We start from the raw sequence: 56,218 nt of genomic DNA on the forward strand, positions 1-56,218 counted from the left end.
GGGTGTTCCGCCCCGGGGCCGGTCCCCGGCCCCCCGCGGGGGTGCCGGGCCCGGCCGCGGCATCGGCGCCGGGCGCGACGCTACAGGCAGCCCCTGCGCCGGAGGTGGGTGAACATGCCGACGCCCGAAGCCGCCACCAGGGCGAGGAAGGCCGGCCAGGCCCACACGAATTGCTCCTCCCACTTGTAGAAGTTCGCGGCGTAGATACCGCCCAGCAGCGTGGGAATCATGAACACCACGAGCCAGGAACTCACCCGCCGTGCCACCTTCGTCCCCTGGTAAAGGTCCACCGACTTCCGGTGGAGCAGAACCAGCTCCTCCCGGTACCGGCGAACTCCCAGGAGAAAGGCGTGCAGTTCGTCATTCGAGCACGCGTCGAGGTCTTTCGCGCTCAGCCCGGCCACGCTGGGCTGCATGGAGTTTTCCGACATGCGGATCGTCCTTCCTTTGCTCGGTGCCGGACCTACAGCCAGCCCTTGCGCTTGACCGCGACATAGGTGGCCACCGCGGTGGATGCCAGCGCGATGAGGAACAGCGGCCAGCCGTACTTGAACTGGAGCTCGGGCATGTGCTCGAAGTTGGAGCCGTAGAGCGATGCGAGAGCTCCGGGCACCACCGCGATCGCCGTCCAGGCGCTCACCTTCCGGGTCTCCACGGTGACCTTCAACTGGTCCTCGGTGATCTCCCGGATGTCTTCCATCTCCTTGTTCAGCCCGCGGATCTCCGTGTTGATCTCGCGGAGCAGCTCCACCTTCTGGGCGTGCTGCCCCACCGTCTCGGCCGGCATGAGGGTGTTGTCGCGGTCCGTCGGCATGGTGTTGGTCATGGCAATTTCCTCCTGCCGATTCACGTCCTGGGCGCACTCGGACGTGATTCGGCGGTAAACATGCGGTAAATGTGTGCAACGCGGCACGGCACGGCGTCGGATGTAAATAAGAGCGCGCGAAGAAAAAGGAACGCGGGCAACGCGGACTGCTACTGCAGCGCGTCCAGCGGGATCGGCGGCGTGTACGCCCTGGGACTACTTCCACCAGGCACGCTGATCACCTCCCGCACATCAAGGCGCGGTTTTTCCGGCGCCTCGGACACGGTAAACGACAAGCAATGTGATTACAAAGTCGGACATTGCGGCATGAGTCCGATCCGCCCCGGAACGCACGAAACCCGCAGTCGACAGGGGGTCAGGACTGGGTGCCTGCGAAGTGCTCGCGGACCAGGGATTCGACCACGGCGAGGTCGCCCGCGATCAGCGCCTCCAACAGCGCCGTGTGCTCCGCCGCATCGGCGATCAGATCGGCCCGCCGCACCCGCGGAGCTCCCGGCAGCGGCCACTGCGCCCGCCGGTGCAGGTCGTCCGCGACCTGGAGCAGCTGCCGGTTGCCGGCCGCCGCCAGCACCGCCCGGTGAAAGGCCCGGTCCGCCTCCGCATAGGCGGGGACGTCACCCAGGGCCGCCGCCTCGCCGGTGGCCGCCGCCGCCGGACGCAGGGCCTCCCACGCCTCGGCCGGCAGCGTGCGGGCCAGCCGCAGCATCACCGGAACCTCCAGCAAGGCCCGCACCTCGGCCAGTTCGGCCAGCTCCTGCGCCGTACGGCTGACCACGCGGAAGCCGCGGTTCGGCAGGCATTCCACGGCCCCTTCCAGGGCCAGCTGCTGCATCGCCTCGCGAACCGGGGTCGCCGAGACCCCAAAGCGCTCCCCCAGGGCGGGCCCGGAGTAGATCTCCCCGGGTACGAGCTCGCCGTCCACCAGCGCGGCCCGCAGCGCATCGAGGATCTGTCCGCGCACCGAGTGGCGCAGGACCTTCTGGCGGGGCAATCGGACCTCGGCCGCGTCGTGCACTCGGTCCTCCTGGCTGATCTCGTGCTTTCCCAGAGGATAGGCGACGGGATCCGGACAGTCTGGTACCGGACAGCCGGATACCCGGCGGGGTGAAATCGGCCGAGCGTCAGATAAGGTAAGGCTTACCTGTTAACGATCGTGTGATTCGGTGGTCCCGTATGACCGGTCCTGCATGACCATGACCGTCCCGGCAGCGCTCCCCGTCACGACCGCCCCGCCCGGCTCTCCGGTGGCGGACGCGTACGCGCGCCTGGCCGAGGCGTATCCCGGGCTCCGGGTGACCGAGCTCGACGCGCACGAACCGGCCCCTCGCGGTGTGGGGTGGGTCGGCGCGGACGAGCTCGCCGCGGGCGGGGCGGCTCTGGACGCCTTCCTCGACTGGGACAAGGCCCAGGTCCTGCGGGACTACGGGGCGCCGGGCCGGCCGGATGTGGTGGCCGGATTCGGCCTGCACCGGTACGCCTGGCCGGCCTGCCTGCTGTTCACGGTGCCCTGGTTCCTGCACCGGCGGGTCCCGCGGCTGCCGGCCGACCGGGTCTCCTTCCACCGGGAGCTGGGCCGGATGGCCGTCCGGACGGAAGGTTTCACCTGCCTGCCGGACGATCCGGCAGCGGCCCTCCCGGGGGCCAGGGTCGCGCCCGACGAGGAGGCGCTCCGGGCGGAGGTGCGGGCTGCGGTGGCCGAGCACCTCGAACCGGTGCTGAAAGGTTTCTCCTCTCGGATGCGGCGCGGCCGTCGGGCCCTGTGGGGCATGGTGACGGACGATGTCACCGAGGGCCTCTGGTACCTCGGCGAACTGTTCGGCGAGGAAGGCCGCGCCACGGCCGAGCTCGAGCTGCTGCTGCCGGGTGCGACCGCCCCGTACACGGGCGGCAGCGGATTCCGGACCCTCACCGGCCCGGACGGCCGGCCGCTCGCCACCCGCGACCGGATCAGCTGCTGCCTCTTCTACACCATCCGCCCCACCGACCCCTGCGCCACCTGCCCGCGCACCTGCGATTCCGAGCGGGTCAACCGCCTGACGGCCTGACGGCGGCCTGACAGCCGACCGCACAACACGCACACCGTCCACACGCCGTCTAACCACCTCTGACGAGTGGTCGTAATCGAACGCAACTGCCATTGATAGCACCGCAGTTCGAGACACAACACCCTATCCGGAGGGACCCACACCCCGTCAGAGTCCTCTTGCCCCAAAACCCGCGTGCGGGCCGGACCGGTTCCGCCACTATGGCCGCCGGAAAGCCGCTCACGCGACGCGAGTCTTCAGGCAAGGGACACCGGATGACACTGACCGACATATCGCTGGACTGGCTGCTTCCCGGCAGCCTGCTGATCCTGGGCGTACTTGCGGCAGTGGCGGTGCTGGCCCGGGGCAGGCGCGACAGCGAGAAGGCCGCGGCGGAAGACAGCTGGGAACGCAGCGAGGAGCGCCGGCGCCGCAAGGAGGCCATCTACGGCACCGCCTCGTACGTTCTGCTCTTCTGCTGCGCGGCGGTGGCCGCCGCGCTCTCCTTCCACGGACTGGTCGGCTTCGGCCGGCAGAACCTCAACCTCACCGGAGGCTGGGAATACCTGGTCCCCTTCGGCCTCGACGGCGCCGCCATGTTCTGTTCGGTGCTCGCCGTCCGCGAGGCCAGCCACGGTGACGCGGCCCTCGGTTCCCGGCTGCTGGTCTGGCTGTTCGCCGGCGCGGCGGCCTGGTTCAACTGGGTGCATGCCCCCCGGGGCCTCGGCCACGACGGGGCGCCGCAGTTCTTCGCCGGAATGTCGCTCTCCGCGGCCGTCCTGTTCGACCGCGCGCTCAAGCAGACCCGCCGGGCGGCACTCCGCGAGCAGGGCCTGGTACCCCGCCCGCTGCCGCAGATCCGGATCGTCCGCTGGCTCCGGGCGCCCCGGGAGACCTTCGGCGCCTGGTCGCTGATGCTGCTGGAGGGTGTGCGCACCCTCGACGAGGCAGTGGACGATGTGCGGGAGGACAAGCGGGAGAAGGAGCAGGAGCGGCTGCGCCGGCGCGAGCACCAGCGCCGGGAACGCGCGCACATCAGGGCGCTCGGCCGGCAGCACCGGGCCTTCGGTCTGCCCCGGGCCCGCGGCCGTCAGGTCGAGGCGCCCGGTCTCGCTCCGGGTTCAGGCTCCGCGCCGGTCGGCGCGGAGCCCGCCATAGCGGAACCGGGACAACTGCCCGCACTCCGCCGGCCCTCCCTGCAGGCCGTTCACGGAACCGAGACGGGTGAGGCCCGGACCGTGGACCTCACCGCCGAGGACGACACCCAGGCCCTTCCCCGACTCGACTCGCTGGAGCGCAAACTCAAGGACCTGGAGCAGCAGTTCGGCTGACGAGCAGCCCCGGTCCGGAACTCTGTCCAGACCTCCGTCCGGACCTCAATCCGGCCCTCAGTCCGGGCCGCCGCCGTCCAGTTCGAACCACACCACCTTGCCCCCGTCGGCCGGGTCCACCCCCCAGGCGTCGGCCAACGCCTGCACCAGCATCAGCCCCCGGCCGTGCGTACCGTCGTCGGCGATCGGTACGTACGGCCGGGGCCGCCGTGCGGTCCCGTCCCGCACCTCCACCCGTAACCGGGAGTCGGCGAGCCGGAGGCTCACATCGGCGCCCTGGTCCGTGTGGACCAGTGCATTGGTCACCAGTTCGGTGGCCAGCAGCTCCGCCACCTCCGCGGTGTCCGTCCGGCACCGGTGCCGCAGCATCTCCCGCAGATCCCTGCGGACTTCGCCCACCGCCTTCAGATCCGCCCGGCGCACCGTCCGAGTCATCTCGGTCTTCGCCCCCACCCGCACGGCGACGTACCTCCCCGTATGAATTCCGCCTTCGAACAGGCCTACGGGATGCATGCCCGCCGGAGGGAAACGCACTCCTCTCCGCCTGTAACGGAGTTACGGACGCGACATGTTGCGCAGGCCGGATCAAGCCATCCGGAGCATCCGGCCCGCCCCGCCGTCCAGCACGATCTTGCTGGCCGATCATGCAAATCCGGTCACCCTTTCGGCGCTGATCCTCGGCGGAATCGACAGGGCGTCGGGGTCGGTCACCACGTCCACCAGAGCAGACCCGCAGGCACCCGCCGCCCGGGCGATCGCAGCGTTCCGTACGAAAAAAGGCCGGAAACCGGCATCTCCAGCTCGCCCATACCGAGCGAGGAGTTGTTGAACAGAACCACTTTGACGGGCAGGTCGTACTGCACCAGGGTGAGGAAATCTCCATCAGCATCGAGAAACCCCCGTCACCTGACATCGACACCACTTGACGAATCAGGCCAGGCGGGGGAAGCGGATGGCGATTCGAAGGCACCGCATCACCGGCGGCCTGCCGTGGCCCTTACTGTGCGCCGAGCGTCATCCACTTCTCCGGCTTCTCGAGGGAGGCGAAGCCCGCCGTGGCGTAGAGCGTGTGTGCGTCCGCGGTGGCCAGCAGCACGCGGCGCAGTCCGTAGGGCTCGAGATGCTCGCAGACGGCAGCAACCAGGGCATGCCCCAGGCCCTTCCCCCGGCTGCCACGAGCGATGTAGACGTCGCACAGCCACGCGAAGGTGGCCTGGTCCGTGACCACACGGGCGTAACCGAGCTGAACACCGGTAGCACTGTCATAGACCCCGAAGTTCAGCGAGTTGGCCATGGCCTCGTCCTGCTTCTCCCGGGACCGGCCCAGGGCCCAGTAAGAATCCTCGGACAGCCACTGGTGGATGACTGCACGGTCGAGACGAGCCGGGTCAGTGCATATGTCGTAGCCGGCCGGGAGATCAGTGGGCATGGCCGCATCCAAGCAGACGAGGACACCCCGGAGCCATCGATTAGCCACGCCGAAGCGCCGCCCCCCACCCCGCGTCGTACAGGTTGCCGCACCCTCGGCACGGAAAAGATCTTTCCCATGCCTGCCTTGCCCGGTACGGTCGCGGAGTTGTTTTCGCTGCCGGGAGCCCATGAGCTCGCGCCTGGCCCGGCGGCCCGCCGACTGAGAGCAGGTTTCTTTATGGCATGTCGTATCGGTGAGCTTGTGCTCGGTTGCCGCGACCCCGAACTGTTGGCGCAGTTCTGGTGCGAGGTCCTTGGCTACGTCGTGGTCGACCGCGAGGAGGGCTGCGTGGAGATCGGGACGCCGGAAGGGTTCGGCGGTCCGCAGCCCACGATCTTCTTCGCCCGCCGGGACGAGCCGGAGCCGGGGAAGTCCCGGCTGCACATCGACGTCAACCCCACCGACCGCGACCAGGACGCCGAGCTCGAACGCCTCCTGGAGCTCGGCGCCCGCCGGGCCGACATCGGCCAGACCGGGGACGAGCAGTGGCATGTCCTGGCCGACCCCGAGGGCAATGAGTTCTGCCTGCTCAAGGCCCGTATCAAGCCGCTCTGACGCTCGCCCGAGGCCCATCGGCCATGCCGCGGCCTGCGGTGCGAAGCCGGGTACCCCGGCCGGCCTTCCAGGGGCCGGGGTTCCGGGGCTGGGAGCGGCTACGCGTCGTAGGTCGTGGTAAAGCAGCCCTTGACCTTGCCCTCCTGGATCTCGTAGCCGCTGGGCACGTTCGCGCGGTCGTCCGGGTCGCATGACAGCATGCTCAGACCGTTCCGGTTCAGGGTCTGGCCGAAGGATTCGCCCGTGCCGGCGAGAGCGAAGTTCTGGCCGACCGTGAAGCGACCACTGCCCTTGGCCAAGGATTCCTGGAACTTGGTCATGTCCTCGAGAAGCAGCACAGTGACGGAATTGCCGCTGCTGTCGAAGCAGACGGCACGCTCCTTGATGCCCCAGGCGGGGTCCTTGGCCTCGTCCACCATGTAGGTCTTCCCCTCGCGGCTCTGCTCGAGCGGGCTGCAGTCCTCTCCGCGCTCCATGACGGCCTTCTGGACATCGGCCATGGTCTTCGCCACCGGCAGGCCGCCCATCGGACCCTCGGCGCCAGCCCCGCCGTCGTCCCCGCAGCCGGTCAGCGTCACGAGCGCGCTCAGCGCGACGGCTCCGGCGGCGAGGGTCTTGGTCAGGCGCATGGGGTCTCCTTGGGGCGATTCGTCGGGTCCGGGTCGTCTGGGGGAACATCCAGTCCCAGACTCTCAGCGGAGGGCGCCGCTGTTCGAGGCCGGTACTTGCGAACTCCTGGCACTGCATGGCCTGTTCGGCCATCAGGTCAGCCGGCCCTTGCGACCGAACAACACACCCTCCAGCTGATTCGATCATCCTACTGTCGGCCACTGGCAACGCAGGCTACGAGGCGACCATGCTGGTCGCAGTCCTCAACGAGTGGCTGTGACCAGCACTTTCACAACCAGGCCCTAGCGGGTTGTCCACCACGTTGCGGCGGATCCGGCTGCCGCGGCGATGAGCGCGACGACCCATCCTGGGGTGCGCTGAACGGTCAAGTGCAGCCCGCCACAGCGAAGTTCGACCTGAGGGCGCTGCCCTGCGTTTCGGTTCAGAACTCCACCCCGGTGCCGACAAGGACGCACTCACGACGGGGATGTAGCGTCGTGATCATGAAACCGTTGAGCGGCAGCATCACCGACCAGGCGCCGGCTGATCCGGCCGCCACAGAGGACATGCTGGCCAGCCAGCCCATCGGCTATTGGAGCGGCCTCGCCCATGAGGCCGTGACCCGGCATCTGCGTGACGCCATGGCCAGGATCGATGTCACCCAGCCGCAGTACTGGGTACTCAACCGAGTAACCGGCGGGCCCACAGCGCCGAGTCGTGAAGAGGTGATCGCCCAGCTGACCCCCCTCGCGGGCGGGCCGCGCGAGATCCCTCGGGTCATCGACCAGTTGCTCCACCGCGGCTGGCTACGGACCGACGCCGGGCAGAACCTGCACCTCACCGATGCCGGCGAGGCCGTCAGGCTCCGGCTGCGCGGGCTGGTCACGGAGCTGCGCGCGGAGGTCCACAGGGGCATCAGTGACGAGGAATACGTAGCCGCGCTCAAGGTGCTGCGCACGATGATCGCCAACGTCCAGGGAGACGGGGCCTCCTAGGGCGTGAATCGGAAGTGGATCTCCACATGCGAAGATCCACTTCGTGTGGCGTGGAGACCCAACGGATGCGCAATGGGCCCGGCTTGAGCCGTTGTTGCCGACCGGCAAGAAACCGGGACGGCCGCCCGTGTGGACCCGGCGGCAACTGATCGACGGCATACGGTGGCGAAGACGTACCGGGGCGCCGTGGCGGGACGTGCCGGAATGGTACGGGCCCTGGGGTCGGGTGTACGACCTGTTCCGCCGCTGGCAGCGCAATGGCACCTGGCAGTGCATCCTCGCCGAGCTGCAGGCCCAGGCCGATGCAGCGAGCCGGCTGATCACGGGCTCGGACGCTCGCGCGGCGGCCTGACGACCAAGCTGCATCTGGCTGTCGAGCAGGGACAGAAGCCCATGTCGTTCGTGATTACGGCCGGGCAGCGCGGCGACTCCCCGCAGTTCGAGGTCGTCCTGGGGCACATCTGGGTCGCGCAGCTGGGGTCGCGCAGACCGCGCGTTCGTCCCCGGCGGGTGCGGGCCGACAAGGCGTACGCCTCCCGCAAGAACCGCGCCTATCCGCGTCGGCGTGGCATCCGGTGCACGATCCCAGACAAGGCGGACCAGATCCGCAACCGTAAGAAGCGCGGCTCACACGGTGGCAGTCCGCCGAAGTTCGACCCTGTGGACTACAAGGAGCGCCACGCGGTCGAGTGCGGCATCAACCGCCTCAAGAGAATCCGTGCAGTGGCCACGCGGTACGACAAACTCGCGGTCCGTTACGAGGCGACCGTTCTCGTTGCGGCCATCGACGAACGGCTGTGACCTGCGCGGAAATGAGTTTGCCTCACCCTGCTGCAGGAGCGAAGCTCGCCTCCATGACCACAGATTTAGTCGTGCGCCCGGCTCGGCTCACCGATGCCCGGACCTTGACCGAACTGCGTTGGACGTTTAAGCAGGAGGACTACGAAGGGCAACCGCCAGCTCCTGCTCGGCACCTGGAAGAGGCCGAGCACTGGATCCGCGACCGGCTCAGCGGTGGCCGCTGGTTGGCCTGGGTCGCAGAGACCGAGGGCCAAATCTGCGGTCACGTCTTCCTCTGCCTGGTGGAGCGGATGCCGGAGCCCTACGAGGACAACAACCCGGTCGGCTATGTCACGAACTTCTTCGTCCTACCGTCACAACGGAACAAGGGAGTCGGCTCGGCGCTCCTTGAGTCGCTGAAGCAGCGTTCACGCGGTGCTGGCCTTGAGGGCTTGATCGTCTGGCCGTCAGAGCGCAGCACCCCGCTCTATCAGCGCCTCGGCTTCCAGCTTCCAGAGGAACTGTTGGAACTTCCACTCGACACCTGATGAGATCCACTTCCGATACACGCCCCTAGCTGTTCTGTCCCGGGAGGTTGTGGACGGGTGAGCCAGGTCTCGGCTGAGGGATCTTGAAGGGGTGTGACCCAGATACGCCAGAAACCCGCCAGAACTTGATCTTGGCCTGCTGAGTGCCTGACAGTGTCGGGGATCTTGGCGATGACGATCGGCCATGCCCTCGACATCTCAGTCTCCAAGATCCCCGACCTCGTCACCCGCGATCAGCTCTTCGTCTCCTCGCGGCGTCCAATAGCGGCCGCATCGGGTACGACGAGCAGCTTGCCGGTGGTACGCCGAGCCTCCAGATCGCTGTGGGCCTGGGCGGCCTCGGACAATGCGTAGCGGCCCGTTACGGTGACCTCAAGCGCCTTGGAGCGCACCCACTCGAACACATCGGCGGCCCGTCGGAGCAGTTCGGACCGATCGGCGATGAAGTCCCCGAGGCTGGGCCGGATCAGGGTCAGCGAACCGCCGTGGGCGAGCCGAATCGGATCAAACGGCGGCACGGCACCACTTGCCGCGCCGAAGAGCACGAGATGGCCGCGGGTTCGCAGGCTGGCGAGGCTCGCATCGAAGGTGTGCGCGCCGACGCCGTCGAAGACAACCGGCAGTCCCTGACCGCCGTTGAGCCGCCTCACCTCGGCTGCGAGATCGTCGACTGCGGAGGAAAGGATCACCTCAGCGGCCCCGGCACGCTTCGCCAGCTCGGCCTTCGCCGTGGTCGACGTCGTGCCGATCACCCTGCCGCCGAGATGGGTGATGAGCTGGGTCAAAAGCAGCCCCATGCCACCAGCAGCCGCATGCACGAGCACCGTGTCGCCCCCCTGAACCGGGTAGGCGTCCTTGACGAGATAGTGCGCGGTCATGCCTTGGAGGAGCACGGCGGCGGCTGTCTCGAAGCCGATATCGTCGGGCAGCGGCACCAACCGGGAGGAGTCCACGACGGCCCGCTCGGCATACGTGCCGGGAATCTCCACCCAACCGACCCGGTCCCCGACTGCGACGTCAGCGACGCCGGGTCCAACTTCGACGACCGTGCCGGCGCCCTCAGCGCCCGGGGTGAAGGGCAGCGGGAGGCTGTACCGGCCTTCGCGGTGGTAGACGTCGAGGAAGTTGACCCCGGATGCAGCGACCTCCACGACCGCCTCGCCCGGACCCGGCCGCGGCTGGTCCACCTCGGCCTCCTGCAGCACCTCGGGACCGCCCACTTCGTACACCTGAATCGCTCGCATGACCCTCCAATTAACGGCTCATCCCCCACCAACCCCGTTGATGGCGATCCGATTCCCGGCAAGCAGACCAGCCCGCCGCCCCCGCCGAGAGCTGAGACGCCTGCTTTGCACCCGGGTCTGGGACAGGAGACCGAGGCCGTCAAGGGTCGACGAATGCACCACCCGCCGCTTCCTCACCGCCGTACGGCCACCCCCCCATAACCGGCGTAGCCTCCGGCAGCTCCACCGCGCGGCGCACGAAATCGACCACCGCCTCCGGATACTCCTCCGGCCTCGGGAACCGGCCCATCCGCTGGTACGACTTCAACGCCAGCAGCAGGGCCAGCTGATCTCCATCCGCGTCCATCCGCTCCGCACACGCCGCCTCCTCCCGCGTCGGCGCGAAGAACAGATGCAGCTCATGCGCACTGACCAGCCGCTTGAACCGCGGATACGCAGTCCGCCCGATCGAAGTCATCCCCACGCCCCGCAAGTTCCGGCAGCCAACGACGTTCCAGGCACCCGAGCCGCATCGTGCCGCCCGAGATCATGCCGCGAGGCAGAGGGCCGTAGCCACGACAGCCCAACGCATGACGTGGTAGACCACCGGCTCAACCCAAGATCAAGTTCTGGCGGGTTTGTGCCGTATCTGGGTCACACCCCTTGAACAGGTGAGGGCCTTCCGGTTCGGTGTGGATTACGACGTCTACACCTGACCGAAAAGCCCTCGTGCCCCACCGTAATGCACCCCTGACCGAGACCGGCCCGACTACGTCTGGCCCTCTGTGTGGTCAAGGATGGCTGGCCCCTGCGCCGGGCCGCCGAACGCTTCCAGGTCTCACCGACCACCGCCCAGCGATGGGCCGACCGCTACCGCGCCCTGGGCGAAGCGGGCATGGGTGACCGCTCCAGCCGTCCCCATCACACGCCGCGCCGGACACCGACCCGGACCGAACGCCGGATCATCAAGGTCCGCCTCCTGCGCCGCTGGGGACCGGCCCGTATCGCCCACCTGCTCGGCCTGGTCCGCTCGTGCACGTCGACATCAAGAAGCTCGGCAACATCCCCGACGGCGGCGGACACAAGGTCCTGGGCCGGCAAGCGGGCCGCAAGACCCGCAGGAACGCCGGCTACAGCTACCTGCACACCGCCGTCGACGACCACTCCCGCCTCGCCTACAGCGAGATCCACGCGGACGAGAAGAAGGAGACCGCCACCGCCTTCTGGCAACGGGCCCACGCCTTCTTCACCGGCGCTGGGATCACCGTCGAACGGGTTCTGACCGACAACGGCTCCTGCTACCGCTCACGCGACTGGCGCGACAGCCTGGCGGCGGCCGGGATCACCCACAAACGAACCCGGCCCTACCGGCCCCAGACCAACGGCAAGGGGGAACGCTTCAACCGCACCCTGCTCGACGAATGGGCCTACGCCCGCCCCTACCGGTCAGACATCGAACACCGCGAAGCGTTCCCCGGCTGGCTCCACTCCTACAATCACCACCGCGGACACACCGCACTCGCAGGCAAACCACCCGCAAGCCGCGTCCCCAACCTAACGAGGCAATACACCTAGCGCCGCACGCGGTGACCGATCCGGTCTGGGCCTCCCGGTACCGGGCCGAGGCCAGCCACTGGCCGCCTCCCCATGGTCCCGCTACAACAGATGGCGGGCGAAGAAGGCCCCCACCCGGGTCCGTATCTCAGCGAGTGTCACAACCGGGTCGCCGGTGCCGATGAGCGCGGCACGTGCTGCCGCTGTCACGAGACCGGCGGTCTGGAGCCGTGCGACGAGCGAGCCGTAGTCGGTGAACGCCCAGTGGTTCGCGTCGGCAAGCAGCACGCGGCGGCCGGGAAGGCTCGCCCAGGAGGACTCGATACGGGCGGCGCCCTCGAATCCGTCGGTGCGCAACAGCAGCAGCGGCCGGTCGAAGCCGAGCGGCGTCGGGTACAGGTCGAGATAGCCCTCCAGGTTTGCCACCGCGCCGACCCGGCGGTCGCGGCGGGCCGCGTACACCGCCGCCGTGCCGCCTGCGGAGTGCCCGTACAACCCGATCCGGCAGGGGTCCATGACCGGGGCGAGCGGCAGGTCGGCGAGCCGGTCCAGGACCAGGCGGAGGTCCGCGATCCGAGTGTCCACCATGGTGCGGAAGGTCGCTGGATCCGGCGGTCCGATCAGGACGGACGTTCGCATCCCGGTCGGCAGTTCCACCTGAGAAGCGTCACCGGGGTGGTCGAGGAGGACGACCACTCGGCCATGGCTCGCCAGGTCCTCGGCGAGGGTTGTGCCGAGCGTACGGGAGTCACCGCCGCCGGGTGAGTACACCAGCACCGGCCGCCGCCCGGGCAGCGGCGGCGCGCCCACGTACCCGTGGGTGAGGACCTCGCCCCAGTCCACCGCTCCCGGCTCCGGCAGTCCCGGATGAACGTGCGGCGCGTACTCGGCGAACACCTCGGCCTCGTCCGGGGTGAGCTGCGGGGCGCGGGAGAAGCCGCGTACCGATCGGGCCGGGTACAGGACGGTCAGCATCAACTCCCGCACGCCACCCACCCACGGGTCGGTACGGCCAGGGTCCGTCAGATGGACCGTCTGCATGCCCACGGGGTACGGGCCGGCGGGCGCGGGCAGCCGGAGGATCGGGCGGCCACCGGAGGCGGACGCGGACGCGGAGCCGGACGCGGACGCGGAGCCGGACGCGGACGCGGCCGTGGGCAGCAGGGCGGCGGCGCTCCCGAATAGGGTGCCTTTCAGAAGAGTGCGTCGAGAAGTCGAAGTCATATGAACATCTTTGGGGTGGGGGCCGTCGCGATGCGAAGGCTCAGGCCCTGGCCGAAAGGCTGGCCCAGGACGAGGAGCTGTGAGAGTGCTGCGGATCCACTTCACCGCAGAGGACTTCGCCCGGATCCGCTTCGCACCCCGCCCGGCGCCGCTCCAGGAGCTGCACGCAGCCTTGACGACAGTCGTGGCCCAACGTGGCGGGCCGCTGTTCACGCCGTGGCGCGGCCGTGTCCTGCGATCCCTTCCGGCCGCCGCCGACCCGCTCGCCGACCTGGTGCCGGCGGGCCGCCCGCCCTCCTTCCTCGACGTACTCGGCGACACCATGGCCGACGGCTTCGAACAGATCCGCGCCACCAGCCCCGGTCTGGTCCGCTCCGAGCTGGAGCGGGTCTACGGGGCAGTGCCCGCCCCTCGCTGGATCCGCGGCCTGCACGCGGGCGACGAGACGGCCTGGTGCACCCTGCGCCGCGCCCAGCAGGCCGCGTATGAGACGGTCCTCGCCCCGGTCTGGTCCGTCGTACAGGATCTGCACCGCGCGGAGTTCACCCGCTACGCCCTGACGGTCGCCGAGCACGGCGTGGCCGCCACGCTGACCGGCCTGGCCCCGGGCAGCCGACTCCACGAGGGCGTGTGGGAATGGCCCGGCGCAGCGCCGGGCCACTCCCACGACGTCTGGCTCGACGGGCGCGGCCTGGTTCTGCTGCCCACCTTCCACCACCCGGCGGGCCCACTTCTTCAGGACACCCAGGGCCATCCCGCAGTCCTGACATACCCAGCCGGTCCCGGGCTCCCGCCCACCGCGGGGCGCCCGGTCGGCCCCGCCGAGGCTCTGGCCACCGTCCTGGGCCGCACCCGGCTCGACGCCCTGCGCCTCCTCGCCGAGCCCCACACCACGACATCCCTGGCCCGCGCCCTCCACGTCACCAACGCGACGGCCTCGTCCCACGCGGCGGCGCTCAGATCGGCAGGCATGGCGACGACAACCCGCACAGGCCGCTCGGTCACCCACCAGCGCACGGCTCTCGGCACGCTGGTTGCGGGCGCCTGACCGCCGTAGTTCGCCACACTGCCGGCATCAAGGAGAGGCGCTCCAGCCGACCGGGTTGCCTGGGTTGTCCAGCCATACCCGCTGGCCGTTGCGGTCGACCGTCACGCCGAAGCGGGTGATGTGCGGGCGCCCCTGCTCCTCGTACCAGGTGTACGCCGCTGTCACCTCCGCCCAGAGATCGCGCGGCCCCCACGAGCGGACTGCGTCCCGCTTCCACCAGTCGGCGTAACGGACGATCGTGGCAGACGTGCCGGCCTCGTCGACGAACTGAACCCGTCGTTCCTGTCCCTCGCCCCGAAATGAGTACGAGACATCAGGGACCTGGAGGCCGATCGCGAAGGCGTGCGCGTCATCAACCTCCAGAACTGCCTCAGGGGCGACCGGCGACCGTCTCGCGGTCGATTCCTGCGGCACCTGGAGATCCACCGCGGGCCGCTCACCGCGGATCCACATGTATGAGGCCTGCCCCACGAAGTAGCCCTCTGCCACCGATCCGCTGTCGACGGCGAGCCTCAGCAGCCCCGTGTTGTTGTAAGCGGTTCCGAACGGGGTGAGGACAACAGCTCCGGGCGCTGCTTGCTCAACCCATTCGACCGGCACGCGGCGCAGCGACGCCGTGTTGATGATCCTGTCGAACGGGGCCCGGGAGGGGGCGCCTTGTAGGCCGTCGCCGCAGATCAGGTGAGGACTGTATCCGGCCTGTTTGAGGTGGCTCTCGCCCCATGCTGCAAGCGATTCGTCAACCTCCACCGCCGTTACGTTCGACGAGGTCACCCGCTCACACAGCAGTGCTGTGTGATAGCCGGACGCGTATCCGATCTCCAGGACCCGGTGTCCCTCCTGGAGGTCCAGATGTCCCAGCTTGCGCATGACGATGTCCAGCGCAGACACCGACGAGGTGAAGTCCCCGGCCGAAGGTCCGCTCCTGGGGACGGCTCCGTCGTCCAGCTGCGTGACGACCGACTGATAGGGATTCCAGACTGCCTGGCGCCATTTCTCGGCGTCGGCGGCACGGTCCACGAACTCCCAGTTGCCTTCTGGGTCCTTGGCCGGCAGCCACACGGTGTCAGGGACGAAGTCCTCCCGGTTGACCTTGCGGAACGCCTGGTGCACCCAAGGCGGGCGCAGTAAGGCTCCCGCCAGTAGGGCGTCAGTACAGATGTCCCGGTTCACGGCGTCGACTTGCTCGGCCGGCTGCCGTCGGGGTTCGGCGGAGCGGGCGGAGGAGTCCACGGCTTGTCTTCCGGCGGTCCGCCGTGCTTGCCGTTGTCGGTCATGACGGTCTCCTCGTTGTGCGAGCCCGCCCCGCGGGGCGGGCGTGGTTGAGTGTTGCGCGCCATGGGGGCGCCGTACAGGAGCGGACAGAGCTGTGTGGAGCCGACCTCACCGGCCACGCAGCTCTGCCGCCCCTCCGCGCGCCGATGACGAATCGACGGCGGAGCACTAAATGGGCCCGTACTCCGGGGCCTCTGCGGGGCTCAGGGCGTCAGCGAAGAACGCGGCAGCGTCGGCAAGGCCGCAAAGCCAATCGCCCTCGCCGCCCAGGGTCCCGCGGTCGTCGCCGCGCTCGATCGACGCCCGGAGGTCGGCCGCAAACGCCTCGTCGTAGTGGTAGCCGGCATCAGATACGAGCGGCCTCCGGGTGGTGGTTTCTCATCTCGACAGCGACGTCCGGCCATCTGGGGCATGCGGCCCACTCCGCCGTCCAGCACGATCTTGCTGGCCGACAGTGCGAATCCGGTCACCATTTCGGCGCTGATCTTCGGCGGAATCGACAGGGCGTCGGGGTCGGTGACCACGTCCACCAGACGGCGTTCAGGGCGCGCAGCGTCTCCCGTACGTCCCCCAGACGAGGAAGGCGTTGTAGGGGAAGTCGGTGCCGAGCAGGATCAGCAGGTCGCACTCGTGGGTGGCTTCGTAGGCGGCGCCGTAGCCGAGCAGGCCGCTCATGCCCACGTCGTACGGATTGTCGTACTGCGAGCACGGCCCTCAGGGCCTCTCCGGCGGGTTGCGGCACCGGTGACCCACTCTCGACAGACGTCACCCGAATGGAGTAATCCAGCGCGCCACCCACACGGGTGAAGATCAAGCTGATGAGTGCCCCAACCGAGGCAATCCGTGAAAGGGAAACCACATGCGCATACGACGAATTCTCGCCGCCGTCATGGCCACGGCAGCCCTCGCCGGACTCGGCCTCACAGGCGCCGCCACCGCGACCGCCGCCACCGCCACCGCCACCGGTGTCGTCACCGGAGCCCTCACCCCGGGTGAGTGCGAGCAGGGCGGCGGAACGGTCGACTGGGCGACCAACACCTGCAAGGGCGGTACGGGCGACGGGCAGATGGTCGACTGAACCCCGCAAGGCGCCCCGCAGCCACGCGCCGCGGGGCGCTCCCGCGCGAACATGCATGTCGTCCGTCCGGCGTACGCGGGCGCGCACCAGGATGTCGACGAACTGCTCCGCCGCGTCGCGGTGGCTCGCTGCCCGCCTCCCATCAACCCATGATCCGTTCGGTTACGCCTCCCAGAGCGCGGCGGCCGTGCGGTCGTCGGCGTATCCCTTGAGCCGGAGCTGGGTGTCGGCGAGGAAGGCGGCGAGGCCGGGCGGCTCGGCTCCGGCCCAGCGGGCTGCGAGCTCGGCGGACAGCAGGGCCTCCTCGCGCATCGGCTCGGCCAGGCCGGCGGTGCAGAGCAGCAGGGTGTCCCCCGGCCTGGCCAGGCTGGCTCGGAAGCGGAATCCGGTGCCGGAGCCGTCCTCCGCCGCGGGGGCGCCGGCTTCGAGGTCCTGCCAGTCGCCCGCGCGGAGCCGGAACAGCCCGCCCGGGCCGGTGCCGAAGCTCACCCGGATATGGCACTCGGGGTCGATGGGCAGCAGCAGGCAGCGCAGTCCGGCCGTGTACTCGGGCTCCTCGATGCCGAGCTCGGCGGCGCGGGCGCGCAGCCGGCCGTAACCGCGGTCGGTGAGCCGCTGGAGCCCGGAGCGCAGGGCGTCCCGGCGGCCGGCCCGGAGGTCGTCGCCGAGCCGGCCCTGGCTGCGTCCGACGGCGGCGCCGACCCAGCGGCACAGTTCGGCGGCGGCCTCGCGGGCGCCCTCCGCGGCGCGGTCCCCGCCGGCCACCGCGACCAGCACCAGGGAGTCGTCGCCGGTGCCGAAGCGGGCGGTGAGCAGGAAGTCCCGGCGGGCCTCGCCGCGGTACCGGGCGGAGTCCCCGCGCACGGATCCGGCGCGGAGCACGCTGCCGCCGTAGCGTGCGCCCTCCAGGACGGTGTCGGGGATCAGCGCGTCCAGCGCGGCCGGGTCGGCGACGGGCAGCGCGCCGGGTTCGGCGGCGTAGGTGGGCGGCCGGTCGCCGAGGTGCCGGACCGCCGGCCGTTCCGGCCCCGCGTCCGCGACCACGGGCGGTACGGCGACCTGCCCGAGGGCGTACCCGGTGGCCGCGGTGGCCGGCTCCGGAGCCCACACGGGTTTCGGCTCCGGATCGGTCCTCGCCTCCGGCGCGGGCTCCGCCCCGGGCGCGGGCTCGGGAGCCGGAGCACCGTCGGCCGACCGGGGGTCCGGCACCCCCGCGCGGGGGTCCGGTCCGGCCGGCGTCTCGGCGCCGGTGAGCATCGCCCAGGCCGAGCCGAAGCGGGACTCCAGGGTGTCCGCCGCATCGTCGTCCGCGGCGGCCCGGGGGCCGGGGACCAGCGTCACCCGCGGATCCGGCCGGTCCGGCCGCTCGGGCGGGTCGGGCAGCCCGGCCGGTGCGGGCGGGCCCTCGTACGGCGGCGGCTCCGCCGCGCCGGGCTCCACCGCACCGGGCGGGTCCTCGTAGAGCTTGTGCCACCAGTCCTGTGGGTCCGCGTCCCCCTGCTGACTCATGCCCCCCATTGTCGGCCGGTCGGGTCGGCCGGGAACGCCGATTGCGCGGATTACGCCCGTGCGTGCGGAAAGACGCCGGTCCCCGCGCCCCACTCGGGGCGGCGAGGACCGGCGTCTCGAACTGACGTGCCCGCCATCCGCTCAGACCTTTGATTCCGGCGATGCCGGCAGGGTCACGGGGTCACGGGGTCCGCTTCTTCTCCTCGTCCTTGGCGTAGCAGCCCGGCACGTCGCCCGCGCAGTTCGTCGGAAGGTTCTTGATGATCTCGCTCTTGACGTTCTCGACCTTGCCGTACTGCTCGTTGCGGACGCCGCCGCCCTGGTCGGCGGCCCGGTTCTCCTTGATGAGCACGTACTTGAGCGTCAGCACCGGGATCTGGTTGTTCTCCACCTCGTTGTTGATGCCGCCGCCGTCGTCGCCGGCCTGGTTCTTGACGATCTTGGTCTTGTTCAGGATCGCGTCTCCGGCGTTGTGCAGGGCACCGCCGTCCTCGCCCGCCTTGTTGTAGGAGAACTCGCTGCCGAAGATCTCCAGGGTGCCGTCCGATTCCTGGTTGATGCCGCCGCCGGACTGGCCCGTCCAGTTCTCGATGAACTTGCTTTCCTTGACGGTCGTTTGGCCTTCGTTGTCCAGGCCGCCGCCGTTGCCGTCCCGGGCCACGTTGTTCTCGATGCGGCTGGAGTTGATCGTCAGCCTGCCGTCGTTCTCGATGCCGCCGCCGTCTTCGTCCGTGGCGTTCCCGGTCACGACGGTCTTGACAAGGGTGAGGGTTCCGCTGTCGCTGTTGCTGAGGCCGCCGCCGTTGTCGCCGGCCACGTTGGTCTGCACGTAGCTGTCGGTCAGCTTGGCGTTGCCCTCGTTGTAGATGCCACCGCCGTCGTCGTCCGCCCGGTTGCCGGCGACCGTGGTCTGATCCAGTCGCAGGATCCCGCGGTTGAGGATGGCCCCGCCGTCGCCGTTGGTGTGCCCGCCGGCCAGGGTGAGGCCCTTCAGCGTGAGCTGTCCGCTCGATCCCACCTCGATCAGCCGGAAGTCGGGGGAACTGTCGGACCGGATCAGGGCGGAGTCCTCGCCCTTGATGGTGATGGGGCGGTCGATCTGCGGCAGGGCATTCGAACCGGTGCCGTTGTTGAAGGCGTAGGTGCACCGTTCGGCCAGCCGGATCGTGCCACCGTCGGAATTGTTGTTCAGTTCGTTGACCGCGTCGATCAGCAGGTCGGTGCCGTTGGTGCCGCACGGCACGGACACGTTCAGGGGTGCGGCCTTGGCGGGTGCGGCCAGGGCCGGGGCGCCCGTGGCACACAGTCCGAGACCTGCGACCGCCGAGGAGCAGGCGAGGACGAGGCGCAGCTTCATGCGTTTCCCTTCGACTGTTTTCCAGGGTCCGCCGCCCGGCCGAACCAGCGGGGAGGCACCCGGAGGACATATGGGTACTAACCTCCCCGCCCGCGGAAGTCCCGTCTCTCGGGCACGACACACCGTCAACTGCACGCCTACGGAGTCACCCACCCACCCGGACGGCCGAATGCGAACGGCCGCCGGGAAACCTCCCGACGGCCGCCGCCCTGCATCACCGCACCGCTAGCTGCGTACGTCGTACGCCCGGGTCACCGTCTGGGTGACCGAGGCCCCGTCGGCCGCGGTGAGTTCCACCTTGAGCGAGACCGGCTTGCCGGCCGCGCCCGTGTGGTCGGCCTCCGCCGTCCAGGCGCCGCCCTGCCGGGTGACCTTCGCCTCGGTCCAGTGCTCACCGTCGTAGGAGTACGACAGCTTCGCCGACTTCAGCGTGCCCGGGGTGTAGCCGGCGTGGCCGGTGGCGGCCAGGCCGATGCGGATGCCCCCTGCCGCGGCCACCGTCTTCGTGCCGTCCTCGGGGATCGAGAGCGCCGGGAAGAGGATCGGCAGGGTCTGCGAGTAGGCCGACGCGTCCAGCTTCGAGCGGAAGGTCCAGGAGGTCTGCACGGCCTGCGAGCGCTGCCAGACCTGGGCCGGGGCGCCGACCTTCTCGATGTTCTGGGTCAGTTCGTACGTGGCTTCCTCGGCCGGGACCTCGAAGACCCCGGACGGGTAGTAACTGCCGCCGATCTGCTCGCCGTTCCGCTTCAGCGCCAGGTTGCCGATGTCGCCGAAGGAGCCCGGCTGCGCGTAGTGCCCGCGGTCGCCCCACATCGCGGAGGCGAAGCCGATCAGGTTGCCCTGCCGCTCGGCGGCCAGCACCGGCCGGCCCGCCGGGTCGCGCGGGGCGACCGGGCCGATCACCCCGTCGTACCAGGACTCGCTGCGCTTGCCGCCCTTGGTGTAGGTGCGCTGCTGGTCGGTCATGAACTCGCCCCACGGGAAGCTGCTGGAGACCAGGTGGTCCCAGGTGGTGTTCCCGGCGGAGTAGAACTCGGTCCGGGTGCCCGGCACCGCGACGGTCTCCATCGAGCCGAAGAACACCGCGTGGCCCAGCGGCCGGTACGCGCCGACGAAGTCCATGTAGTCGGCGGCCACGCCCATCGCGTGGTAGGTGGACTGTACGGAGCCCAGGTCGCGGTCCCGGACCCGGTAGGCCCGGTCACCGTGCAGCGGGCCGGACTCGGTCTGCGCCAGGTTGTAGACGTACGGGCTGCGGGCCGTGGCCTTCCAGGAGAGGGTGACCTTGCCGCCGGCCAGCCGGTCGAGCAGGGTCTTCGCCTCCGCGCTGTCGATGGTGAGGGCCGGCAGTGCGCCGCCCGCGTAGCCGGTGAAGCCGACCCAGCGGCCGGGGGCGTCGCGGTGGGCGAGCACCGCCTTGGCGCCGGCCGCCTTCGCGTCCTTCGCCTGCTGGAACAGGCCGCCGTCCTCGGCCTTGACCAGCACGATCGCGTCCTTGGCGCCCGCCGCGGCGAGTTCGGCGGGGGTGCCGCTGCCGGCGTTCACCAGCGGGGCACTGCCGGTGCCGTCGAGGTTGTCGCTGCCGAGGGAGGCGGTGATCGGGTGCAGGACCGGGCCGCCGGCCGGCTTGAGCTCGGCGACCAGCGGGGCGGCGGCCCGCCAGTAGCTGCCGAACTCGAACGCGCCGTCGTCCGCGCGGCCTTCGACCGAGGCGTAGTAGCCGCGGATGGTACGGCCGCCCATGGCGGTGCCGGCGTGCAGCCAGGTGTCGTCCCAACTGCGGGCGAAGGACAGGGTGGTGCTGCGGCTCTCGGTGGGCCGGTCGGCGGCGATGCTCAGCCGGCCCGCCTTCCGGGCGTCCAGGACGATGGTGGTGTCCTTCTTCACCTCCACCTGGGGACGGCCCAGGTAGGTGAGGGAGTCGAGCAGCTCGGCGCCCTCGCCCGCGTCGGGGGTGCCGACGAAGGCGGACAGGAAGTACGCGCCCGGGCGCACCCGGTAGACCTGGTCCGCCGCGCCCTCGTTGAAGCGGCGCTCACCGGTGGCGGTGTCGGTGCCGACCACGTCGAGGGAGGAGGGGCCGGCGGCCGGCTTGCCCGCGCGGTCGAGGAGCTTGACCCGCAGGGTGACCGTCTCCGGCTCCACGTACAGGGAGAACGGGGTGGAGATCCGGACGCCGGCGGGGCCGGTGGCGAGGACCCGGCCGGTGATGTCCCCGTACTGGGCGCGGTCGATGCGGGCGGCCGGGTCGAGGGCGAGCGGCACCTTGACGGTGGCGCCGGCCGGGACGGTGACGGTCCGCCGGTCCAGGCGGGCGATCGGGGCGCGGACGGCGGAGCCGTCGTTGCCGGTGACCTTCTGCAGGGACAGGTTCAGGGTGACCGGGGCGCTGCCGGTGTTGGTGTACGGGATCTCGACCGTGGTGCGGTCGCTGCGGTCCTGCGGCCAGGTGAAGGTGCCGCCCTGGACGGCGGGGGCGCCGGTGACACCGGCGGCGAGGGCGGCCGGGACGTCCAGGCGTCCGCCGCCGGTCTCCCGTACGTCGCCGGGCACGGTGGTGGCGGCGGAGCCGACGAGGGCAGCCTTGAGCTGGGCGCCGGTCCAGTCGGGGTGGCGCTGCTTGAGGAGGGCGGCGGCGCCCGCCACATGCGGGGTGGCCATGGAGGTGCCGGACATGGCCTGGTACGCGTACACCCCGCGACCGCCGGCGGCGGCGGCCGAGATGCCGACGCCGGGGGCGGCGATCTCCGGCTTGAGGGTGTGCCGGAGGCCGGCCGGGCCGCGGCTGGAGAAGGGGGCGGTGGTGTCGTCGCGGTCCACGGCGCCGACGGTCAGCGCGCTGGGGGCGCAGCCGGGCGAGGAGACGGTGTTGTTGCCGGGGCCGGCGTTGCCGGCCGCGATCACGAACAGGGCGCCCTGCTGCGAGAGGCGTTCGGTGGCGGCGGCCAGCGGGTCGTCGCAGGCGGTCTGGGAGGGGTCGCCGAGGCTCATGGAGACGATGTCGGCCTTGTTGTCGACGGCCCATTCCATGCCGGCGATGATCCACGAATCCAGGCCGTAGCCCTGGTCGCCCAGAACCTTGCCGGAGAGCAGTTCGGCGCCGGGGGCGACGCCCTTCTTGGCGCCGCCGCTCGCGGCGCCGGAGCCGCCGACGGTGGAGATGGTGTGGGTGCCGTGGCCCTGGCGGTCGGCGTCGGTGTCGGAGTCGGTGAAGTTCTTCGATCCGGCGACCCGACCCTTGAGGTCGGGGTGGTCGAGGTCGGTGCCGGTGTCGAGGACGGCGACCTTGGCGCCCTTGCCGTCGTAGCCGGCGGCCCAGGCGGTGGGGGCGCCCACCTGCCGGGTGGACCGCTCCAGGTTCGCCTGGACCTTGCCGTCCAGCCACAGCTTCTTCAGTCCGCCGGCGGCGCGGGACCGGGGGCCGGTGACATCGGCCCAGAACTCGGCGGTCTGCTGCTTGTCGGCGGTGAGGGCGACCGCGCCGATGGAGTCGAGGACCAGGGCGCGTTCGGCGCCGCGCGGGGTGACGGGGGTGCTGCGGGCGACGTCCACGGAGCTTTCGTAGACCGCGATCAGCGGGAGCTTCTTGGCGCGGCTGTCGTCGTAGCCCTGCCGGATGAGGGAGCTGACGTTGAACAGCTCGTGGTCGACCTTGCCGGCGGTCAGGGCCTTGATGGCGCCCTCGGGGTAGACGTACAGGTCGCGGCCGGACTGGCGGGTCTGTACGAGCGGCTGGGTGCCGTCCTCGCGGGGTATCGCGGTGGCCGCGGTACGGCCGGCGGCATCGGTGGAGACCAGGATCCGGTCACCGGTGACCAGGGTGACGGTGACCGGTCCGGCGGGCGTTCTCGCCGCGGCCTCGCTGCCGGTCAGTGGTCGTTTTCCGGTGGCGTCGCTCGGCTGTGCCGAGGACGGGCCGACGGCGGTGACGGCCAGAACGGCGGCGGTGGCCGCCCCGAGTGCCGTTCGCGATATCGGGCGCATCGCTCTCCCCAGGTGAATTCCGGCCAACCTCGTCATTGCGTGGCAAAGTTGCCCCAAGCGCGAGTTCCGGCCGGTGGATGGTGGTGCTGCGGTGGCGTCACCTTGGCAGAGTGGCGGGGGGTGCGGTGATGATGTCCGCGGCGGGTTTGTGCCGTGGCCGCTTCCCGCCAGTTCGGCGGGGCGAGCGGGGCGGGGCGAGCGGGGGCGGGCGAGCGGGAGTGGGGTGGACGGGTTGCTGGGTGCGATAGGCCTGGACGAGGGCCAGGAATCGGCGTACCGCGCGCTGGTGGCGCTGGGGGCTGCGGAGGTCCCCGATCTGGCACACCGGCTGACCCTGCCGGTGCCGCAGACCGAGCGGGCGCTGCGGCATCTGGAGCGGCAGGGGCTGGCGGCCCAGTCCTCGGCCCGGCCGGGCCGCTGGGTGGCGGCACCGCCGGGGGTGGCCCTCGGCGCGCTGCTCACCCAGCAGCGGCACGAACTGGAGCAGGCGGAGCTGGCGGCGGCGCTGCTGGCGGAGGAGTACCGGGCGGAGGCCGCCGAGCCGGCCGTCCACGACCTGGTGGAGGTGGTCACCGGGGCGAGCGCGGTCGCGCACCGCTTCGTACAGCTCCAGCTGGGGGCGGAGGAGGAGGTGTGCGCGCTGGTGACGGGCCGGCCGCAGGTGATGACGGGCACGGACAACGATGCCGAGGACCGGGCGACGGGGCGCGGTGTGGGCTACCGGGTGGTGATCGAGCGGGAGGTGCTGACGGAGCCGCAGGGGCTGCGGGAGGCGCAGGGCGCGCTGGGCCGCGGTGTGCAGGTCCGGGTGACCCCGCAGGTCCCGACCAAGCTGGTGATCGCGGACCGCACCCTGGCCATGGTGCCGCTGACCGGGCGGAACGCGGAGCCGGCGGCGCTGGTGGTGCACGCGTCCGGCCTGCTGGAGTCCCTGCTGGGCCTCTTCGAGGCGGTGTGGCGGGATTCCCTGCCGCTGCGGCTGGGCACGGGCGGGGCGGTGACCGAGTCGGAGACGGCCCCGGACGAAACGGACCTGGAGATCCTGTCACTGCTGCTGGCGGGCATGACGGACGCGAGCGTGGCAAAGCACCTGGAGCTGGGCCTGCGGACGGTACAGCGGCGGGTGAAGGGCCTGATGGAACTGGCCGGGATCACCACCCGACTCCAACTGGGCTGGCACGCATACGAACGGGGCTGGGTGGCCCGCTAGGCCGTCATACCCTCACAGGGGAGGCCGGTATCCGGTGAGCTTCTGCCACTCGGCGCGGGCGGCTTCCCAGTCGGCGGTCGCGGCAGCGAGCTGTTCGTCCCCGTCCTGACGGGCGATGACGGCTCGCAGGTGGTTCTCCGCCTCGTCCCGGTCGGCGGTGTCGGCCCTGGCCACGGCCAGGGCGGCCTCCACCTCGGGCACGCGGGCCGCACGCCGCTCGAGGAACCGGTGTTCCACCCCCACCGCGTTCGTGAGCCGGACCTCGAAGCCGCGCACACTGTCCTCGGAGTACTCGCCGGCCGGAAAGGGGACGTACTCCAGCTCGGGCGTCGGGGTCTTCACCCTGAGGTACACCGTGTCGTCCCTGGGCTCGAGCGAGACGTCCAGCCGGTCGAGCGGCAGCTCCTTGCCGTTGATCACCAGGGCGTGCTCGTGGAGCGCCAGCGCGCCGAACTTCTCCTTGAGGGCGCCGCGTTCCGGGGTGGCGCGAAGCTCCTTCCGCTCCGCCTCCAGGCTGCTGACGGTCGATTCGTACGCCAGCCTCGCCGCCCGGACCGCCTCCTGGGCCGCCGTCTTCTCCTTGCGGACGTCGGCCTGCCGGGACTTCATGGCAGAGCGATCCTTCTGGAGGGCAGCGCGCTCGGTCTTCCAGGCATCGGAGAAGGCGTACTTCCAGTGACCGGGGAAGTGGTACCACCGGTGGCCAACGTATGCCAGAACAGCCGACACGATCAGCACGACCACGCCCATTGCACTCCCCCTGCCACAGGTGACGGAGCGACCAAGCTACTTCACCCGTTCAGAGGGCAACACCCGGCGTCCGGGCCCGAATCGGGTCCGGACGCCGGGCGCGCCGGCCGGATCACCGGGTGTGCTGGTGGGAGCCGGAAGGGCCGCGTTTGGCGGCGTGGTTGGCTCGGCCCTCCGCACCCTTCAGGCGCCAGTCGCGGCGGATCTCCGCCCGCAGCCTGGCGTCCGTCTTGGCGACGATCCACCGGTTCTCCCGGACCAGCTTCCGGTAGCTGTCCAGGCGCCGCTCCGGCACCTCGCCCCGGTCGACCGCCTCGCGCACCGCGCAGCCCGGCTCGCTCTCGTGCGCGCAGTCGTGGAAGCGGCACTGCCCGGCGAGCTCCTCGATCTCCGAGAACACCTGCCCGACGCCGGTCTCCGCGTCGTACAGGCCGACGCCCCGGAGCCCCGGAGTGTCGATGAGCACGCCGCCGCCCGGCAGGGCGAGCAGGTTGCGGGTGGTGGTGGTGTGGCGGCCCTTGCCGTCGACGTCGCGGATCTCCTGGACCTCCATGGCGTCCTCGCCGAGCAGCGCGTTCGCCAGGGTGGACTTGCCGGCCCCGGAGATGCCCAGCAGCACGCTGGTCCCGCCGGACACGACCGCGGCCAGCACGTCGATGCCGGCGCCGGTCTTCGAGGAGACGGTGAGCACCTGGACGCCCGGTGCCGTGGTCTCCACGTCCTGGACGAGGTAGGACAGCGAGACCGGGTCCGGGACCAGGTCCGCCTTGGTCAGCACGACCAGCGGCTGGGCGCCCGATTCCCAGGCCAGGGCCAGGAACCGTTCGATCCGGCCCAGGTCCAGTTCCACCGCGAGGGAGACCGCGACGATGGCGTGGTCCACGTTCGCCGCGAGGATCTGCCCGTCGGACCGCTTCGAGGAGGTGGAGCGCACGAAGGAGGTCCGCCGCGGCAGGTACGTCCGTACGTACCGCGGGTCGCCGGCCCCGGCCGGGTCCACCGCGACCCAGTCGCCGGTGCAGACCACCCGCATCGGGTCGTGCGGGGTGACGAAGGCGGTGTCGGCGCGGACGATGCCGTCCGCGGTCATGACGTCGCACTGCCCGCGGTCGACCCGCACCACCCGGCCGGGCAGCAGGCCCAGCGCGGCGTGCGGGGCGAACTCCTCGGCCCAGGCCTCGTCCCAGCCGTAGGGAGCGAGGGCGTGCGCGTGAGAAGAGAAAGAAGAGAGAGACAAGGGGGACCCTTCACAAGGGGTGGCCCCGGCACCGCGCGCTCGACGCGCGCGGGAACAAGAAGGAGTGTCAGCCGGTGGCCACGGGGAGGAGATTGACGGTCTTCTGAATGCGGGCAGCGCCCTGCTCGATGACAGTCATCAATGCACTCACCTCCGGTGTTCCACACGTGTTCTCGCTGTGACGGGCTCACCGTAGTCGGCGCCGCAGCCGCGCACCACCGGTTTTTCCCGGTGTCCGATTCGTTCAAGACCGGGTGGGTGTGGGCGGCCTAGCCTGCGGGTATGACTCCTCGACTCGACATGATCGGCCTCGTCGTCTCCGACATGGCCGCCTCGCTCGCCTTCTACCGGCGCCTCGGGCTGGACGTTCCGGCCGGGGCGGAGGACCAGCCGCATGTGGAGGTCACGCTGCCCGGCGGGATGCGGATCGGCTGGGACACCGAAGAGGTGATCCGGTCCTTCGATCCCGGGTGGACCCGGCCCGCGGCCGGTGGCGAGCGGATCGGGCTGGCGTTCCTGTGCGACTCCCCCGCCGCGGTGGACGCGCTGTACGCGGAGCTGACCGGTGCCGGGTACGCGGGGCACCTGAAGCCCTGGGACGCGGTGTGGGGGCAGCGCTATGCGGTGGTGCTCGATCCGGACGGCTGCGGGGTGTCCCTCTTCGCCGGGACCGGGGCGGCCGATCCCGCCGCGTAGGCGGTCAGGGTGGTGCCGGCCAGGGACCGGACCTCGCGGGCCAGGTGGGCCTGGTCGGCGTAGCCGCTGGTGTGGGCCACCTCCGGGTACGGGACGCCCGCGCGGACCCGGGCCAGGGCCCGCTGGAGGCGCAGCACCCGGCCCAGGGTCTTGGGCCCGTAGCCGAACGCGGCCAGGGAGCGGCGGTGCAGCTGCCGGGGGCCCAGGCCCAGGGCGTCCGCGATGTGGGCCACCGTCTCACCGGCCCGCAGCCGGGCCACCACCTCGGCGGTCAGCGGGTCGGGGGCTGGAGCGCGGCGCCGGGCGAGTTCCTCGAGGCCGGCGGGCGGATCGGCGTACGAGGCGACCGTGCCGGCCAGGGCCCGGACCTCCCGGGCGGGCCACAGGGCGGCGAGGTCCACCCGCCGGTCCCGGAGTTCGTGTGCCGGTACGCCGAGCAGCGCGGGCGCGGTGCCGGGTGCGAAGCGGATTCCGGCGAAGGCGGAGCCGGGCACTTCCCCGGCGGCATGCGGCCCGGTGTCAGGCCCGGCGACCAGCAGCCGGCCGTCCACCCAGAGCAGGTCCATGCAGCCGTCGGGCAGCACGGACCCGCCCGGGCCGTCGGCCTGCCAGAGCACCGCGCCGGGCACCAGGCGGGAGGGCCGCTCGGTGTACGCCACCCTTTCAGGCTAGGCCCTGTCCAGGGGTCCGGGTCTGCGCGGATCAGTGGTGGTTGCGTTCCTTGCGCAGGCGGGCCGTGTAGTCGTCCGGCGGCAGGAATCTGGACCAGCGCTCGGGGAACTCGGACGGCATGCCGGTGTCGTCGTCGTCCTCCGATTCGCCCTCGGCCAGGGCCCGCCAGGCCGCCGCCCGGGCGATCAGCTGGGCCGCCTCGGCCTCCCTGGCCCGCTCGTTGGCCTCGCGGGCGGCGGCCGTCGCCACCGACGGCCAGACCCGGTCGATCGCCGCGTTCACGGCCGCGCCCACCAGGACCGCGAAGGCCGAGATGCCGATCCACAGCAGCACGGCCACCGGCGCGGCCAGCGAACCGTAGATGGTCGGCCCCTCCACCGTGTTGGTGAGGTAGATCCGCAGCAGGAAGGAGCCGAACACCCACATGGCCAGGGCCACCAGCGCCCCCGGCACGTCCTCGATCCAGGGCGAGCGCACCGGCACTGACACGTGGTACAGGGTGGTCAGAAACGCGATCGAGAGCAGGGTGACGGTCGGCCAGTACAGCACCGCTATCAGGCTGGTGCCCCAGGGCACCAGCCGCACCACCGCGTCCGGGCCCACCACCATCAGCGGCAGCACGATCGCACCGATCAGCAGCGCGATCAGGTACAGCAGAAACGCCAGCAGCCGGGTCTTGACGATGCCGCGCTGCCCGTCGAGCCCGTACATCACGGTGATGGTGTCGATGAAGACATTGACGGCCCGCGAGCCGGACCACAGGGCGAAGGCGAAACCGAGCGAGATGAGGTCGGGCCGGCCCCGGCTGGTCACGTCGTCGAGCAGGGGTCTGGCGATGTCGTTGACGCCCCGGTCGGAGAGGACCGTACCGACCGCCTGCAGGATGTTCTCCTCGATGCTGGCGACGGTGCGGGTGTCGGTCCAGTTGTCGACATAGCCGAGCAGACCGAGCAGGCCGAGGAAGAGCGGGGGCAGCGAGAGCAGGGTGAAGAACGCCGCCTCGGCCGCGAGACCGAGGATCCGGTACTCGATGCACGAATTGACAGTGTCCTTCAGCAGCAGCCAGGCCATTTTGCGCTTGGAGACGTTGCGGTAGAGGGCCCGTGCCCGGTGAAGCCGCCCTGGGGGCCGCTCGGGTGTTTCTTTTGCTGGCTGCACCTCTTTACCGTATCGGCATGGCAGCCACCACCCACACAGTAAGCAACCAGGCCCCACCCCTTGTGGGCTACGACGTCTACGGGGGCGACCGGGCACTCACCGAGGGCGTGGAGCGGCACCTGGCCCCCGAACTCCGGGACGAGGTGCGGGAAGAGCTCGGCCTGCTCGGGCACGCCGCGGGTTCCGCGCAGGCCCAGGAGTGGGGTACGCAGGCGAACGAAAACCCGCCGAAACTGCGGACGCACGACCGATACGGAAACAGAATCGATGAGGTGGAATTCCACCCGGCCTGGCACCGGCTGCTCGGCAAGGCCGTGTCGGCAGGGCTGACCGACGCCTGGGGGCGGCCGGACGGGCACCTGCGGCGGGCCGCCGGGTTCTTCGTCTGGTCCCAGGCGGAGGCGGGTCACGGCTGCCCGGTCTCGATGACGCATGCGGCGGTGCCCGCCCTGCGCGCGGACCCGGAGCTGGCCGCCGAGTGGGAGCCGCGGCTGACCTCGCACGTGTACGAGGAGGGACTCCGGCCGGCGGCGCAGAAGACCGGAGTGCTCTTCGGCATGGGGATGACCGAGAAGCAGGGCGGCAGCGACGTCCGGGCGAACACGACGGCGGCGAAGCCGCTGGACGCGGCCGGGGAGTACCTGCTGACCGGGCACAAGTGGTTCTGCTCGGCGCCGATGTCGGACGGGTTCCTGGTGCTGGGCCAGGCGCCTTCCGGGTTGTCCTGCTTCCTGGTCCCGCGGGTGCTGCCGGACGGCAGCCGGAACGTGTTCGCGATCCAGCGGCTGAAGGACAAGCTGGGCAACAAGTCGAACGCGTCCAGCGAGGTGGAGTTCGACGGGACGTGGGCGCGGCGGGTCGGCGAGGAGGGCCGCGGGGTCCGGACGATCATCGAGATGGTCGCCGCGACCCGGCTGGACTGTGTGATCGGCTCGGCCGCGGTGATGCGGCAGGCGCTGTCGCAGGCCGTTCACCATGCGGAGCACCGCTCTGCTTTCGGAGCGAAGCTCATCGACCAGCCGCTGATGCGGAACGTGCTGGCGGATCTGGCCCTGGAGTCGGAGGCGGCAACGGTGCTGATGCTGCGGCTGGCCGCCGCGTACGACGCCGGCACCGAGCAGGAGCGGGCCTTCCTGCGGCTGGCGGTGCCCGCCGCGAAGTACTGGGTGACCAAACGCTGTACGCCGATGGTGGCAGAGGCCCTGGAGTGCCTGGGCGGCAACGGCTACGTCGAGGAGTCCGGGCTGCCGCGCCTGCTGCGCGAGTCCCCCCTGAACTCGATCTGGGAGGGCTCGGGCAACGTACAGGCCCTGGACGTGCTGCGGGCCCTGCAGCGGGAGCCGCTGGCACTGAACGCCTTCCTCCAGGAGGTCGGCACGGCCCGTGGCGCGGACCACCGGCTGGATGCGGCCATCAAGGACCTGCTGACGGAGCTGGCCGACCTGGAGGGGATCGAGACCCGGGCGCGCCGGCTGGTGGAGCGGATGGCCCTGGTGCTCCAGGGTTCCCTGCTGGTCAGGTGGGCCCCGCCGGCGGTGGCGGACGCCTTCTGCGCCTCCCGGCTGGGCGGTGACTGGGGCACGGCCTTCGGCACGCTGCCGCACGGCCTGGACCTGGGGGCGGTGGTGGAACGGGCGCGGATCACGGGGTAGGCGAAGTCCCCAAACCCCACCGGGCCCGGATCCGGCCGTTGCACGAACGGGGTGGCGCCGCGCCGACTCGGCACCACCCCTGTTCCTGAAAAGCCCCGAGGAGGAGCCGAACGCCGCCCCCTGGCGGCGTTGCGCACAGTTTCGGTCGGGCGACCGGGACTTGGCGAGAGTTGCATACCGTTGCAACCTTGGAGGTCCTTGTTGGTCCTTCTGAGTACGCGTAGGTGCTCGTGGGGGGGGGAGGCTCGGTGGCCAACACCGCAGTTGATTTGGCCCGGCTCTCGGCAATGGACGCGCGCGAGGCGGCGCGCCTGCTCAAGGGGGTACGGGCGGCGGCGCTGGCCGGGGACCGGCTGCCGGCCGCGCCCCGGCCGGAGATCGCCGAGTCCTGGCGGCGGATGCTGGCCGGCGGGGTGCACCCGGACCGGGACCACCGCTCGCGGATCCTGTCCGCCGCGGAGATGGAGGAGCGGCGGCACCTCTCGCCGCTGCGGCAGGTGCTGCCGGTGCTGCGGGAAGGACTGCTGCCGGCCCTGGACGAAGCCCTGCACATCATGGTGGTCGCCGATGCGGAGGGGCGGCTGCTGTGGCGGGAGGGGGCCTCCTCGATCCTGCGGAAGGCCGACCGGCTGGGCTTCGCGGTGGGCGCGCACTGGGACGAGGCGGTGGTCGGCACCAACGGAGTGGGCACCGCACTGGTCACCCGGCGCCCGGTGCAGGTGTTCTCCGCCGAGCACTTCGTCTCCTCGCACCACGACTGGACCTGTGCGGGCGCGCCGGTGCACGATCCGCGGGACGGCCGTCTGCTGGGCGTCGTCGACGTGAGCGGGCCGCTGGCCACCATGCACCCGGCGACCCTGGCGTGGGTGAGCTCGGTGGCCAGGCTGGCCGAGCACGAGCTGCGGGTCCGGCACCTGGAGTCGCTGGAGCGGCTGCGGAGCGTGGCGGCGCCGTTGCTGGCCCGGCTGCCGGTCGGTGCGCGGGCGCTGGCGGTGGACCCGCACGGCTGGACCGCGGCGGTGACCGGACTGGTCCCGGCGGACCGGATACCGCTGCCGAAGTCCTTCGGGCCCGGCCCGACGTGGATCCCGCAGCTGGGCGACTGCACGGTGGAGCCGCTGCCGGGCGGCTGGCTGCTGCGGATCGACGGCGCCGCCCGTCACGGCGCGGCGGCGAGCCGGGTGGTGCTGGACCTGAGCCGGCCCGGGGCGTGGACGGTGACCGTGTACGGGGCGGCCGGCAGCTGGTCGCAGGAGCTCAGCCCGCGCCATGCGGAGCTGCTGTTCCTGCTGGCGGTGACGCCGCGGGGGCGGTCGGCGGCGGAGCTGGCGGCGGAGGTGTTCGGGGACGCGAGCCGCACGGTGACGGTGCGGGCGGAGATGTCCCGGGTCCGGCGTCATCTGGCGGGGGTGCTGGCGCACCGGCCGTACCGGTTCGCGGAGGACGTGGAGGTGGAGCTGATCCGCCCGGCCGACCCGGGCCGGCTGCTCCCGCATTCCACCGCTCCGGCGGTGGTCGGGGCCCGCCTGGGTCGGCCGGGGGCGGGCGTGATTCCCTGAGCGGTATGAGCGAGCCCACCACCTTCACTCTGACCACCTGGTCCTTGGAGATGACCTCCCCGGCCGATCTGGTTCCGTCGCCGGCGCCGCCGGGCGACGACGTCACGATCGTCCGCGCAGAGGTGCCATCGCCGGAGTTCAGCCGCTTCCTGTACGCCTCGGTGGGCGGTGACATCCACTGGACGGACCGGCTGTCGCTGACCCGCGCGGAGTGGGTGGCGCAGTTGGACCGGCCGGGGGTCGAGACGTGGGTGGCGTACGACCGCGGCACGCCGGCGGGGTACGTGGAATTCGACCCGCAGCCGGACGGGGTCGTCGAGATCGTCTACTTCGGGCTGCTGCCGGAGTTCCGGGGGCGGCGGATCGGGGGGTACCTGCTGACGGAGGGCATCCGCCGGGCCTGGGACCTGGGCTCGCGCTGGCCGGAGCGGGAGGCGACGCGGCGGGTCTGGCTCCACACGTGCAGCCTGGACGGGCCGACGGCGATGGACAACTACCTGAAGCGAGGTTTCCGCCTGTTCCGCACGGAAACGGAGGAGGCCACGGCCGCCCCGACCCCGGGCCCCTGGCCGGGCGCGTAGCCCTGCGGGACGCGCGGACGCAGCCTGACCCGGCGGGGCCGGGGGGTCTGACCCGGCGGAGCCGGAGCGCCTGACCCGGCGGAGCCGGGGGGCCTGACCCGGCGGAGCCGGAGCGCCTGACCCGGCGGAGCCGGGGGGCCGCTGCGCGGAGCTTTCCCCTACCCGCCCCTCCCCACTCCCCGGGGCTCCGCCCCGGACCCCGGATCCCGGGCCCCGGCGCCCGGGGGCGGAAGCCGTACCGGGCGCAGCCCCGGGCCCCTCGCCGGGGCCCAGCCCGGCGGAGCCGGGGGCCGCATGGGGCGCAGCCCCGGGAATCGGGCCCGGCGGAGCCGGGGCCGCTGCGCGGAGCCTTCCCCTACCCGCCCCTCCCCCGCTCCCCGGGGCTCCGCCCCGGACCCCGGATCCCGGGGAGCGGGGGAGCGGGCTTCCGCCCCGGGCCCCGGCGCGCCCGGGCGCAGGCCGTACGGGGCGGAGCCCCGGGACCCTGGCCGGGCGCCCAGCCCGGCGGGCCCCCGCTCCCCGGAGCGTCCCGGAGCGGGCTGCTCCGGGTGACCGGGGACACATGGTCCCAGCATCCGGGACGGATCTGTCCGAATGGTGGACAGTAGTGGACTCCTCCAAGACCTGCATGCCACGCTTCCCCCCATGAATGGAGCTGGAATTGCCTTGGTGAGTCGGCGGCACGTCGACCTCGGCCGCATGTCCAGCGCCATCTGTCCGGCGAGCTGACGGAACCAGCACGCCGCACATCGCCCGCCGTCCCACCGCAGCGCAGCGGTACGGCGCGTCGCACCCCTTGATGGCCTGACCGGCCCGTGCCCACCGGCAACGGGCCCGTACAGCCACAGCCACCTGCCCCCCAACGCCGCAGGTCACCTGCCTCACCTGCCCTTGCCTTGAGCCGCCGAAGAAGGACGTACCGCCATGGCCGCCACCCCCGAAAAGCCCGCAGCCGCTCCCGCTGCCGCGCGCCGCAAGACCGGCCGTCACCGCGGTGAGGGTCAGTGGGCCGTCGGACACCACACGCCCCTCAATGGCAACGAGCAGTTCAAGAAGGACGACGACGGTCTCAATGTGCGGACACGCATTGAGACGATCTACTCCAAGACCGGTTTCGACTCGATCGACCCCAACGACCTGCGCGGCCGGATGCGCTGGTGGGGCCTGTACACCCAGCGCAAGCCCGGGATCGACGGCGGCAAGACCGCGATCCTGGAGCCGGAGGAGCTGGACGACAAGTACTTCATGCTGCGCGTCCGCATCGACGGCGGCCGGCTGACCACCGAGCAGCTCCGCGTCATCGGCGAGATCTCCCAGGAGTTCGCCCGCGGCACCGCCGACCTCACCGACCGGCAGAACGTGCAGTACCACTGGATCCGGATCGAGGACGTCCCCGAGATCTGGCGCCGGCTCGAAGCCGTCGGGCTGTCCACCACCGAGGCCTGCGGTGACACGCCCCGCGTCATCCTCGGCTCGCCCGTCGCCGGCATCGCCGAGGACGAGATCATCGACGGCACTCCCGCCATCGACGAGATCTACCGCCGGATCGTGGGCAACAAGGAGTTCTCCAACCTGCCCCGCAAGTTCAAGTCCGCGGTCTCCGGCTCGCCGCTGCTCGACGTGGCGCACGAGATCAACGACATCGCCTTCGTGGGTGTGCACCACCCCGAGCACGGTCCCGGCTTCGATGTCTGGGTCGGCGGCGGCCTGTCCACCAACCCCAAGCTGGGCGTGCGCCTGGGCACCTGGGTCTCGCTGGATGAGGTCCCGGATGTCTACGAGGGCGTCATCTCGATCTTCCGTGACTACGGCTACCGCCGGCTCCGCACCCGCGCCCGCCTGAAGTTCCTCGTCGCCGACTGGGGCGCGGAGAAGTTCCGCCAGGTCCTGGAGGACGAGTACCTGAAGCGGAAGCTGACCGACGGCCCGGCCCCGGAGCAGCCCTCCGGCCAGTGGCGGGACCACGTCGGCGTGCACCGCCAGCAGGACGGCCGCTTCTACGTCGGCTTCGCCCCGCGCGTCGGCCGCGTCGACGGCGCCACCCTCACCAAGATCGCGGACATCGCGGAGAGCCACGGCTCCGGCCGGCTGCGCACCACCGCCGAGCAGAAGATGATCGTGCTCGACATCACCGAGGACAAGGTGGACTCGGTGGTCGCCGCCCTGGAGGCGCTGGACCTGCGGGTCAAGCCGTCCCCGTTCCGGCGCGGCACGATGGCCTGCACCGGCATCGAGTTCTGCAAGCTGGCCATCGTCGAGACCAAGGCGCGCGGCGCCTCGCTGATCGACGAGCTGGAGCGCCGCCTGCCGGCCTTCGAGCAGCCGCTCACCATCAACATCAACGGCTGCCCGAACGCCTGCGCCCGTATCCAGGTGGCGGACATCGGTCTCAAGGGCCAGCTGGTCCTGGACGACGACGGCAACCAGGTGGAGGGCTACCAGGTCCACCTGGGCGGCGCCCTCGGCCTGGAGGCCGGCTTCGGCCGCAAGGTCCGCGGCCTGAAGGTCACCTCGGCCGGGCTGCCGGACTACGTCGAGCGGGTCGTCAAGCGCTTCGAGGAGCAGCGCGAGGACGGCGAGCGCTTCGCCGCCTGGGTCGGCCGCGCGAGTGACGAGAGCCTCTCATGAGTGAGCGAGCCGCGCCCTTCTACTGCCCGTACTGCGGCGACGAGGACCTGTTCCCCAACGAGCAGGGCCACGGCGCCTGGGAATGCAGGTCCTGCAATCGAGCCTTCCAGCTGAAGTACCTCGGGCTGCTGGCCCGCGGTCTTCAGTCCCAGCCCAACACCGCTGGAGGGGAAGAGATATGACTGTCGTTCAGGACGCCGGAAGTCTGAAGGAGCTGGCCGAGCAGGCGGGCCGTGATCTGGAGGACGCCTCCGCGCTGGAGATCCTCACCTGGGCGGCCGAGACCTTCGGCCGGGAATTCGCCGTGACCTCCTCCATGGAGGACGCGGTCGTCGCCCACCTCGCCTCCCGCGCCTTCCCCGGCGTGGACGTGGTCTTCCTCGACACCGGCTACCACTTCGAGGAGACCATCGGCACCCGCGATGCGGTCGAGGCCGTGATGGACGTCAAGGTCATCACCCTCACCCCGCGCCAGACCGTCGCCGAGCAGGACGCCGAGTACGGGCCGAAGCTGCACGACCGCGACCCCGACCTGTGCTGCGCCCTGCGCAAGGTCAAACCGCTGGAAGACGGCCTGACCGGGTACCGGGCGTGGGCGACCGGCCTGCGCCGCGACGAGTCCCCGACCCGGGCGAACACCCCGGTGGTCGGCTGGGACGAGAAGCGGCAGAAGGTCAAGATCTCCCCGATCGCCCGCTGGACACAGGACGAGGTGGACGCGTACGTCGCCGAGCACGGCGTCCTCACCAACCCGCTGCTGATGGACGGCTACGCCTCCGTCGGCTGCGCCCCCTGCACCCGCCGCGTGGCACCGGGCGAGGACGCCCGAGCCGGCCGCTGGGCCGGGCGCGGCAAGACCGAGTGCGGACTGCACGGCTGATGACGGAACCTACGGAGAAGAAGCAGATGAGCGTGAGCGACCAGGGCGCCACCGTGTGGCTGACCGGGCTGCCGAGCGCCGGCAAGACCACCATCGCGTACGCGCTGGCCGAGCGGCTGCGCGCCGAGGGCCAGCGGGTGGAGGTCCTCGACGGCGACGAGATCCGCGAGTTCCTCTCGGCGGGCCTCGGCTTCACCCGCGAGGACCGTCACACCAACGTCCAGCGGATCGGTTTCGTCGCCGAGCTCCTCGCCAGCAACGGCGTCAAGGCGCTGGTGCCGGTGATCGCCCCGTTCGCCGACAGCCGCGAGGCGGTCGCCAAGCGGCACGCCGCCGCCGGTACGACCTACCTCGAAGTGCATGTGGCCACCCCGGTCGAGGTGTGCTCCGAGCGTGATGTGAAGGGCCTGTACGCCAAGCAGGCCGCGGGCGAGATCTCCGGGCTGACCGGGGTCGACGACCCGTACGAGGCCCCGGAGTCCCCGGACCTCCGTATCGAGTCGCACACCCAGTCCGTGCAGGAGTCGGCTTCGGCCCTGCACGCGCTGCTCACCGAGAGGGGCCTGGCATGACCACCGCCGCGCATCACCTGCACAACGCCTCCGCGGACTCCGGAGCCGACGCGCCGTACGCGCTGTCGCACCTGGACGCCCTCGAATCCGAGGCCGTGCACATCTTCCGCGAGGTGGCGGGCGAGTTCGAGAAGCCGGTGATCCTGTTCTCCGGCGGCAAGGACTCCATCGTCATGCTGCACCTGGCGCTCAAGGCGTTCGCGCCCGCACCGGTGCCGTTCACCCTGCTGCACGTGGACACCGGCCACAACTTCCCCGAGGTCCTCGAGTACCGCGACCGCACGGTGGCCAAGCACGGGCTGCGCCTGCACGTGGCCTCCGTGCAGGAGTACATCGACGCCGGCACGCTGCGCGAGCGCCCGGATGGCACCCGCAACCCGCTGCAGACCGTCCCGCTGACCGAGGCGATCCAGAGCCTCAAGTTCGACGCCGTGTTCGGCGGCGGCCGGCGCGACGAGGAGAAGGCCCGCGCCAAGGAGCGGGTGTTCTCCCTGCGCGACGAGTTCTCCCAGTGGGACCCGCGCCGCCAGCGCCCCGAGCTGTGGCAGCTCTACAACGGCCGGCACGCCCCCGGCGAGCACGTCCGCGTGTTCCCGCTCTCCAACTGGACCGAGCTGGACGTGTGGCAGTACATCGCCCGGGAGAACATCGAACTGCCGGAGATCTACTTCGCCCACGAGCGCGAGGTGTTCCAGCGCAACGGCATGTGGCTGACGGCCGGCGAGTGGGGCGGCCCGAAGGAGACCGAGCAGGTCCAGACCCGGCTGATCCGCTACCGCACCGTCGGTGACATGTCCTGCACCGGTGCCGTCGACTCCGACGCCGCCACGCTGGACGCCGTGATCGCCGAGATCGCCGTCTCCCGGCTCACCGAGCGGGGCGCGACCCGCGCCGACGACAAGATGTCCGAGGCCGCGATGGAAGACCGCAAGCGCGAAGGGTACTTCTAGACATGACCACCACCACCGAGCAGCTCAGCGCCACCACGCTGCTGCGCTTCGCGACCGCCGGCTCCGTCGACGACGGCAAGTCCACCCTGGTGGGCCGTCTCCTGCACGACTCCAAGTCGGTCCTGGAGGACCAGCTGGAGGCCGTCGAGGCGGTCTCCCAGGCCCGCGGCCAGGAGGCCCCGGACCTGGCGCTGCTCACCGACGGCCTGCGGGCCGAGCGGGAGCAGGGCATCACCATCGACGTGGCCTACCGCTACTTCGCCACCGCGCGCCGCCGGTTCATCCTGGCGGACACTCCCGGGCACGTGCAGTACACCCGGAACATGGTCACCGGCGCCTCCACCGCCGAGCTGGCCGTGGTCCTGGTCGACGCCCGCAACGGCGTGGTCGAGCAGACCCGCCGGCACGCGGCCGTGGCCGCCCTGCTCCGGGTCCCGCACGTGGTCCTAGCGGTCAACAAGATGGACCTGGTGGACTACCGGGAGTCGGTGTTCGCCGCCATCGCGGAGGAATTCACCACGTACGCCTCCGAGCTGGGCGTCCCGGAGATCACCGCGATCCCGATCTCGGCACTGGCCGGGGACAACGTGGTGGAGCCCTCCGCCAACATGGACTGGTACGGCGGCCCGACGGTGCTGGAGCACCTGGAGACCGTGCCCGTCAGCCACGACCTCACCTCCTGCCCGGCGCGTTTCCCGGTGCAGTACGTGATCCGTCCGCAGTCCGCCGAACACCCGGACTACCGGGGCTACGCGGGCCAGATCGCCTCCGGCGTGCTGCGGGTCGGCGAGGCCGTCACCGTGCTGCCGTCCGGCCGTACCTCGGTGATCGAGGGCATCGACGCGCTCGGCGAGAGCGTGGACATCGCCTGGGCCCCGCAGTCCGTGACGGTCCGGCTGGCGGACGACATCGACATCTCGCGCGGCGACCTGATCGCGCCGTCCGCGAGCGCCCCGGCCACCACTCAGGACGTCGAGGCGACGGTCTGCCACGTGGCGGACCAGCCGCTCGCCGTCGGCGCCCGGGTGCTGATCAAGCACACCACGCGCACGGTCAAGGCGATCGTCAAGGAGATCCCCTCGCGGCTGACCCTCGACGACCTGTCGCAGCACCCGAACCCCGGGCAGCTGGTGGCCAACGACATCGGCCGCGTGGTCGTCCGTACCGCCGAGCCGCTGGCGCTCGACGCGTACGCCGACTCGCGCCGCACCGGGTCCTTCCTGCTGATCGACCCGGCCGACGGCACCACCCTGGCGGCGGGCATGGCGGGCGAGTCCTTCGCCACCCAGGCCGAGACCGCGGTGGCCGAGGACGACGGGTGGGACTTCTGATCATGCCGTCCGACATGTACTCCACCTTCGCGAAGGAGGGCGGTCGCGTAGGCAGCGGCGCCCTCGGCAGCGGCCAGGGAGGGGTGGGCCGATGTGCGGCATGACGTACGCGCACTGCCTGCGCGCCCTCACCCCCCACGAGCTGTACCTGCCCCCGCTCCACAGACGAAGACGTGTGTCGTGAGACCACGCAACGAGAGGAAAGCCTCCCGTGCCTGCCACCGGAAACACCCGTACCACCGGCACCACCCGTAGCACCGCGCGCCGCGGCCTCGCCGCCGCTGCCGCCCTGCCGCTCCTGATCGGCGCCCTCGCTTCCTGCGGCTACGGCTCCGAGTCCAAGAAGGACGAGCCCGCGGGCCAGGCCAAGGTCGCCTCCGATGCAAAGCCGCTGTCCGCCCCCGAGGTCCGGATCGGCTACTTCCCCAACCTGACGCACGCCACCGCCCTGGTCGGCGTCCAGGAGGGCCTCATCCAGAAGGAGCTCGGCGGCACCAAGATCAAGCCGCAGACCTTCAACGCCGGCCCGTCCGAGATCGAGGCTCTCAACGGCGGCTCCCTCGACATCGGGTTCATCGGCCCCTCCCCGTCGATCAACGGCTATGTGAAGTCCAAGGGCCAGAACCTGCGGATCATCTCCGGCTCCGCCTCCGGTGGCGTGAAGCTGGTGGTGAACCCGGACAAGATCAAGACCCTGGACGACCTCAAGGGCAAGAAGATCGCCACCCCGCAGAAGGGGAACACCCAGGACGTCGCGTTCCTCAACTGGATCGCGGAGAAGGGCTGGAAGGTCGACCCGGAGTCCGGCAAGGGCGATGTCTCCGTGGTCCGTACGGACAACAAGGTGACCCCGGACGCCTTCAAGTCCGGCTCCATCGACGGCGCGTGGGTGCCGGAGCCGACGGCCTCCAAGCTGGTGTCCGACGGCGCTCAGGTCCTGCTGGACGAGACCGCCCTGTGGCCCGACAAGAAGTTCGTGATCACGAACATCATCGTGTCGCAGAAGTTCCTCAAGGCGCACCCGGACGTGGTCGAGGCCGTGCTGAAGGGCACGGTGAAGACCAACGAGTGGATCAACGCCAACCCGGACAAGGCGAAGGCCTCGGCCAACGCGGCGCTGAAGGCGGAGACCGGCAAGGAGCTGGCGCCCGCGGTCCTCGACCCGGCCTGGCCGAGCATCGCGATCACCGATGACCCGCTGGCCGCCACGCTGAAGACGCAGGCCGACTACGCGGTCAAGGCGAAGCTCATCGAGCAGCCCGACCTGGCCGGCATCTACGACCTGACGCTGCTGAACAAGGTCCTGAAGGCCGCCGGCAAGCCCGAGGTCTCCGACGCCGGTCTCGGCGCCAAGTAATCCCGTAATCCCCCGCGTTCCCAGGAGGTGACGACCATGGCCACCACGCTTGCCAAGGCTGCCGAGGGCACCGTGGCGGCGGCGACGCACGCCGCCCGGATCGAGCACGTCTCGAAGTCCTTCACCGGCCCGGCCGGTACTCAGCTCGTGCTGGACGACATCAGCCTCGATGTCGCGCCCGGCGAGTTCGTCACCATCCTGGGGGCCTCGGGGTGTGGCAAGTCCACCCTGCTGAACCTGGTCGCGGGGCTGGACAAGCCGTCGGCGGGGTCCATCGAGACCCCCGGCGGCCGTCCGGCGCTGATGTTCCAGGAGCACGCCCTCTTCCCGTGGCTGACCGCGGGCAAGAACATCGAACTGGCCCTGAGACTGCGCGGGGTGCCCAAGTCCGAGCGCCGGACGGAGGCGGAGCGGCTGCTGGAGCTGGTCCGGCTCGGCGGCGCGTACGGCAAGCGGGTCCACGAGCTGTCCGGCGGCATGCGCCAGCGCGTGGCCCTGGCCCGCGCCCTGGCCCAGGACAGCCAGCTGCTGCTGATGGACGAGCCGTTCGCGGCCCTGGACGCCATCACCCGCGATGTGCTGCACGGCGAGCTCACCCGCATCTGGGAAGAGACCTCTCTGTCCGTCCTGTTCGTCACGCACAACGTGCGCGAGGCCGTGCGCCTCGCTCAGCGCGTGGTCCTGCTGTCCTCCCGGCCCGGCCGGGTGGCGAAGGAATGGACCGTGGACATCGCGCAGCCGCGCCGCATCGAGGACGCGGACGTCGCCGAGCTGTCCCTTGAGATCACTGAACACCTGCGTGGGGAGATCCGCCGCCATGGCCAGCACTGAAACGAAGGCGAAGGCGAAGGCGGACGACCTCGCCGGCCTGGAGGCCGGCCTCGACGCCTTGGACGCGGTGGAGATCCGCCGCACCCCGGTCCGGGAGGTCCTGCTCACCAAGGTCCTGCCGCCGGTCCTGGCGATCACCCTGGTGCTCGCCGTCTGGCAGATCCTCGTCTCGGCGAAGGTCACCGACCAGACCAAGCTGCCCGCACCGTCCGCGGTGTGGGACGGCCTGACCGACATGTGGCTGCAGGGCACCCTGCTGGAAGTCATCTGGACCAGCGTGTCGCGCGGTCTGCTGGGCTTCCTGCTGGCGCTGGCCATCGGCACCCCGCTGGGCCTGCTGGTCGCGCGGGTGAAGCTGGTCCGCGCCGCGATCGGCCCGATCCTGCAGGGCCTGCAGTCCCTGCCGTCGGTGGCCTGGGTGCCGCCGGCCGTGCTCTGGTTCGGCCTCAACGACTCGATGATGTACACGGTGATCCTGCTGGGCGCCGTCCCCTCGATCGCCAACGGTCTCGTCTCCGGCGTCGACCAGGTGCCGCCGCTGTTCCTGCGGGCCGGCCGCACCCTGGGGGCCACGGGCGTCAAGGGCGTGTGGCATGTGGTGATGCCGGCCGCGCTGCCCGGCTACCTGGCCGGTCTGAAGCAGGGCTGGGCCTTCTCCTGGCGGTCCCTGATGGCCGCCGAGATCATCGCCTCCTCGCCGGACCTGGGCCTGGGCCTGGGCCAGTTGCTGGAGAACGGCCGCAACAACATCGACCTGCCGGGCGTGTTCCTGGCGATCCTGCTGATCCTGGTCGTCGGCATCGCCATCGACCTGCTGATCTTCAGCCCGCTCGAGCGGTGGGTGCTGCGCAGCCGCGGCCTGCTGGTGAAGTGACGGCCGCCATGCATGCCATGCCCGCTGTGCACCGGCCCGTCCTGCTCGTCATCGCCCACGGCAGTCGCGACCCGCGGCACGCGGCGACCGTACACGCCCTCACCCGGCGGGTGCGGGCGCTGCGGCCGGGGCTGCGGGTGGAAACGGCGTACCTGGACTTCAACGCCCCGACCGTGCCGCAGGTGCTGTCCTCGCTGCACTTTGCGGGGGTCCGGGAGGTCATCGCCCTCCCCCTGCTGCTCACCCGGGCCTTCCACGCGAAGTCCGACATCCCGGCGGTGCTGGCCGAGTCCGCGGCCCGGCTGCCCGGGCTCTCGGTCCGGGTGGCGGAGGTCCTCGGCCCGTCCCCCCTGCTGGTCTCCGCACTGGAGCGGCGGCTGACGGAGGCAGGGCTGGACCTGTCCTCCTCTGCCCGTTCCACCACCGGCGTGGTGCTCGCATCCGCCGGTTCCACAGACCCGGAGGCGATCGCAGTGATCGCTGAAATCGCGCGGGAGTGGCGGCACACCGGTTGGTGCGCCGTGCGGCCTGCGTTCGCCTCCGCTGCCTTGCCCGATGTGGCGTCCGCGGTACGGGCGCTGCGTGCGGAGGGCGTCCGCCGGGTGGCCGTCGCCCCGTACGTCATCGCGCCCGGGCGGCTCCCGGACCGCATCGCGGCGGGCGCCGAAGCCGCCGGCGCGGACGTCCTGGCCGGCGTCCTGGGCGCGGCCCCGGAACTGGCCCGCCTGCTGCTGCGACGCTACGACGAGGCCTTTGCGGCGGGTACCGCCGCGGTGTCCGGCCTCCGCCCCGCGGCCCTGAGCGCATAGCCATTTCGCGGCGCTGCGCTCAAACGCCGCGCGGGCTGGGATTGCTGCGCAATCCAGCCCCGCCGGCGTTTGAGGCGCGCGGTCCGGGGCATCGCCCCGGCAACGGCGCTGCGGCTACGCGCGGGTGGTGGCTTCGTCCGCCAGGGCCGTGAGGTCCGCGATGGACATGGCGCCCGGCGGCAGGCCCTCCCGGGCGAAGATGTTCGCGGCGTGCCGCAGGACGTCGTTGACCGGGGTCGGGACCCCGTGCAGCCGCCCGAGCAGGCAGATCTCCCCGTTCAGATAGTCCGCTTCGACCGTGCCCGTCCCCCGCGCAAGGCTCTGCCAGGACGAGCCGCCGCGCACACCGGCCGGCTGGTCCACCTTCCCGTCGCGCGCCGCCGACTGCTCCGCCTCGGACACGTACGCGATGCCTGCCGCCGCGTACGCCGCCTTCGCCTCGCGGATCGCCCGCAGCAGCAGCGCGGCCTTGGCCGGATCCGGTTCCGGGCCGGTCGTCGCCTGGATCGCGTTGCCCAGGTTGCCGAGCAGCTTCGCGTGCTTCCAGCGCATCACGTCCTCGACGACCGGCGCCTCGAAGCCGGACTTCGCCAGATCCGCGGCGACCTGCCCGGCCAGCGCATCGGTGCCGCCCGCCGCGCATCCCAGGTGCAGGATGCCGGTGAGGGGTGCGCACAGGGCCGATACGGTGCCCGGTTCCAGGAAGGTGGACGGCAGCCAGACGCAGACCCCGTACACCCGGGCGAACCGGCGCAGCGCCAGCCGCTCGCCCTCCACGCCGTTCTGCAGGCAGAACACCGGCAGCCGCTGCGCCGCCGTGCCGCCGCCCGCCACCTCGGCACCGCTCCAGGCATCGAGCGCGGCCAGGGCGTCCTGGGTCTTGACCCCGAGGAACAGGACGTCGTCCGGCCGCAGCTCGCCGAGTTCGGCGGGGGCGGTCACGACCGGCAGCCGGTGGACCCGGGTGCCGTCGGCCGTGGTCAGCCGGAGTCCGTCCGCCCGCAGGGCTTCCGCGTGGGCGCCGCGCGCGACGAGGACGACCTCGTGGCCGGACTCCGCGAGGCGTCCGCCGAGGGTGGCGCCGACCGCGCCCGCACCGATGATGATGTACCGCATGGGGATGAGCCTGGCACATCCGTCGGCCTGGGCTGCGGTCGGGTGCGGAAGGCCGCGCGCTGCTGGGTGATTCAGACCCGCCGGTCCTCGACGGCAGTGAGTTCCACCAGTTTGGCGACCGTGTTCCAGTTGCGGGTGGTGGCGTCGATGCCCTTCAGGAGGGCCGGGCGGTGCAGGGCCTCGGCCAGTTTGGAGCGGCCGAGGCCGTTCGGGGCGTAGAGGTAGAGGACCCGGTTGCCGACGGTGAACTCCTCCGGGAGGAAGGCCTCGCGGTCGATGGCTGCGAAGCGGTCCGGGGCCGGCTGTTCCGAGAGGAAGGTGGCGTGCAGCTGCTTGCCTGCCAGCTCGGCGGCCGGGTAGGGGCAGGCGTCGGCGACCGCCTGCAGGTAGGGGCCGTCGACCACCAGAGTGGCCACCCGGAAGCCGAAGCGGGCCTCTATGGCCCGCTCCAGGGTGCGGGCCAGGGCGGCCGGGTCCTGGTCCGGGGCGGTGAAGACCGCATTGCCGCTCTGCAGGTAGGTCTGGACCCCGGTGTGGCCGAGTTCTTCCAGGACCTCCCGCAGCTGTGCCATCGGGACCTTCTTGGCGCCGCCGACATTGATGCCGCGCAGCAGTGCTGCGTACTTCTTGGTCGTCGAGGTCGTCATGGGCGAACCATAGGGCGCCCCTCTGACAGTTCGGCCTCGATGAGGTCGGCCGCCTGCCGTGTGCCGCCCTCCTTGGCCATCTCCGTACGGATCTCCTCGGCGCGGGACGCAACCTCCGGGTCGCCGGTCAGGGCGAGGACGGCGGCGCGCAGGTTCTCGGCGGTGGCCTCCGCCATCGGCAGGTGCCGGGCCACGCCCAGGGAGGCGAGCATGTCGGCGTTGCCGAACTGGTCGACGGCCTGCGGTACGGCCACCATCGGGGTGCCGGTGGCCAGGCCTTCCTGGCTGCCGCCGGCCCCGGCGTGGGTGATGAACACATCGGCCTGGCGCAGGATGTCCAGCTGCGGCACCCAGCGGTGGACCTCCGTGCCGGCGGGGATCGCGCCGAGCTCGGCCTCGTCGGTGAACCTGCCGATCTGCAGGACCAGATGCCAGTCGGGGAGGTCTGCGAAGGCCTGCATGCAGGCCCGGTAGAAGGCGGGCTGGTTGGTGAAGGTGGAGCCGAGGGAGACCAGGGCCAGCTTCTTGCCCTCGGCGGCCGTCGGCCGCTGCCAGCTGCCCTGTTCGGTGCGCTCGCCCTGGCAGGCACCGACGAATGTGTGCACCTTCTCGTCGACCCGGTCGGCCTGCGGCTGAAGGGCCTTGGGGATCAGCACGATGCTGCGGCGCGGTCGGCCGACGAACCGGTCGGGGTCGTCGGGGATGCCGTTCTCGTCGAGCCAGGCGCGGAACCGGGCGTAGTACGCCTGCCCGCGCGCGGAGGCCTTGAGGGGGGCGGTCATGGGCTCTCCGACCTCTTCCTCGTACCCCTCCCAGGCGACCAGGTTGGGGGAGAGGGAGACGGCGGGGACGCCCCAGCGGCGGGCCAGGACCCTCGCCGGGTAGGCGGTGATGTCGTGGATGACCAGGTCGGGTTCGTCGCCTTCGAAGGCGGCGGCGAGCTGCGGCAGCACCTGGACGGCTTCATTGAGGAAGAGTTCGAAGTGGTCGATGAGCTCGGTGCCCCAGGCCTCGGGCTTGTCGTCGGTGGGCAGGGTGGAGGTGTAGATCACCGGCGTGGCGCCGGTCTCCGCGACCTTCTCGGCGAAGGCGGCGGGGATGGCGTAACTGACGCGGTGGCCACGGGTGACGAGCTCCCGGATCACTTCGATGCTCGGGTTCACGTGCCCGGGGGCGGCGATGGAGAACATGGCGATGTGTGCGGGCTTGGCTGAGGTCATGCCGCTACCGTAACGAGACGAGACGTCTCGTGCAAGTTCTTTTGGGTGTTCCGGGTGCGAGACTTGGCGGATTCACGGCAGGTCGGAAAGCGGAGCGGGATGGACGAGGCACAGGCCAGGGAGCTGCTGAGGGGCGCCGGGGTCACGGAGCGGGCCGAGCTGCTCGCGCTCGGCGAGAACGCCGTGTTCGCGGTCGGCGCGCTGGTGGCGAAGGTGGGCCGCTCGGCGGAGCTGCTGCCGCGGGCCGAGCGGGAGTTGGCCGTCGCCGGCTGGCTCGCCGAGGCCGGGGTCCCCGCGGTGCGCGCCGCCGAACCGGGGCCGCGGTCCGCCGACGGGCACCCGGTCACCCTGTGGCACCGGCTCCCGGACGCGGTCCGCCCGGCCGGGCCGGCCGATCTGGCGGAGCTGCTGCGCCGGGTGCACACACTCGCGCCGCCGCCGTTCGCGCTCCCCGGCCGGGACCTGCTGGGCGGGGTGGAGCGCTGGCTGCGGCTGGCCGGCGAGGCGGTCGACCCGGCGGATGCGGCGTACCTGCGGGCCCGGCGCGACTCCTTCGCGGCCGAGGCGGCGGCGCTGGTACCGCAGCTGCCGCCGGGGCCGATCCACGGTGACGCGCTCCCGCGCAATGTCCATGTGGGCCCGGACGGGCCGGTCCTGGTGGACCTGGAGACCTTCGCAACGGACCTGCGGGAGCACGACCTGGTGGTGATGGCCCTGTCACGGGACCGGTACGGCCTCCCCGAGGGGGCGTACGAGGCCTTCGTGGCCGCGTACGGCTGGGACGTCCGCGACTGGGAGGGCTGCGCGGTCCTGCGCGGGGCCCGCGAGACGGCCAGCTGCGCCTGGGTCGCCCAGCACGCCCCGGCCAACCCCAAGGCCCTCGCGGAGTTCCGCCGCCGCCTCGCCTCCCTCCGCGACGGCGCCACCGAGGTCCGCTGGCACTCGTTCTAGAGCTCTGGAGCTCAGTCCCTCCCGGCCGCTGCGGCGGACTCGGTGAACACCTGCTGCAGCAGGTACCGCACGCCGTCCACGGTGTAACCGGGTACCACCACGAAACTCACGTCCGAGGCGGGATCGCAGTTCGACCACGCTCGCTGCGTCGACTCGTCAAGGGGAAAGCCCTCGTCGCACTCGTAGTCCCAGGAGAACTCGATCCCCCGTTCGCGGGCGCTCCGCAGGATCCGCTTCGCCTGGAGGGCGGCCTCGCCGGCCGCCTTCCAGCACCCGTCGTCCTTGCGCGCCCTCAGCAGCCGCCGCACCCGCGTCAGGTCTATCTCCGACGGGACCAGGTACGCCTCGCACAGCTTGCTCACCAGTTGTGCGGTCTGGCGGCCGGTCAGCCCGCCCTCGGTGGCCCGCGCGCGCATATAGGCCAGCCGGAGGATCTTCTGGCCGACGAATGTTTCGATCTCCTCCGCCACGGCGCGGTGCGTTTCGTCGTCCGCGCCGGTCAGGTCGTCCCTGAAATGGGTCAGCCTGGCCAGGGTCTCGTGGAACCGCTGGTCGAGTCCCGCCACATCGGCGGTGATCAGATCGATGCGCCGCAGCACCTCTGCCAGCGTTGCCTGGATCTGGTCCAGGGCCTGTCGGTCGGCTTCGTTGCTCACCATTCCCCCTCTGTCAGCCTGCTGCACTGAATCGGACATGCGCCGCGGTCGTCCGGCCGGTCGCCTTCACCCTGGCCACCACCCGGATCTGGACCTCGCCGAACATCATGGACAGGGTGACCGAACGCCGGGCGAGCGGCAGGTCCATGACCTCTGAGAGGTCCACTTCGACGGTTCCGACCTTGGTGCAGCCGGAATCGGTGACATAACGCGGCGACTTCTCCGGCGAGGTGTAGAGGTCGAAGACGAGGCTCTTCTGATTCTCGTACAGCGGAGAGAACGAGCGTGCGACCTCGTCGTCGACGGGGACGCTCTGCCCGGCCGACACGAACACGCTGTAGCGGTCGTTGCAACGCACCCGGCCGTCCGGAACGACCAGCTTCTTCTCCTCGGGATCGATCCCCGGCCGAAACTCCATCGCAGTCTGGCAGCCGTAGGTGTACCTCGCGCGCCGGGCCTTGGTCTGCGGATCGTACGTGTAGTGCACGGCCCCGAGCAGTACCGCAACATGCGGCTCCGGCGGCACCAGGACGACCGCCCGGTCGGCAACGTGCTCCTGCATCCGCTCCTGCAGGTACGTGGAGCTGCCGAACCCTCCCACCAGGATGATCAGTTCCTTGCCCGCCGCCCCGCGCCGCTGCGCCTTCATCTCTGCCAGCTGCTTGTCGACAAGCGCGAGCACGTCCGGCAGGACGGACTCGAAAATGTCCCTTGCCTCGTCCGCCGTCACGACGATGTGGTCGGTGATGCCACCCTGCTGGTCACCGAGCGAGACGTACTCCTCCTTGGTGAGCAGGCGGTCGATGGCTGCCGGCAGCTGGAGGTAGATGTCGTCGGTCGAGGCCGTTTCGACGTGGGCCTTCTCCTTCTCCCAGTCCCCCAGCACCTGCAACAGGGCGGCCGGCGCCTCGGCGCGCACCCGGTCGAGGGCCTCGAAGGACCCCAGCCGCTTGGCCAGGACGCGCTCCAGGAAGGCCTGGTTGACGTACTCCGAGCCGTATTTCCCGCCGCATTCCCGGCCGATCTCCTCCAGCCGGTTCCGGTCGTCGGTGCGGTAGGCGGTGATGTCGATGGTGCCGCCGCCGCAGTCGGCGACGAGGAAGCGCGAGCCCTTGTTCATGAGGTTGTTCCGGCCCCCGCTCGCCCGAACGGTGCGGACGCCGGAGACCCGGGCGTGATAGGCCGCCGCCTCGGGTTCGATCACGAGTTGCAGCCGCTGCTCGTCGTCGGGGAGGCCGGCGGCCACCGCGGCCTCGCGCATCAGCTGCTTCTGGTAGTCGTTCCAGATCGCCGGCACGGTCAGGCACCACCGGATCTCCTCGTGGGAGAACCCGCTCAGCTCGATCTCGGCGACCGCGGCGGAGTAGACCTCGCGGAGGTACAGCGTGACGAGGTGACGCGACCGCTCGGGAGTCAGGCGTCCGCCCTCGATCTCCTCGGTCCCGTCGCTCTTCGCCGCGGCCAGCGACATCTTGAACCCGTTGTGGTACTCAAAGCCTTCGGCCTCGCCCCGGGCGACCTTCGTCACCCACTTGCTCCGCGCCTCATATCCCCAGGCGACCAGCTCGCCCTTCCGGTCGATCAAGAGCGCGGTGAGGTTCTTCGGATAGGTGGTGGACAGACCCTGCCACCGGGTCCGGAAATGAACCGCCCGCTTCTTCGGGTCCCGGTGGCGGTCTTCGACGGTCGTCCACCCGTAACCGGAGCCGTGCGTGCCGAAGTCGATCGCCGCGATGATGTGTTGCTTCACCGGTTCCTCCAACCGAGATTGCGCAGGACACTGAGACGCGCGGCCGATTCGAGGGCCTGCCTGGCCCGGGGCGTCTCCTCGTACAGATCGAGCGACTCGAGCAGCGGGATGAGCCGCCTGAGGCTCGCCGGAGGCACCGTCGCCTGATCCGACCGCACCGCCTGCTCCGCGGCTGCCAGCGCCTGGAGCGCCGCCCCGGCCGCCTGGTCGCGCAGCTCCGCGGCCACATACATCTCGGCCTGGCCGACCCGGCCCGACACCGCGTCGATCCGTTCGCGCTCCAGCGCCACCTCGTACGAGGCCGCCAGGCCGGCGGCGATCACCCGGCGCTCTCCCGTCAGCTCCGTCGGCAGCAGCGCGTGCAGCCTGGGGGTCCGCCCGCTGCGCACGAGGTGGAACCACTCGGCGATCAGGCCTGCGGTGATGGCCGTGGACGTACCGAGCTCGTCTTCGAAGGCCAGTTGAGCAGCGCTCTGCGGGGCGGAATCGGGCACGGGATCCGGCAGGGGCAGCGGGGGAAAGGTCATATGGATCGAGCGCAGCTCCGGGGAGTCCACGATGTTCCATGCGCACAGCGAGGGCCAGACCCGCCGATTCGCCTGGACCACCCCGTACACCAGGACCACCGGGAGGTCCCGCAACGCTCTCTGGATGATCAGGATGTCGACATCGGTGTTGCGCAGCGGCCGGCTGATCGCACCGTCCATACCGGCCAGATCCGCCGACCACTCCGACTGGCTCCAGGCCCGCCTGATGGAGAACCTGAAGGACTGCGGGCCCTCGTCGTTCTGCTGCCCGTTCAGATCGTCACGCACGAACGGGGCCACCAGCAGGGCGGGCACCGAACCTCCGCCCGTCGCCTGGTGCACCATGTCGTAGAACTCGTCGGCGGCGAAGGAGAACGGCGATTCCCGCAGTTCCCGCTCCATCCGGTCCTGGATGGTCTTGATCTGGTGGCCGATCCTCGCCTGCTGCCAGTCCCGCTCGATCCCGTGGGCGTGTGCCGTGGCGGCGTCGGACTGCTGCCTCCGCGCTTGGATGGCGTCACGCTCCAGAGAACGGCGGTACGCGCTCTCGGCCTCTTCCTCCCGCAGCATGGACAGCAAGTCCTGCTGCGCCTGGAAGGTTCCGTCCTTCTTCATCTTGTACAGCGTCAGCAGATTTCCGCTCAGGCCGGACAAACCTGTAGCCAGTCCCGCAGACAACAAAACGCGCTCCCCCTGTGTCAGTCGACCGACGCCCGCCTACGTCCATGATCCATTTCTCGCGGGATCACGCCACCGAGATCCCAAGATCCCGCGAACCCCCGCCCCGCGCTCCTCAGGCCCCCGCGCCCGCCGGTGCCGGAGCCAGGCCGCGGAGCGGCCAGGCGGTGTCGATCACCGCGTCCGGGGTGCCCTGGCGGCGGAGGTAGGACTGGAAGTCGCCGGCCCAGCGGGCGTGCCAGCGGATCTGTTCGGCGTGCAGTTCGGCCGGGGTGAGCGCGGCCACGCCGGGGTGGCGGGCCGCTATCGCCCGGGCCACCTGCACCGCGGCCAGGGCGTCCGCGCCCGCGTCGTGGGCGGCCTCCAGCCGCACCCCGTACACCCCGCAGACCGCCTCCAGGGTGCGCTTGCCGCGGCGGTACCGGTCGACGGCCCGGTCGATGGTCAGCGGGTCCACCACCGGCCCGGTCGCCACCCCGCCGAGCCGGTCGGCCAGCGAGGGCAGGCCGTACCGGGCGAGTTCCGCCGCAAGCAGGGTCAAGTCGAAGGCCGCGTTGTACGCCACCACCACCGCGCCGCGCCGCCACAGTCCGGCCAGCGCCGAGGCCACCTCGTCCGCGACCTCCCGGGCCGGCCGGCCCTCCCGGACCGCCCGCTCCGTACTGATCCCGTGGATCGCCGCGGCCTCCTCGGGGATCGGTATCCCGGGATCGGCCAGCCAGCCGCGCCGCCGGCCGACCACTCCGCCGGCCACCTCCACCAGCGCGGCCGTGACGATCCGCGACTCCCCCGGTTCCGTGCCGGTCGTCTCCAGGTCGAACCCGATCAGCGTTCCCCCGTGCCACTCCCCCATGGCGCCCCTCCCCCGTGTGCATGTGCATGGCGTTGCCGCTGCCGCAGCGGCAACGGCTTTCAGCCTGCCACGGCGCACTGACACTCAGGACACCGGGCGGGAGTCCTCCCACACCGATTCGAATTCCTCCCGGTAGGTGGTGAACAGGCCGTGGTCGGCATCCTTGGGCACGCCCCGGCCGCCGCCGCGCAGCACCAGGACCGGGGCCTCCATGCCGCGGGCCCGGCGCAGGTACGACTGGACCACCGCGATCCCCGAGGTCTCGCCCTCCACCAGGTAGGCGGTGAACCGCGGGGTCTCGTCGAAGACGTGGATGGAGAAGCCCGAGGGGTCGCTCAGGCCCGCCCGGACCCGGCGGACGTGCAGGATGTTCATCTCCACCGAGCGGCTCAGCTCGCCCTTGCGCAGGCCCAGCTCCCGCTCCCGCCGCTTGACCGCGCTGCTCGCCGGGTTCAGGAACAGCAGCCGGACCCGGCAGCCCGCCTCCACCAGCCGGACGAGTCTTCGGCCCGAGAAGTTCTGGACGAGGAGGTTCAGTCCTATGCCGATGGCGTCCAGCCGCCGGGCGCCCCCGAACAGGTCCTCGGCAGGCAGCTGGCGCTGGAGCCGGACCCGGTCGGGGTGGACCGAGATGACGTCCGCGTACCGGTCGCCGACCAGGTCCTCGACGGCGTCGATGGGCAGCCGGTCCGCGGAGGGGCTGCCGGCGCCGCCGCCCAGCACCTCCAGCAGCCGGGCCGAGGCCCGCTCCGCCTGCGCCAGCACCGCCTGCGAGAGGGCGCGGTTGCGGGAGACCACGTTGCGGGTGACCTCGAGCTCGTCCAGGGCGAGTTCGATCTCCCGCCGGTCGTCGAAGTAGGGCTCGAAGCACGGCCAGTGCTGGACCATCAGCTCCCGCAGCTGCGGAAGGGTCAGGAAGGAGAGAACGTTGTCGTCGGCCGGGTCGAGGAGGTAGCCCTTGCGGCGGCTGACCTCGCGGACCGCGACCGCGCGCTGCACCCATTCCTGCCCGGCCGGTCCGGCCGCCGCGACCACCCAGTCGTCCTGGCCGTGCACCGGTTCGTAGATCGGCCGCAGCACCGCGCCCACCACGGCCCGCAGCCGCTGCTCGATCAGGTTCAGCCAGATGTATGCACGGCCGGCCCGCTGGGCCCGGGTGCGGACCTCGCTCCAGGCGTCCGCGCCCCAGTCCAGCTCGGCGCCGGTACGGGAGACTCCGCCGGGCGCCTCCGGTCCTGCCAGGGAGACCGCCCCGGCCTCCGCGGCGCCGCCCTCGTGACCGCCGTCACCAGGGGGCAGCTCCAGACCTCCCGAGCTCACCCGTGCACCCGCCCTTCCGCTACCCCTCCAGTGATCAAGGAAGGGTACTCCGCGCACCCGGCCCGGTGCAGCCGGATGGCCCTGACAACGGGGGCCTGTTGACTCATCATCGGATTCCCGGACAGTCCGCTGACCCGCATATCAGGTGGACGGGGTCACCCGGTAGGACCTGCGCAAGTCCCCCCGCGGAGCCCCCCTTTCGGGGAAGATCTGGCGGAGACCAACCGACGCCTGATCAGGAGTGGAAGAGTCGCATCTATGCAGGTCTGGCCCGGGCAGGCGTATCCCCTCGGCGCGACGTACGACGGCGCCGGCACCAACTTCGCGGTCTACTCCGAGGCCGCCAGGCGCATCGAGCTGTGCCTGTTGCACGACGACGGTTCGGAGACCGCGGTGGAACTGCGCGAGACGGACGCCTTCGTCCGGCACGCCTATCTGCCCGGCATCATGCCCGGCCAGCGGTACGGCTTCCGGGTGCACGGCCCGTACGAGCCCGAGCGCGGACACCGCTGCAACGCGGCCAAGCTGCTGCTGGACCCGTACGCGCGGGCCATCAGCGGGTCCGTCTCCTGGGGCGAGGAGGTGTACGGCTACCACTTCGGCCGCCCCGACTCCCGCAACAACCTGGACTCCGCCCCGCACACGATGAGCTCGGTGGTGGTGAACCCGTACTTCGACTGGGCCAACGACCGGCCGCCGCGCCACGAGTACCACCACACGGTGCTGTACGAGGCCCACGTCAAGGGGCTGACCATGCGTCACCCCGATCTTCCGGAGGAAATGCGCGGCACGTACGGGGCGCTCGCCCATCCGGCGGTCATCGGGCATCTGACGAAGCTCGGGGTGACGGCGCTGGAGCTGATGCCGGTGCACCAGTTCATCAACGACCACCGGCTGGTCGACGACGGGCTGAGCAACTACTGGGGCTACAACACCATCGGGTTCTTCGCCCCGCACAACCGCTATGCCTCCGGGGACCGCGGCCAGCAGGTGCTGGAGTTCAAGTCGGCGGTCCGGGCGCTGCACGAGGCGGGGATCGAGGTGATCCTCGACGTGGTCTACAACCACACGGCGGAGGGGAACCACCTGGGCCCCACGCTGTCCTTCCGGGGGCTGGACAACTCCTCGTACTACCGGCTGGCGGAGGACGCCCGCTACTACACGGACACCACCGGCACCGGGAACTCGCTGCTGATGCGGTCCCCGCACGTGCTCCAGCTGATCATGGACTCGCTGCGGTACTGGGTCACCGAGATGCATGTGGACGGCTTCCGCTTCGACCTGGCGGCCACCCTCGCCCGCCAGTTCCACGAGGTGGACCGGCTGTCCTCGTTCTTCGACCTGGTGCAGCAGGATCCGGTGGTCAGCCAGGTGAAGCTGATCGCGGAACCCTGGGACCTGGGCGAGGGCGGGTACCAGGTGGGCAACTTCCCGCCGCTGTGGACCGAGTGGAACGGCAAGTACCGGGACACCGTACGGGACCTGTGGCGCGGCCAGCCGCGCACCCTCGCCGATTTCGCGGGCCGGCTGACCGGCTCCTCCGACCTGTACCAGGACGACGGGCGGCGCCCGCTGGCCTCCATCAACTTCACTACCTGCCACGACGGTTTCACCCTGCACGACCTGGTCTCCTACAACGAGAAGCACAACGAGGCGAACCGGGAGGGCAACCGGGACGGGGAGAGCCACAACCGGTCCTGGAACTGCGGGGTGGAGGGGCCGACCGGCGATCCGGAAATCCTGGAGCTGCGGGCCCGTCAGATGCGCAACTTCACGGCCACCCTGATGCTGTCCCAGGGGGTGCCGATGCTCAGCCACGGCGACGAGTTCGCCCGCAGCCAGGGCGGCAACAACAACGCGTACTGCCAGGACAACGAGCTGTCCTGGGTGGAGTGGCCGGACCTCGGCAAACCGCCTCCGCCGCTGCTGGAGTTCACCCGGCAGATGGTGTGGCTGCGGCGCAACCACCCGGTGTTCCGGCGCCGCAGGTTCTTCCACGGGCGGCCGGTGGAGGGCACCCACGACGAGCTGTCGGACATCGCCTGGTTCACCCCGCACGGCGAGGAGATGCGCGCCCGCGACTGGCAGGCGCAGAACACCCGCGCCCTGACCGTGTTCCTCAACGGCGAGGCGATCTCCGAGCCCGGCGTCCGCGGCGAGCGGATCACCGACGACTCGTTCCTGCTGATGTTCAACGCCAGTGCGGATCCCCAGGAGTTCACCCTCCCGGCCGGGCACGGCGCCCAGTGGCGGCTGATCGTCGACACGGCCCGGGCGGAGGTGATGCCACCCGGCACCGGACCGCAGTTGGCGGCCGGCGACCGGGTGGCGCTGACGGGGCGGAGCCTGGTGGTGCTTCAGCGGCCGGCGTAGCTGCGCGTATGGGTGGTGGGGGTGTCGGGCGACGCGGTCTGCCGGTCCGGGATGGAGGCGGTCACGGTGTGGGTGCGGGCGGCCGGCACCCGGGTGAGGAGGGCCAGGCCCAGGCTGAGCGCGGCGGCGCCGACGGCCACCGCGAAGGCGCCGGACGGCCCGTACCACTCGGCGAGCCGGCCGGAGAGGGCGAGCGCGAGGGCCTGGCCGGCCACCAGGGAGCTGGCCGCGAAGGCCATCGCCTCGGCCAGCCGGGCCGGCTCCACATGCCGCTCGGTCAGCGAGAACGCGGTGATCAGGTGCGGGGCGTAGGCGGCTCCGAGGACGGTCACCACGGCGTAGAGGCTCCACAGGCTGCCGGTGAACAGCAGCGGCACGGAGAGCAGCAGGGCGGCGGCGGTGGCCACCCGCCAGCGCAGCCGGAGGCCGAAGCAGGCCGGCAGCGCGCCGAGGGCGAGGCCCACGATGGCACTGACCACGCCCATGGCGGCGTACACGGTCCCGGCCTGGCCGGGTGCCCCCAACTCGGCGGTGAGCGCGGCGATTCCGGCCTGGCAGCCGCCGAACATGGCGCCCTGCAGAGCGAGGGAAGCGCGGACGGAGTACACCACGCCGGGCGGCCTGGTCCTGGTCCGGCGCGTGCCCGGGGTCTTGGCGGCTCCGGGCGCGGGCGGTCCGGCCGTGACGGCGGCGGTCGGGTGCAGCGCGTAGGCGGTCGCAAAGACCGCGACGAGGGCGGCGGCGGCGCCGAGGGCGACGGCGGGGTGGGCGAGCAGCGCGGCCAGCCCGACCAGGGCGGGGCCGATTACGAACGAGACCTCGTCGAGGGTGCCTTCGAGCGAGTGCACGGCGCCGACGACGCTCTCGTCGGCCTTGGCGCGGTGGGCGAGGGCCACGGAGCGGGTCCGGGCGAGCGGCCCGATGAGCGGTACGGAGGCGCCGGTGACGGCGCCGATCAGGGCGAGCGGGACGGTGTCCAGTCCGCCGAG

51 protein-coding genes and 5 pseudogenes (1 of these 56 cut by a window edge) are annotated in these 56,218 nt (G+C 71.2%); 27 read left to right on the top strand and 29 right to left on the bottom strand.

The window, feature by feature from the left end:
- Positions 1-80: 80 nt before the first annotated feature.
- The 3 genes from ABT123_RS22575 to ABT123_RS22585 form a co-directional block, all read right to left on the bottom strand.
- Positions 81-431, bottom strand: coding sequence for a magnesium transporter CorA family protein (locus ABT123_RS22575; protein ID WP_351317565.1), 351 nt, complete (start codon positions 429-431; stop codon positions 81-83).
- A gap of 32 nt (positions 432-463) precedes the next feature.
- Positions 464-826, bottom strand: a complete 363-nt coding sequence (locus ABT123_RS22580) for a CorA family divalent cation transporter (RefSeq protein WP_351317568.1) — start codon at positions 824-826, stop codon at positions 464-466.
- 355 nt (positions 827-1,181) lie between these two features.
- Positions 1,182-1,841, bottom strand: coding sequence for a GntR family transcriptional regulator (locus ABT123_RS22585; protein ID WP_351317571.1), 660 nt, complete (start codon positions 1,839-1,841; stop codon positions 1,182-1,184).
- A gap of 172 nt (positions 1,842-2,013) precedes the next feature.
- On the opposite strand from ABT123_RS22585, the gene ABT123_RS22590 reads away from it, so the two are divergent.
- A complete protein-coding gene (locus ABT123_RS22590; protein ID WP_502971021.1) occupies positions 2,014-2,871 on the top strand; it encodes a (2Fe-2S)-binding protein in 858 nt (285 codons plus the stop codon).
- 254 nt (positions 2,872-3,125) lie between these two features.
- Positions 3,126-4,181 carry a DUF2637 domain-containing protein gene (locus ABT123_RS22595; protein WP_351317574.1) on the top strand — a complete coding sequence of 352 codons (1,056 nt, stop codon included), beginning with the start codon at positions 3,126-3,128 and terminating at the stop codon, positions 4,179-4,181.
- A gap of 57 nt (positions 4,182-4,238) precedes the next feature.
- Here the strand turns inward: ABT123_RS22595 and ABT123_RS22600 are convergent, their stop codons facing one another.
- The 3 genes and pseudogenes from ABT123_RS22600 to ABT123_RS22610 all read right to left on the bottom strand — a co-directional run bounded on the left by ABT123_RS22600 (position 4,239) and on the right by ABT123_RS22610 (position 5,610).
- Positions 4,239-4,616 carry an ATP-binding protein gene (locus ABT123_RS22600; RefSeq protein ID WP_351317577.1) on the bottom strand — a complete coding sequence of 126 codons (378 nt, stop codon included), beginning with the start codon at positions 4,614-4,616 and terminating at the stop codon, positions 4,239-4,241.
- Between the two features lie 150 nt (positions 4,617-4,766).
- A pseudogene (locus tag ABT123_RS22605) lies at positions 4,767-5,109 on the bottom strand (thiamine pyrophosphate-dependent enzyme); the annotation flags it as partial.
- Between the two features lie 69 nt (positions 5,110-5,178).
- A complete protein-coding gene (locus ABT123_RS22610) occupies positions 5,179-5,610 on the bottom strand; it encodes a GNAT family N-acetyltransferase (protein WP_351317579.1) in 432 nt (143 codons plus the stop codon).
- Positions 5,611-5,829: 219 nt separating this feature from the next.
- Here ABT123_RS22610 and ABT123_RS22615 point away from each other — a divergent pair, with 219 nt between their 5' ends.
- On the top strand, positions 5,830-6,207 hold the full coding sequence (locus ABT123_RS22615) for a VOC family protein (RefSeq protein WP_351317582.1): 378 nt from the start codon (positions 5,830-5,832) through the stop codon (positions 6,205-6,207).
- A gap of 98 nt (positions 6,208-6,305) precedes the next feature.
- Here the strand turns inward: ABT123_RS22615 and ABT123_RS22620 are convergent, their stop codons facing one another.
- The gene (locus tag ABT123_RS22620; protein WP_351317585.1) at positions 6,306-6,836 is read right to left on the bottom strand and encodes a hypothetical protein; all 531 of its coding nucleotides are present in this window, start codon (positions 6,834-6,836) and stop codon (positions 6,306-6,308) included.
- A 483-nt stretch (positions 6,837-7,319) separates the two neighbouring features.
- Here ABT123_RS22620 and ABT123_RS22625 point away from each other — a divergent pair, with 483 nt between their 5' ends.
- The 3 genes and pseudogenes from ABT123_RS22625 (at position 7,320) to ABT123_RS22635 (ending at position 9,139) form a co-directional block, all read left to right on the top strand.
- Complete coding sequence (locus ABT123_RS22625; protein ID WP_351317588.1) at positions 7,320-7,811, top strand: MarR family winged helix-turn-helix transcriptional regulator; 492 nt, start codon at positions 7,320-7,322, stop codon at positions 7,809-7,811.
- A 43-nt stretch (positions 7,812-7,854) separates the two neighbouring features.
- A pseudogene (locus ABT123_RS22630) lies at positions 7,855-8,612 on the top strand (IS5 family transposase).
- Between the two features lie 53 nt (positions 8,613-8,665).
- Complete coding sequence (locus ABT123_RS22635; protein ID WP_351317591.1) at positions 8,666-9,139, top strand: GNAT family N-acetyltransferase; 474 nt, start codon at positions 8,666-8,668, stop codon at positions 9,137-9,139.
- Positions 9,140-9,372: 233 nt separating this feature from the next.
- Here the strand turns inward: ABT123_RS22635 and ABT123_RS22640 are convergent, their stop codons facing one another.
- Positions 9,373-10,383 (bottom strand): quinone oxidoreductase family protein, encoded by a 1,011-nt coding sequence (locus tag ABT123_RS22640; RefSeq protein ID WP_351317594.1) that lies wholly within the window; start codon positions 10,381-10,383, stop codon positions 9,373-9,375.
- A 139-nt stretch (positions 10,384-10,522) separates the two neighbouring features.
- Positions 10,523-10,840: a DUF4158 domain-containing protein gene (locus ABT123_RS22645; protein WP_351317597.1), complete on the bottom strand. Its 318-nt coding sequence runs from the start codon at positions 10,838-10,840 to the stop codon at positions 10,523-10,525.
- Positions 10,841-11,091: 251 nt separating this feature from the next.
- Between ABT123_RS22645 and ABT123_RS22650 the strand changes: the two are divergent.
- Positions 11,092-11,937, top strand: a pseudogene (locus tag ABT123_RS22650) (DDE-type integrase/transposase/recombinase).
- Positions 11,938-12,018: 81 nt separating this feature from the next.
- On the opposite strand, the gene ABT123_RS22655 reads toward ABT123_RS22650, so the two are convergent.
- Positions 12,019-13,140, bottom strand: coding sequence for an alpha/beta hydrolase family protein (locus ABT123_RS22655; protein ID WP_502971022.1), 1,122 nt, complete (start codon positions 13,138-13,140; stop codon positions 12,019-12,021).
- An 85-nt stretch (positions 13,141-13,225) separates the two neighbouring features.
- Here ABT123_RS22655 and ABT123_RS22660 point away from each other — a divergent pair, with 85 nt between their 5' ends.
- A complete protein-coding gene (locus tag ABT123_RS22660) occupies positions 13,226-14,188 on the top strand; it encodes an ArsR/SmtB family transcription factor (RefSeq protein ID WP_351317603.1) in 963 nt (320 codons plus the stop codon).
- A 27-nt stretch (positions 14,189-14,215) separates the two neighbouring features.
- Here ABT123_RS22660 and ABT123_RS22665 read toward each other — a convergent pair whose 3' ends face one another.
- The 3 genes and pseudogenes from ABT123_RS22665 to ABT123_RS22675 all read right to left on the bottom strand — a co-directional run.
- On the bottom strand, positions 14,216-15,361 hold the full coding sequence (locus ABT123_RS22665) for a methyltransferase domain-containing protein (RefSeq protein ID WP_351317606.1): 1,146 nt from the start codon (positions 15,359-15,361) through the stop codon (positions 14,216-14,218).
- 305 nt (positions 15,362-15,666) lie between these two features.
- Positions 15,667-15,993: a hypothetical protein gene (locus ABT123_RS22670; protein ID WP_351317609.1), complete on the bottom strand. Its 327-nt coding sequence runs from the start codon at positions 15,991-15,993 to the stop codon at positions 15,667-15,669.
- Positions 15,994-16,039: 46 nt separating this feature from the next.
- Positions 16,040-16,165 (bottom strand): annotated as a pseudogene (locus ABT123_RS22675) (hypothetical protein); the annotation flags it as partial.
- 157 nt (positions 16,166-16,322) lie between these two features.
- On the opposite strand from ABT123_RS22675, the gene ABT123_RS22680 reads away from it, so the two are divergent.
- A complete protein-coding gene (locus tag ABT123_RS22680) occupies positions 16,323-16,541 on the top strand; it encodes a hypothetical protein (RefSeq protein ID WP_351317612.1) in 219 nt (72 codons plus the stop codon).
- A gap of 162 nt (positions 16,542-16,703) precedes the next feature.
- On the opposite strand, the gene ABT123_RS22685 is transcribed toward ABT123_RS22680, so the two are convergent.
- The 3 genes from ABT123_RS22685 to ABT123_RS22695 all read right to left on the bottom strand — a co-directional run bounded on the left by ABT123_RS22685 (position 16,704) and on the right by ABT123_RS22695 (position 23,391).
- The gene (locus tag ABT123_RS22685) at positions 16,704-18,050 is read right to left on the bottom strand and encodes a protein phosphatase 2C domain-containing protein (RefSeq protein WP_351317615.1); all 1,347 of its coding nucleotides are present in this window, start codon (positions 18,048-18,050) and stop codon (positions 16,704-16,706) included.
- Between the two features lie 181 nt (positions 18,051-18,231).
- The gene (locus tag ABT123_RS22690; RefSeq protein WP_351317618.1) at positions 18,232-19,407 is read right to left on the bottom strand and encodes a right-handed parallel beta-helix repeat-containing protein; all 1,176 of its coding nucleotides are present in this window, start codon (positions 19,405-19,407) and stop codon (positions 18,232-18,234) included.
- 225 nt (positions 19,408-19,632) lie between these two features.
- Complete coding sequence (locus ABT123_RS22695; RefSeq protein ID WP_351317621.1) at positions 19,633-23,391, bottom strand: S8 family peptidase; 3,759 nt, start codon at positions 23,389-23,391, stop codon at positions 19,633-19,635.
- 232 nt (positions 23,392-23,623) lie between these two features.
- On the opposite strand from ABT123_RS22695, the gene ABT123_RS22700 reads away from it, so the two are divergent.
- The gene (locus tag ABT123_RS22700) at positions 23,624-24,601 is read left to right on the top strand and encodes a helix-turn-helix domain-containing protein (protein WP_351317756.1); all 978 of its coding nucleotides are present in this window, start codon (positions 23,624-23,626) and stop codon (positions 24,599-24,601) included.
- A gap of 12 nt (positions 24,602-24,613) precedes the next feature.
- Here the strand turns inward: ABT123_RS22700 and ABT123_RS22705 are convergent, their stop codons facing one another.
- Complete coding sequence (locus tag ABT123_RS22705) at positions 24,614-25,210, bottom strand: hypothetical protein (protein WP_351317623.1); 597 nt, start codon at positions 25,208-25,210, stop codon at positions 24,614-24,616.
- 253 nt (positions 25,211-25,463) lie between these two features.
- The gene (gene rsgA / locus ABT123_RS22710) at positions 25,464-26,588 is read right to left on the bottom strand and encodes a ribosome small subunit-dependent GTPase A (protein WP_351317625.1); all 1,125 of its coding nucleotides are present in this window, start codon (positions 26,586-26,588) and stop codon (positions 25,464-25,466) included.
- Positions 26,589-26,870: 282 nt separating this feature from the next.
- Between rsgA and ABT123_RS22715 the strand changes: the two genes are divergently transcribed.
- On the top strand, positions 26,871-27,284 hold the full coding sequence (locus tag ABT123_RS22715; RefSeq protein ID WP_351317627.1) for a VOC family protein: 414 nt from the start codon (positions 26,871-26,873) through the stop codon (positions 27,282-27,284).
- On the opposite strand, the gene ABT123_RS22720 is transcribed toward ABT123_RS22715, so the two are convergent.
- Together ABT123_RS22720 and ABT123_RS22725 are read right to left on the bottom strand one after the other, a co-directional pair.
- On the bottom strand, positions 27,206-27,943 hold the full coding sequence (locus tag ABT123_RS22720; protein ID WP_351317629.1) for a helix-turn-helix transcriptional regulator: 738 nt from the start codon (positions 27,941-27,943) through the stop codon (positions 27,206-27,208). The two genes, ABT123_RS22715 and ABT123_RS22720, sit on opposite strands and share 79 nt — an antisense overlap.
- 43 nt (positions 27,944-27,986) lie before the next feature.
- Complete coding sequence (locus tag ABT123_RS22725; RefSeq protein WP_351317631.1) at positions 27,987-29,114, bottom strand: YihY/virulence factor BrkB family protein; 1,128 nt, start codon at positions 29,112-29,114, stop codon at positions 27,987-27,989.
- Between the two features lie 17 nt (positions 29,115-29,131).
- On the opposite strand from ABT123_RS22725, the gene ABT123_RS22730 reads away from it, so the two are divergent.
- The 14 genes from ABT123_RS22730 (at position 29,132) to ABT123_RS22795 (ending at position 43,138) form a co-directional block, all read left to right on the top strand.
- Complete coding sequence (locus ABT123_RS22730; protein ID WP_351317633.1) at positions 29,132-30,766, top strand: acyl-CoA dehydrogenase family protein; 1,635 nt, start codon at positions 29,132-29,134, stop codon at positions 30,764-30,766.
- Positions 30,767-31,014: 248 nt separating this feature from the next.
- Positions 31,015-32,325 carry a GAF domain-containing protein gene (locus ABT123_RS22735; protein WP_351317635.1) on the top strand — a complete coding sequence of 437 codons (1,311 nt, stop codon included), beginning with the start codon at positions 31,015-31,017 and terminating at the stop codon, positions 32,323-32,325.
- A 5-nt stretch (positions 32,326-32,330) separates the two neighbouring features.
- Positions 32,331-32,906 (top strand): GNAT family N-acetyltransferase, encoded by a 576-nt coding sequence (locus ABT123_RS22740; protein ID WP_351317637.1) that lies wholly within the window; start codon positions 32,331-32,333, stop codon positions 32,904-32,906.
- Positions 32,907-33,551: 645 nt separating this feature from the next.
- The gene (locus ABT123_RS22745) at positions 33,552-33,635 is read left to right on the top strand and encodes a putative leader peptide (protein ID WP_309550570.1); all 84 of its coding nucleotides are present in this window, start codon (positions 33,552-33,554) and stop codon (positions 33,633-33,635) included.
- A gap of 195 nt (positions 33,636-33,830) precedes the next feature.
- A complete protein-coding gene (locus ABT123_RS22750; RefSeq protein WP_351317639.1) occupies positions 33,831-35,534 on the top strand; it encodes a nitrite/sulfite reductase in 1,704 nt (567 codons plus the stop codon).
- On the top strand, positions 35,531-35,716 hold the full coding sequence (locus ABT123_RS22755; protein ID WP_351317641.1) for a hypothetical protein: 186 nt from the start codon (positions 35,531-35,533) through the stop codon (positions 35,714-35,716). Before ABT123_RS22750 ends, ABT123_RS22755 begins: the two co-directional genes overlap by 4 nt.
- Positions 35,713-36,414 carry a phosphoadenylyl-sulfate reductase gene (locus ABT123_RS22760; RefSeq protein WP_351317643.1) on the top strand — a complete coding sequence of 234 codons (702 nt, stop codon included), beginning with the start codon at positions 35,713-35,715 and terminating at the stop codon, positions 36,412-36,414. The genes ABT123_RS22755 and ABT123_RS22760 overlap by 4 nt, the downstream gene beginning before the upstream one ends.
- 26 nt (positions 36,415-36,440) lie before the next feature.
- A complete protein-coding gene (cysC, locus tag ABT123_RS22765; protein ID WP_351317759.1) occupies positions 36,441-36,986 on the top strand; it encodes an adenylyl-sulfate kinase in 546 nt (181 codons plus the stop codon).
- Positions 36,983-37,936, top strand: a complete 954-nt coding sequence (gene cysD, locus ABT123_RS22770; RefSeq protein WP_351317645.1) for a sulfate adenylyltransferase subunit CysD — start codon at positions 36,983-36,985, stop codon at positions 37,934-37,936. The genes cysC and cysD overlap by 4 nt, the downstream gene beginning before the upstream one ends.
- Before the next feature lie 2 nt (positions 37,937-37,938).
- A complete protein-coding gene (locus tag ABT123_RS22775) occupies positions 37,939-39,267 on the top strand; it encodes a sulfate adenylyltransferase subunit 1 (protein WP_351317647.1) in 1,329 nt (442 codons plus the stop codon).
- A 211-nt stretch (positions 39,268-39,478) separates the two neighbouring features.
- Positions 39,479-40,624 (top strand): aliphatic sulfonate ABC transporter substrate-binding protein, encoded by a 1,146-nt coding sequence (locus ABT123_RS22780; protein WP_351317649.1) that lies wholly within the window; start codon positions 39,479-39,481, stop codon positions 40,622-40,624.
- Between the two features lie 36 nt (positions 40,625-40,660).
- On the top strand, positions 40,661-41,455 hold the full coding sequence (locus ABT123_RS22785; RefSeq protein WP_351317651.1) for an ABC transporter ATP-binding protein: 795 nt from the start codon (positions 40,661-40,663) through the stop codon (positions 41,453-41,455).
- Positions 41,442-42,329, top strand: a complete 888-nt coding sequence (locus tag ABT123_RS22790) for an ABC transporter permease (RefSeq protein ID WP_351317653.1) — start codon at positions 41,442-41,444, stop codon at positions 42,327-42,329. The genes ABT123_RS22785 and ABT123_RS22790 overlap by 14 nt, the downstream gene beginning before the upstream one ends.
- A 26-nt stretch (positions 42,330-42,355) precedes the next feature.
- Entirely contained in the window at positions 42,356-43,138 is a 783-nt protein-coding gene (locus ABT123_RS22795) for a sirohydrochlorin chelatase (RefSeq protein ID WP_351317761.1), read from the top strand.
- 114 nt (positions 43,139-43,252) lie between these two features.
- Here ABT123_RS22795 and ABT123_RS22800 read toward each other — a convergent pair whose 3' ends face one another.
- The 3 genes and pseudogenes from ABT123_RS22800 to mgt form a co-directional block, all read right to left on the bottom strand.
- The gene (locus tag ABT123_RS22800; RefSeq protein ID WP_351317655.1) at positions 43,253-44,254 is read right to left on the bottom strand and encodes a ketopantoate reductase family protein; all 1,002 of its coding nucleotides are present in this window, start codon (positions 44,252-44,254) and stop codon (positions 43,253-43,255) included.
- A 71-nt stretch (positions 44,255-44,325) separates the two neighbouring features.
- A complete protein-coding gene (locus tag ABT123_RS22805) occupies positions 44,326-44,901 on the bottom strand; it encodes a DUF1697 domain-containing protein (RefSeq protein WP_351317657.1) in 576 nt (191 codons plus the stop codon).
- Positions 44,898-46,222 (bottom strand): annotated as a pseudogene (gene mgt, locus ABT123_RS22810) (macrolide-inactivating glycosyltransferase). Before mgt ends, ABT123_RS22805 begins: the two are co-directional and overlap by 4 nt.
- On the opposite strand from mgt, the gene ABT123_RS22815 reads away from it, so the two are divergent.
- Positions 46,221-47,072 (top strand): phosphotransferase enzyme family protein, encoded by an 852-nt coding sequence (locus ABT123_RS22815; protein WP_351317661.1) that lies wholly within the window; start codon positions 46,221-46,223, stop codon positions 47,070-47,072. The pseudogene mgt and the gene ABT123_RS22815 overlap by 2 nt on opposite strands.
- A gap of 11 nt (positions 47,073-47,083) precedes the next feature.
- Here the strand turns inward: ABT123_RS22815 and ABT123_RS22820 are convergent, their stop codons facing one another.
- From ABT123_RS22820 to ABT123_RS22840, 5 genes are all read right to left on the bottom strand, one after another.
- Complete coding sequence (locus ABT123_RS22820; protein WP_351317663.1) at positions 47,084-47,731, bottom strand: hypothetical protein; 648 nt, start codon at positions 47,729-47,731, stop codon at positions 47,084-47,086.
- Between the two features lie 10 nt (positions 47,732-47,741).
- A complete protein-coding gene (locus ABT123_RS22825; protein WP_351317664.1) occupies positions 47,742-49,478 on the bottom strand; it encodes an Hsp70 family protein in 1,737 nt (578 codons plus the stop codon).
- The gene (locus ABT123_RS22830) at positions 49,475-50,620 is read right to left on the bottom strand and encodes a hypothetical protein (protein WP_351317666.1); all 1,146 of its coding nucleotides are present in this window, start codon (positions 50,618-50,620) and stop codon (positions 49,475-49,477) included. The genes ABT123_RS22825 and ABT123_RS22830 overlap by 4 nt, the downstream gene beginning before the upstream one ends.
- A 178-nt stretch (positions 50,621-50,798) precedes the next feature.
- Positions 50,799-51,536: a 3'-5' exonuclease gene (locus ABT123_RS22835; protein ID WP_351317668.1), complete on the bottom strand. Its 738-nt coding sequence runs from the start codon at positions 51,534-51,536 to the stop codon at positions 50,799-50,801.
- A gap of 84 nt (positions 51,537-51,620) precedes the next feature.
- On the bottom strand, positions 51,621-52,856 hold the full coding sequence (locus ABT123_RS22840; RefSeq protein WP_351317670.1) for a DUF5919 domain-containing protein: 1,236 nt from the start codon (positions 52,854-52,856) through the stop codon (positions 51,621-51,623).
- Positions 52,857-53,114: 258 nt separating this feature from the next.
- On the opposite strand from ABT123_RS22840, the gene glgX reads away from it, so the two are divergent.
- Entirely contained in the window at positions 53,115-55,229 is a 2,115-nt protein-coding gene (glgX, locus tag ABT123_RS22845) for a glycogen debranching protein GlgX (protein ID WP_351317672.1), read from the top strand.
- Here the strand turns inward: glgX and ABT123_RS22850 are convergent.
- A protein-coding gene (locus tag ABT123_RS22850) for an MFS transporter (protein ID WP_351317674.1) crosses the window boundary here: on the bottom strand, positions 55,214-56,218 show its 3' portion. It continues 300 nt past the right edge of the window; the window shows 1,005 of its 1,305 coding nt (coding positions 301-1,305); its start codon lies beyond the right edge, outside the window — the gene reads right to left on this strand; the stop codon is at positions 55,214-55,216. The genes glgX and ABT123_RS22850 overlap by 16 nt on opposite strands.

The sequence above is a fragment of the Streptomyces sp. NPDC002054 genome, from assembly GCF_040296685.1.
In the GTDB taxonomy this organism is placed as follows: domain Bacteria; phylum Actinomycetota; class Actinomycetes; order Streptomycetales; family Streptomycetaceae; genus Streptomyces.

Coding starts and splice junctions, on each gene's coding strand:
- ABT123_RS22595 (WP_351317574.1), top strand. CDS start 3,126: ATGACACTGACCGACATATCGCTGGACTGGCTGCTTCCCGGCAGCCTG.
- ABT123_RS22645 (WP_351317597.1), bottom strand. CDS start 10,840: ATGACTTCGATCGGGCGGACTGCGTATCCGCGGTTCAAGCGGCTGGTC.
- ABT123_RS22815 (WP_351317661.1), top strand. CDS start 46,221: ATGGACGAGGCACAGGCCAGGGAGCTGCTGAGGGGCGCCGGGGTCACG.
- ABT123_RS22685 (WP_351317615.1), bottom strand. CDS start 18,050: ATGAGTCAGCAGGGGGACGCGGACCCACAGGACTGGTGGCACAAGCTC.
- ABT123_RS22600 (WP_351317577.1), bottom strand. CDS start 4,616: ATGACTCGGACGGTGCGCCGGGCGGATCTGAAGGCGGTGGGCGAAGTC.
- ABT123_RS22590 (WP_502971021.1), top strand. CDS start 2,014: ATGACCATGACCGTCCCGGCAGCGCTCCCCGTCACGACCGCCCCGCCC.
- ABT123_RS22775 (WP_351317647.1), top strand. CDS start 37,939: ATGACCACCACCACCGAGCAGCTCAGCGCCACCACGCTGCTGCGCTTC.
- ABT123_RS22705 (WP_351317623.1), bottom strand. CDS start 25,210: ATGAAGTCCCGGCAGGCCGACGTCCGCAAGGAGAAGACGGCGGCCCAG.
- ABT123_RS22580 (WP_351317568.1), bottom strand. CDS start 826: ATGACCAACACCATGCCGACGGACCGCGACAACACCCTCATGCCGGCC.
- cysC (WP_351317759.1), top strand. CDS start 36,441: ATGAGCGTGAGCGACCAGGGCGCCACCGTGTGGCTGACCGGGCTGCCG.
- cysD (WP_351317645.1), top strand. CDS start 36,983: ATGACCACCGCCGCGCATCACCTGCACAACGCCTCCGCGGACTCCGGA.
- ABT123_RS22755 (WP_351317641.1), top strand. CDS start 35,531: ATGAGTGAGCGAGCCGCGCCCTTCTACTGCCCGTACTGCGGCGACGAG.
- ABT123_RS22835 (WP_351317668.1), bottom strand. CDS start 51,536: ATGGGGGAGTGGCACGGGGGAACGCTGATCGGGTTCGACCTGGAGACG.
- ABT123_RS22615 (WP_351317582.1), top strand. CDS start 5,830: ATGGCATGTCGTATCGGTGAGCTTGTGCTCGGTTGCCGCGACCCCGAA.
- ABT123_RS22620 (WP_351317585.1), bottom strand. CDS start 6,836: ATGCGCCTGACCAAGACCCTCGCCGCCGGAGCCGTCGCGCTGAGCGCG.
- ABT123_RS22730 (WP_351317633.1), top strand. CDS start 29,132: ATGGCAGCCACCACCCACACAGTAAGCAACCAGGCCCCACCCCTTGTG.
- ABT123_RS22575 (WP_351317565.1), bottom strand. CDS start 431: ATGTCGGAAAACTCCATGCAGCCCAGCGTGGCCGGGCTGAGCGCGAAA.
- ABT123_RS22820 (WP_351317663.1), bottom strand. CDS start 47,731: ATGGTGAGCAACGAAGCCGACCGACAGGCCCTGGACCAGATCCAGGCA.
- glgX (WP_351317672.1), top strand. CDS start 53,115: ATGCAGGTCTGGCCCGGGCAGGCGTATCCCCTCGGCGCGACGTACGAC.
- ABT123_RS22830 (WP_351317666.1), bottom strand. CDS start 50,620: ATGAAGAAGGACGGAACCTTCCAGGCGCAGCAGGACTTGCTGTCCATG.
- ABT123_RS22640 (WP_351317594.1), bottom strand. CDS start 10,383: ATGCGAGCGATTCAGGTGTACGAAGTGGGCGGTCCCGAGGTGCTGCAG.
- ABT123_RS22745 (WP_309550570.1), top strand. CDS start 33,552: ATGAATGGAGCTGGAATTGCCTTGGTGAGTCGGCGGCACGTCGACCTC.
- ABT123_RS22715 (WP_351317627.1), top strand. CDS start 26,871: ATGACTCCTCGACTCGACATGATCGGCCTCGTCGTCTCCGACATGGCC.
- ABT123_RS22740 (WP_351317637.1), top strand. CDS start 32,331: ATGAGCGAGCCCACCACCTTCACTCTGACCACCTGGTCCTTGGAGATG.
- ABT123_RS22690 (WP_351317618.1), bottom strand. CDS start 19,407: ATGAAGCTGCGCCTCGTCCTCGCCTGCTCCTCGGCGGTCGCAGGTCTC.
- ABT123_RS22750 (WP_351317639.1), top strand. CDS start 33,831: ATGGCCGCCACCCCCGAAAAGCCCGCAGCCGCTCCCGCTGCCGCGCGC.
- ABT123_RS22785 (WP_351317651.1), top strand. CDS start 40,661: ATGGCCACCACGCTTGCCAAGGCTGCCGAGGGCACCGTGGCGGCGGCG.
- ABT123_RS22800 (WP_351317655.1), bottom strand. CDS start 44,254: ATGCGGTACATCATCATCGGTGCGGGCGCGGTCGGCGCCACCCTCGGC.
- ABT123_RS22635 (WP_351317591.1), top strand. CDS start 8,666: ATGACCACAGATTTAGTCGTGCGCCCGGCTCGGCTCACCGATGCCCGG.
- ABT123_RS22655 (WP_502971022.1), bottom strand. CDS start 13,140: ATGACTTCGACTTCTCGACGCACTCTTCTGAAAGGCACCCTATTCGGG.
- ABT123_RS22790 (WP_351317653.1), top strand. CDS start 41,442: ATGGCCAGCACTGAAACGAAGGCGAAGGCGAAGGCGGACGACCTCGCC.
- ABT123_RS22805 (WP_351317657.1), bottom strand. CDS start 44,901: ATGACGACCTCGACGACCAAGAAGTACGCAGCACTGCTGCGCGGCATC.
- ABT123_RS22610 (WP_351317579.1), bottom strand. CDS start 5,610: ATGCCCACTGATCTCCCGGCCGGCTACGACATATGCACTGACCCGGCT.
- ABT123_RS22680 (WP_351317612.1), top strand. CDS start 16,323: ATGCGCATACGACGAATTCTCGCCGCCGTCATGGCCACGGCAGCCCTC.
- ABT123_RS22625 (WP_351317588.1), top strand. CDS start 7,320: ATGAAACCGTTGAGCGGCAGCATCACCGACCAGGCGCCGGCTGATCCG.
- ABT123_RS22760 (WP_351317643.1), top strand. CDS start 35,713: ATGACTGTCGTTCAGGACGCCGGAAGTCTGAAGGAGCTGGCCGAGCAG.
- ABT123_RS22695 (WP_351317621.1), bottom strand. CDS start 23,391: ATGCGCCCGATATCGCGAACGGCACTCGGGGCGGCCACCGCCGCCGTT.